This is a genomic window from Streptomyces mutomycini (genome assembly GCF_001700505.1).
Lineage (GTDB): Bacteria > Actinomycetota > Actinomycetes > Streptomycetales > Streptomycetaceae > Streptomyces > Streptomyces mutomycini.
In genome coordinates, this window is sequence record NZ_MAPV01000031.1 from 56785 (window position 1) to 113411 (window position 56627).

At 70.0% G+C, this 56627-nt stretch carries 52 protein-coding genes, 1 tRNA gene and 2 pseudogenes (1 of these 55 running past the window's edge); 37 read left to right on the forward strand and 18 right to left on the reverse strand.

Annotated features, from left to right (window positions below; genetic code table 11):
- The 8 genes from BFF76_RS04685 to BFF76_RS04720 form a co-directional block, all read left to right on the forward strand.
- Window positions 1-132 carry the 3' end of a MauE/DoxX family redox-associated membrane protein gene (locus BFF76_RS04685; RefSeq protein ID WP_065847310.1) on the forward strand. 504 nt of this gene lie to the left of the window's left edge, so 132 of the gene's 636 nt are visible here — the last part of the coding sequence; its start codon lies off the left edge, out of view; it ends in the stop codon at window positions 130-132.
- A complete protein-coding gene (locus BFF76_RS04690) occupies window positions 108-656 on the forward strand; it encodes a hypothetical protein (protein ID WP_065847311.1) in 549 nt (182 codons plus the stop codon). Before BFF76_RS04685 ends, BFF76_RS04690 begins: the two co-directional genes overlap by 25 nt.
- On the forward strand, window positions 653-1573 hold the full coding sequence (locus BFF76_RS04695) for a peptidoglycan-binding domain-containing protein (RefSeq protein ID WP_053931252.1): 921 nt from the start codon (window positions 653-655) through the stop codon (window positions 1571-1573). The genes BFF76_RS04690 and BFF76_RS04695 overlap by 4 nt, the downstream gene beginning before the upstream one ends.
- Window positions 1574-1762 (forward strand): hypothetical protein, encoded by a 189-nt coding sequence (locus tag BFF76_RS04700; protein ID WP_053931253.1) that lies wholly within the window; start codon window positions 1574-1576, stop codon window positions 1760-1762.
- A 72-nt stretch (window positions 1763-1834) separates the two neighbouring features.
- A complete protein-coding gene (locus BFF76_RS04705; protein ID WP_244167220.1) occupies window positions 1835-2338 on the forward strand; it encodes a hypothetical protein in 504 nt (167 codons plus the stop codon).
- A gap of 210 nt (window positions 2339-2548) precedes the next feature.
- A complete protein-coding gene (locus BFF76_RS04710; protein ID WP_031093978.1) occupies window positions 2549-3283 on the forward strand; it encodes a D-Ala-D-Ala carboxypeptidase family metallohydrolase in 735 nt (244 codons plus the stop codon).
- Window positions 3284-3486: 203 nt separating this feature from the next.
- Window positions 3487-5235 (forward strand): glycoside hydrolase domain-containing protein, encoded by a 1749-nt coding sequence (locus BFF76_RS04715; RefSeq protein ID WP_065847312.1) that lies wholly within the window; start codon window positions 3487-3489, stop codon window positions 5233-5235.
- A 34-nt stretch (window positions 5236-5269) separates the two neighbouring features.
- Window positions 5270-6208, forward strand: coding sequence for a penicillin-insensitive murein endopeptidase (locus tag BFF76_RS04720; protein WP_031093973.1), 939 nt, complete (start codon window positions 5270-5272; stop codon window positions 6206-6208).
- A gap of 55 nt (window positions 6209-6263) precedes the next feature.
- Here BFF76_RS04720 and selD read toward each other — a convergent pair whose 3' ends face one another.
- On the reverse strand, window positions 6264-7304 hold the full coding sequence (gene selD / locus BFF76_RS04725) for a selenide, water dikinase SelD (RefSeq protein WP_065847314.1): 1041 nt from the start codon (window positions 7302-7304) through the stop codon (window positions 6264-6266).
- A 56-nt stretch (window positions 7305-7360) separates the two neighbouring features.
- Between selD and BFF76_RS32855 the strand changes: the two genes are divergently transcribed.
- From BFF76_RS32855 to BFF76_RS34380, 4 genes are all read left to right on the forward strand, one after another.
- A tRNA-Sec gene (locus tag BFF76_RS32855) sits at window positions 7361-7454 on the forward strand.
- Between the two features lie 23 nt (window positions 7455-7477).
- Window positions 7478-8797, forward strand: a complete 1320-nt coding sequence (gene selA, locus BFF76_RS04730) for an L-seryl-tRNA(Sec) selenium transferase (protein WP_079122317.1) — start codon at window positions 7478-7480, stop codon at window positions 8795-8797.
- Between the two features lie 2 nt (window positions 8798-8799).
- Entirely contained in the window at window positions 8800-10587 is a 1788-nt protein-coding gene (selB, locus tag BFF76_RS04735) for a selenocysteine-specific translation elongation factor (RefSeq protein ID WP_065847316.1), read from the forward strand.
- A gap of 717 nt (window positions 10588-11304) precedes the next feature.
- The gene (locus BFF76_RS34380) at window positions 11305-11421 is read left to right on the forward strand and encodes a sigma factor-like helix-turn-helix DNA-binding protein (RefSeq protein ID WP_275935654.1); all 117 of its coding nucleotides are present in this window, start codon (window positions 11305-11307) and stop codon (window positions 11419-11421) included.
- A 170-nt stretch (window positions 11422-11591) separates the two neighbouring features.
- On the opposite strand, the gene BFF76_RS04745 is transcribed toward BFF76_RS34380, so the two are convergent.
- The gene (locus BFF76_RS04745) at window positions 11592-11900 is read right to left on the reverse strand and encodes an STAS domain-containing protein (RefSeq protein WP_234316759.1); all 309 of its coding nucleotides are present in this window, start codon (window positions 11898-11900) and stop codon (window positions 11592-11594) included.
- 401 nt (window positions 11901-12301) lie between these two features.
- On the opposite strand from BFF76_RS04745, the gene BFF76_RS04750 reads away from it, so the two are divergent.
- On the forward strand, window positions 12302-12628 hold the full coding sequence (locus BFF76_RS04750) for a GYD domain-containing protein (protein WP_031093958.1): 327 nt from the start codon (window positions 12302-12304) through the stop codon (window positions 12626-12628).
- 49 nt (window positions 12629-12677) lie between these two features.
- On the opposite strand, the gene BFF76_RS30945 is transcribed toward BFF76_RS04750, so the two are convergent.
- Window positions 12678-14132: a serine/threonine-protein kinase gene (locus BFF76_RS30945; RefSeq protein ID WP_079122308.1), complete on the reverse strand. Its 1455-nt coding sequence runs from the start codon at window positions 14130-14132 to the stop codon at window positions 12678-12680.
- A gap of 348 nt (window positions 14133-14480) precedes the next feature.
- On the opposite strand from BFF76_RS30945, the gene BFF76_RS04765 reads away from it, so the two are divergent.
- The 7 genes and pseudogenes from BFF76_RS04765 (at window position 14481) to BFF76_RS04790 (ending at window position 20453) form a co-directional block, all read left to right on the forward strand.
- Entirely contained in the window at window positions 14481-14900 is a 420-nt protein-coding gene (locus BFF76_RS04765) for an FKBP-type peptidyl-prolyl cis-trans isomerase (RefSeq protein WP_053931277.1), read from the forward strand.
- Between the two features lie 296 nt (window positions 14901-15196).
- Window positions 15197-15922 (forward strand): annotated as a pseudogene (locus BFF76_RS04770) (salicylate synthase); the annotation flags it as partial.
- A 175-nt stretch (window positions 15923-16097) separates the two neighbouring features.
- Entirely contained in the window at window positions 16098-17663 is a 1566-nt protein-coding gene (locus tag BFF76_RS04775; RefSeq protein ID WP_065847320.1) for a DHA2 family efflux MFS transporter permease subunit, read from the forward strand.
- An 80-nt stretch (window positions 17664-17743) separates the two neighbouring features.
- Entirely contained in the window at window positions 17744-18373 is a 630-nt protein-coding gene (locus tag BFF76_RS04780) for a TetR/AcrR family transcriptional regulator (protein WP_065847376.1), read from the forward strand.
- 45 nt (window positions 18374-18418) lie between these two features.
- Window positions 18419-18874, forward strand: a complete 456-nt coding sequence (locus tag BFF76_RS30950) for a nuclear transport factor 2 family protein (protein WP_079122311.1) — start codon at window positions 18419-18421, stop codon at window positions 18872-18874.
- 97 nt (window positions 18875-18971) lie between these two features.
- Entirely contained in the window at window positions 18972-19679 is a 708-nt protein-coding gene (locus tag BFF76_RS04785; protein ID WP_065847322.1) for a HEAT repeat domain-containing protein, read from the forward strand.
- Window positions 19680-20039: 360 nt separating this feature from the next.
- The gene (locus BFF76_RS04790; protein ID WP_244167221.1) at window positions 20040-20453 is read left to right on the forward strand and encodes a hypothetical protein; all 414 of its coding nucleotides are present in this window, start codon (window positions 20040-20042) and stop codon (window positions 20451-20453) included.
- Between the two features lie 86 nt (window positions 20454-20539).
- On the opposite strand, the gene BFF76_RS04795 is transcribed toward BFF76_RS04790, so the two are convergent.
- The 8 genes from BFF76_RS04795 to BFF76_RS04830 all read right to left on the reverse strand — a co-directional run bounded on the left by BFF76_RS04795 (window position 20540) and on the right by BFF76_RS04830 (window position 31341).
- On the reverse strand, window positions 20540-21118 hold the full coding sequence (locus BFF76_RS04795) for a DUF3885 domain-containing protein (protein ID WP_244167222.1): 579 nt from the start codon (window positions 21116-21118) through the stop codon (window positions 20540-20542).
- A 259-nt stretch (window positions 21119-21377) separates the two neighbouring features.
- A complete protein-coding gene (locus tag BFF76_RS04800; RefSeq protein WP_065847378.1) occupies window positions 21378-23969 on the reverse strand; it encodes a glycoside hydrolase family 9 protein in 2592 nt (863 codons plus the stop codon).
- Between the two features lie 236 nt (window positions 23970-24205).
- Window positions 24206-26992: a glycosyl hydrolase gene (locus tag BFF76_RS04805; protein WP_065847326.1), complete on the reverse strand. Its 2787-nt coding sequence runs from the start codon at window positions 26990-26992 to the stop codon at window positions 24206-24208.
- 449 nt (window positions 26993-27441) lie between these two features.
- Window positions 27442-27720 (reverse strand): protealysin inhibitor emfourin, encoded by a 279-nt coding sequence (locus BFF76_RS04810; protein WP_065847328.1) that lies wholly within the window; start codon window positions 27718-27720, stop codon window positions 27442-27444.
- A 10-nt stretch (window positions 27721-27730) separates the two neighbouring features.
- Complete coding sequence (locus BFF76_RS04815) at window positions 27731-28762, reverse strand: M4 family metallopeptidase (protein ID WP_065847330.1); 1032 nt, start codon at window positions 28760-28762, stop codon at window positions 27731-27733.
- Window positions 28763-29019: 257 nt separating this feature from the next.
- A complete protein-coding gene (locus BFF76_RS04820) occupies window positions 29020-29454 on the reverse strand; it encodes a hypothetical protein (RefSeq protein WP_065847332.1) in 435 nt (144 codons plus the stop codon).
- A gap of 19 nt (window positions 29455-29473) precedes the next feature.
- Window positions 29474-30916: a tyrosinase family protein gene (locus BFF76_RS04825; RefSeq protein ID WP_167359470.1), complete on the reverse strand. Its 1443-nt coding sequence runs from the start codon at window positions 30914-30916 to the stop codon at window positions 29474-29476.
- Window positions 30917-31143: 227 nt separating this feature from the next.
- Complete coding sequence (locus BFF76_RS04830; RefSeq protein ID WP_065847336.1) at window positions 31144-31341, reverse strand: hypothetical protein; 198 nt, start codon at window positions 31339-31341, stop codon at window positions 31144-31146.
- 120 nt (window positions 31342-31461) lie between these two features.
- Between BFF76_RS04830 and BFF76_RS04835 the strand changes: the two genes are divergently transcribed.
- The 5 genes from BFF76_RS04835 to BFF76_RS04855 all read left to right on the forward strand — a co-directional run bounded on the left by BFF76_RS04835 (window position 31462) and on the right by BFF76_RS04855 (window position 38407).
- A complete protein-coding gene (locus BFF76_RS04835; RefSeq protein ID WP_065847338.1) occupies window positions 31462-32055 on the forward strand; it encodes an SMI1/KNR4 family protein in 594 nt (197 codons plus the stop codon).
- A 389-nt stretch (window positions 32056-32444) separates the two neighbouring features.
- Window positions 32445-35111 carry a helix-turn-helix transcriptional regulator gene (locus BFF76_RS04840; protein ID WP_065847340.1) on the forward strand — a complete coding sequence of 889 codons (2667 nt, stop codon included), beginning with the start codon at window positions 32445-32447 and terminating at the stop codon, window positions 35109-35111.
- A 3-nt stretch (window positions 35112-35114) separates the two neighbouring features.
- Window positions 35115-35993: an alpha/beta fold hydrolase gene (locus BFF76_RS04845; protein ID WP_065847342.1), complete on the forward strand. Its 879-nt coding sequence runs from the start codon at window positions 35115-35117 to the stop codon at window positions 35991-35993.
- Window positions 35994-36002: 9 nt separating this feature from the next.
- A complete protein-coding gene (locus BFF76_RS04850) occupies window positions 36003-36758 on the forward strand; it encodes an ABC transporter ATP-binding protein (RefSeq protein ID WP_079122314.1) in 756 nt (251 codons plus the stop codon).
- Window positions 36755-38407 carry a hypothetical protein gene (locus tag BFF76_RS04855; protein ID WP_065847345.1) on the forward strand — a complete coding sequence of 551 codons (1653 nt, stop codon included), beginning with the start codon at window positions 36755-36757 and terminating at the stop codon, window positions 38405-38407. The genes BFF76_RS04850 and BFF76_RS04855 overlap by 4 nt, the downstream gene beginning before the upstream one ends.
- A 106-nt stretch (window positions 38408-38513) precedes the next feature.
- On the opposite strand, the gene BFF76_RS34385 is transcribed toward BFF76_RS04855, so the two are convergent.
- On the reverse strand, window positions 38514-38639 hold the full coding sequence (locus BFF76_RS34385) for a hypothetical protein (protein ID WP_275935655.1): 126 nt from the start codon (window positions 38637-38639) through the stop codon (window positions 38514-38516).
- A gap of 341 nt (window positions 38640-38980) precedes the next feature.
- Here BFF76_RS34385 and BFF76_RS04860 point away from each other — a divergent pair, with 341 nt between their 5' ends.
- Together BFF76_RS04860 and BFF76_RS04865 are read left to right on the forward strand one after the other, a co-directional pair.
- Window positions 38981-40222 (forward strand): lanthionine synthetase LanC family protein, encoded by a 1242-nt coding sequence (locus tag BFF76_RS04860; RefSeq protein ID WP_275935656.1) that lies wholly within the window; start codon window positions 38981-38983, stop codon window positions 40220-40222.
- 96 nt (window positions 40223-40318) lie between these two features.
- On the forward strand, window positions 40319-40759 hold the full coding sequence (locus BFF76_RS04865) for an ATP-binding protein (RefSeq protein ID WP_031093916.1): 441 nt from the start codon (window positions 40319-40321) through the stop codon (window positions 40757-40759).
- A 192-nt stretch (window positions 40760-40951) separates the two neighbouring features.
- On the opposite strand, the gene BFF76_RS04870 is transcribed toward BFF76_RS04865, so the two are convergent.
- Both BFF76_RS04870 and BFF76_RS04875 read right to left on the reverse strand, forming a co-directional pair.
- Window positions 40952-42205, reverse strand: a complete 1254-nt coding sequence (locus BFF76_RS04870; protein ID WP_065847347.1) for an RNA polymerase sigma factor — start codon at window positions 42203-42205, stop codon at window positions 40952-40954.
- The gene (locus BFF76_RS04875; RefSeq protein WP_031093913.1) at window positions 42202-42561 is read right to left on the reverse strand and encodes a YciI family protein; all 360 of its coding nucleotides are present in this window, start codon (window positions 42559-42561) and stop codon (window positions 42202-42204) included. Before BFF76_RS04875 ends, BFF76_RS04870 begins: the two co-directional genes overlap by 4 nt.
- 439 nt (window positions 42562-43000) lie before the next feature.
- Between BFF76_RS04875 and BFF76_RS04880 the strand changes: the two genes are divergently transcribed.
- Window positions 43001-43405 carry a hypothetical protein gene (locus tag BFF76_RS04880; RefSeq protein ID WP_065847349.1) on the forward strand — a complete coding sequence of 135 codons (405 nt, stop codon included), beginning with the start codon at window positions 43001-43003 and terminating at the stop codon, window positions 43403-43405.
- Window positions 43406-43483: 78 nt separating this feature from the next.
- On the opposite strand, the gene BFF76_RS04885 is transcribed toward BFF76_RS04880, so the two are convergent.
- Complete coding sequence (locus tag BFF76_RS04885) at window positions 43484-44407, reverse strand: oxygenase MpaB family protein (RefSeq protein WP_051834587.1); 924 nt, start codon at window positions 44405-44407, stop codon at window positions 43484-43486.
- Window positions 44408-44796: 389 nt separating this feature from the next.
- Here BFF76_RS04885 and BFF76_RS04890 point away from each other — a divergent pair, with 389 nt between their 5' ends.
- Window positions 44797-47040: a serine/threonine-protein kinase gene (locus tag BFF76_RS04890; RefSeq protein ID WP_065847351.1), complete on the forward strand. Its 2244-nt coding sequence runs from the start codon at window positions 44797-44799 to the stop codon at window positions 47038-47040.
- Window positions 47041-47153: 113 nt separating this feature from the next.
- On the opposite strand, the gene BFF76_RS04895 is transcribed toward BFF76_RS04890, so the two are convergent.
- A complete protein-coding gene (locus BFF76_RS04895) occupies window positions 47154-47420 on the reverse strand; it encodes a hypothetical protein (protein ID WP_065847352.1) in 267 nt (88 codons plus the stop codon).
- Between the two features lie 39 nt (window positions 47421-47459).
- Window positions 47460-47840, reverse strand: a complete 381-nt coding sequence (locus BFF76_RS04900; RefSeq protein WP_031101504.1) for a VOC family protein — start codon at window positions 47838-47840, stop codon at window positions 47460-47462.
- Window positions 47841-48137: 297 nt separating this feature from the next.
- On the opposite strand from BFF76_RS04900, the gene BFF76_RS04905 reads away from it, so the two are divergent.
- Window positions 48138-48980 carry a phosphotransferase gene (locus tag BFF76_RS04905; protein ID WP_065847354.1) on the forward strand — a complete coding sequence of 281 codons (843 nt, stop codon included), beginning with the start codon at window positions 48138-48140 and terminating at the stop codon, window positions 48978-48980.
- Window positions 48981-49080: 100 nt separating this feature from the next.
- Window positions 49081-49225, forward strand: a pseudogene (locus BFF76_RS32105) (IS5 family transposase); the annotation flags it as partial.
- A gap of 74 nt (window positions 49226-49299) precedes the next feature.
- On the opposite strand, the gene BFF76_RS04910 reads toward BFF76_RS32105, so the two are convergent.
- Window positions 49300-49746: an anthrone oxygenase family protein gene (locus BFF76_RS04910; protein ID WP_065847356.1), complete on the reverse strand. Its 447-nt coding sequence runs from the start codon at window positions 49744-49746 to the stop codon at window positions 49300-49302.
- 90 nt (window positions 49747-49836) lie between these two features.
- Between BFF76_RS04910 and BFF76_RS04915 the strand changes: the two genes are divergently transcribed.
- The 6 genes from BFF76_RS04915 to ectB form a co-directional block, all read left to right on the forward strand.
- Window positions 49837-50415, forward strand: a complete 579-nt coding sequence (locus tag BFF76_RS04915) for a TetR/AcrR family transcriptional regulator (RefSeq protein ID WP_065847358.1) — start codon at window positions 49837-49839, stop codon at window positions 50413-50415.
- A gap of 225 nt (window positions 50416-50640) precedes the next feature.
- Entirely contained in the window at window positions 50641-52590 is a 1950-nt protein-coding gene (locus BFF76_RS04920) for an acyl-CoA dehydrogenase family protein (protein ID WP_065847360.1), read from the forward strand.
- 151 nt (window positions 52591-52741) lie between these two features.
- On the forward strand, window positions 52742-53254 hold the full coding sequence (locus BFF76_RS04925; protein WP_141695570.1) for a hypothetical protein: 513 nt from the start codon (window positions 52742-52744) through the stop codon (window positions 53252-53254).
- A 303-nt stretch (window positions 53255-53557) separates the two neighbouring features.
- Window positions 53558-54622: a YihY/virulence factor BrkB family protein gene (locus BFF76_RS04930; RefSeq protein ID WP_079122315.1), complete on the forward strand. Its 1065-nt coding sequence runs from the start codon at window positions 53558-53560 to the stop codon at window positions 54620-54622.
- Window positions 54623-55083: 461 nt separating this feature from the next.
- On the forward strand, window positions 55084-55644 hold the full coding sequence (gene ectA / locus BFF76_RS04935) for a diaminobutyrate acetyltransferase (protein WP_031101491.1): 561 nt from the start codon (window positions 55084-55086) through the stop codon (window positions 55642-55644).
- Window positions 55641-56627, forward strand: a 987-nt coding sequence (gene ectB / locus BFF76_RS04940) for a diaminobutyrate--2-oxoglutarate transaminase (protein ID WP_065847364.1), incomplete at its 3' end; no start/stop codon positions are given. The genes ectA and ectB, both read left to right, overlap by 4 nt.

Sequence of the window (56627 nt, forward strand, 5' to 3'; positions counted from 1 at the left end):
GCCATGCACGAGCCGACCGCAGCCTCCGTTCACCTGTCGACCAGGGCGCCTGCGCACCACCAGGCCGAGCCCACCGTGCACCGGACCGCCGAAGGAGTGCCAACGCGATGGACTTCACCACCAGCGCCCTGATTGCCTCGTGGGCGGCGATCGCGCTGCTCGCGCTGGTCGTCTCGGGACTGATCAGGCAGGTGCACCAGCTGTCACGAACACAGCCGCACCGCCCCGGGCGGGTGGGCATCGCCCCCGGCGCACAGGCGCCCGGGCTCGATGAGGCCCGGACCGATCCGGCGGGGCTCGACGGCCTCCTGACGCCGGGCCGCGCCGCGCTGCTGCTCTTCCTCGACGCGGACTGCCGCACCTGCGGCCAGGTGCTCGCCGAGGCCGGCGCCTGGACGGTCCGCCAGGGCGACGCGGCCGCTCCACAGGTGCTCGGGCTCTACGCGGGCGCCGGACCGCAGGCCGACGAGGGCGCCGTCCCGGTCAGGGACCACCGTCCGGAGCTGTTCACGGCCTACGACATACCCGCCACCCCCTACGCGGTGGCCATCGATCCGGAGCGCCGGATCGTGCGTTCCGAGCCGCTCGGTTCACCCACCGCGCTGCTGCGGCTGCTCGACGACATCGCACCCGCCACGCCGAGGAGCCGGCCATGACTTCACTGGACGACGTGCCTACGCTGCGCCGCTCCGGGAGCGGTGGCCGCCGCCGCTCCCTGACCGGGCGCGGGGCCCTTCCCTCCTTCGCGCCGTCCAGGCGCACCGTGCTGCAGGCCGCGACCGCCGCGGGCTTCGCCGCGCTGGGGGTGTTCTCCGCCGCCCGGGAGGCCTATGCCGACGGATACGACATCTGGACCGGTGCGTGCCCCAGTTACGCCGCGGACCACAACTGCTCCCCGGGCTGCGGGCCCAGCACCATCTATGCCGACGCGTGCGTGACCTCGGGGACGAACACAGGCTTCCACCGGACCGACGGAGTCGCCTGGACCCTGCGGCCCAACCAGTGCTACGCCGGTACCTACGACGGCTGGCTGTGGCGCTACAGCGCGGCGTGCGGCAACTGCGGCTGCGGTATCGAGCGGCGCTGCCACGACGGGTACCGCAACACCGGCTCCGGCTGGGTGAAGTCCATCTGCCGCTGGACCACCGACTGCGACTGCCCCGGTTCCGTCACCTGGCCGACCATCGGCCGTGGCGCCACCGGACCCGACGTCTTCACCATCCAGCATCTGCTCGCCCACCACGGTCATCCCACGGATGTCGACGGCATCTTCGGGGTGGACACCGAGGCGCAGGTCGAGGCGTTCCAGTCGGCGAAGGGACTCAGCCCCACGGGCAGCGTCAGCGCGGCGACCTGGCCGGTCCTGGTCGTCACCGTGCGCCAAGGAGACGTGAATGATGCCGTGCGGGGCGCGCAGCGGCAGCTCAACAAGCACGGTTCCGCACTGACCGTCGACGGCAACTTCGGTTCGCTCACACGGCAGGCCGTCGTCTCGTTCCAGTCCCTGCACGGCCTGACCGCCGACGGCGTGGTCGGCAAGAACACCTGGCTCACACTGACCGGGACGGTCTAGGTGGGCGAGCCCGTCCGTCCCGCGGACCGGCCGAGCGGCGCCCGTGCCGTACGGGTACTGCTCACCGACCCCGTCCTGCCCGTGGCGGCCCTGGGGATCGCGGTGATCGCCGCCGTCCTCCACGCCCCCGTGCTGACCTGGGCGATCACCGGCGGTCTGGCCGGCTACTCGCTCTCCGGCTCCGTTTGAACGCGTAACAGCGCATTCGCGCTGGCCTCGCCAGGTTGGCGGGCAACGTACAGGCAGGCGCTGGTCCTCGGCGTGTTCACCTGCGGTCTGCTGGCCGGCGGGGTGCTGACGGCCGGGGTGCTGTGGCTCCTGTCCGGTCTCTTCGCGCCGCTCCCGGCCGTCGTGCGGCAAGGGCTGATCGTGGCGGTCGTCCTGCTCGCCGCGCTGCGCGACGCGGGCAAGCTGTCGCTACGGCTGCCGCAGAACGCCCGGCAGATCCCGCAGGACGTCCTGCGCCGTCATCTGGCGCGCGGCGCGCTGCAGTTCGGCTTCGAGCTCGGTACGGGTGTGCGCACCTATGTCTCGGCGAGCGCGCCGTACGCGATCGCGGTGGCGGTGCTCCTCTCCGGGGGCTCCTACGCGCCCGCCCTGGCCGTCGGACTCGGCTTCGGAGCGGGCCGGGCGCTCACCCCGGCTCTGCGCAGACTCTCCGGAGACGGGGAGCGCTGGGACGACCTTCTCACGGCGCGGCTGAGCGGCATGACCGTCGTGTGCTCCGTGCTGATCGCCGCTGCCGCCCTCACGGTCCGGCAGTAGCGTCGTCACCTCGCTTCGCCGACCCACCCCGGCCGGGGGCCGTCCGTCGCATTGCATCAGATATCGCAACTCCCTTTGCTCGCAAGTTAGTTGTGCCGGAGGTCTGGTCCTGTGGCAGATGGGGATGGTGTGGACACGCCACTGAGAGGGGCGTCAAACTCGCCTCAGCCCTCTAGCGGGGGATCGGGAAGGACTCGCAACGGAGGCGCCATGTTGAGGCGTACGATCCAGCTCGCCCTATCATTTGTCATGATCATGACGGCCGCGGTCGGAGGGGTGCTGGCCACGGCCGCCCCGGCCCAGGCCGACGAGTGCTACAGCTGGGGCCGCACCCTGTCCGAAGGCATGTCGGGCGCCGACGTGACCCAGCTGCAGATCCGGGTGGCCGGGCACGTCGACTACGGCGAGATCCTCTCCGTCGACGGCAACTTCGGCCCGCGGACCAAGGCCGCGGTCACCAAGTTCCAGCAGGCGTACGGCCTCGGAGCGGACGGCATCGCGGGTTCCCAGACGTTCAGCAAGATCTACGCACTGCAGGACCCGGACTGCACCCCCATCCACTTCACCTACGCCGAACTGAACAACTGCAACTCCGACTGGTCCGGTGGTGCGGTCAGTGCCGCGACGGCCAAGTCCAACGGACTGCGCACGATGTGGAGGCTGGAGGCCATGCGGCACGCGATGGGCGACGTGCCGATCGTCGTGTCCAGCGGATTCCGCTCCACGGCCTGCAACAACGCGGCGGGCGGTGCCTCGAACAGCCGGCACCTCTACGGTGACGCCGCCGACCTGGTAGGCAGCCCGTCGTTCTGCGCGCTCGCCCAGCGGGCTCGCTCGCACGGCTTCGGCGGCATCTACGGCCCCGGCTACCCCGACCACAACGACCACACGCACGTGGACGGACGCACCAGCCGCTCCTGGTCCGCGCCCAACTGCGGCGTCTGACCGCCGAGTCTCCACGCACCCGCACAGCAGCCCGCCTTCCCCGGGCCGGCCTCCGGCCCGGGGAAGGCGGGCCCGCACCGTCCGCAGGGTGCGCGGCCGATCCGCCTCCGGCCACGGGCAGGCGCCGCTCGTGGCCGAACCGGAGCAGACCCGCCGTGCCGCTCTCCCTCACTCTCCCCCCGCATCCGAGTAGGAGTGAACCGATGTCGTCCTGGATCCCCTGGCGCGCCCGCGCCGGAACTGCCCTGCTGGCAGTGCTAGCCGGTATCGGCGCGTTCGCCGCCCCCGTTTCCGCCCAGGCAGATTCTCAACCCGAGGGTCTGCAGAGCGTCACCTACCACGGCTACCGCATCGAGGTGCCTGCCGAATGGCAGGTGGTCGATCTGGCCGAGAACCCGCGTGCCTGTCTCCGGTTCGACAGACCCGCCGTCTACCTGGGCGAGCCCGCCGAGCAGAACGACTGCCCCGCCGGAGTCGTCGGCCGTTCGGCGGGCATCGTCGTGGAGCCCATCACAGCCCGCTCCGCAGGCCAGGCGACGGCGGCGACCGCGCGGACCCAGCGCGGCAAGGCCATCGCCCCGACCGCCGCGTCCAGCAACGGCACCATCCAGATCGCGGTCGAGGACGCCGGCGTCCTCGTGACCGCAGCCCACACACCGGAGACCGAGAACCTCGTACGCGGCGTCCTCGCCTCGGCCGAGCTCACAGGGAGCGCCGAGCGCACCGCGCTGCCCAGCGCGGCCCGGCGCTCCGACGCCACCCCCCTGGCTGCGGCCGGACCGCAACCCGGCAGCTACGTGGGCAAGGGCTTCGACGCCTGTACCGCGCCCTCGCAGGCCGCCATGAACGCCTGGCAGGCGAGCTCGCCCTACAGTGCGGTCGGCGTCTACATCAGCGGCTCCTTCCGCGGCTGCGCCCAGCCGAATCTGACGGCGAGCTGGGTGACGAGCCAGACCAACAACGGATGGCGCCTGTTCCCCATCGATGTCGGCCGCCAGGCACCGTGCACCAGCTACTCGCTGAAGATGTCCACCGATCCGGCCACGGCCAGGTCCCAGGGCGTCACCGCGGCGGCCGGCGCCATCACCGCCGCTTCGGGCCTGGGCATCCCGGCGGGCAGCGCCATCTACAGCGACATCGAGGCGTACACCTCCACGGCCTCCTGCAAGGCGTCCGTGCTGTCGTACCTGTCCGGCTGGACCGAACGGCTGCACAGCAGCGGCTACCTGTCGGGCTTCTACTCCAGCGCCGCCTCAGGCATCAAGGACGCCGCCGCCGAGTACAACAACGCCGCCTACACGCGCGTCGACCACCTCTTCTACGCGTGGTGGAACGGCGCCGCCGACACCAACACCGGTACCTACGTGCCGTCCTCCTACTGGTCCAACCACCAGCGGATCCACCAGTACGCGGGCGAGGTCACCGAGTCCTACGGCGGCTACTCGATCAACATAGACCGCGACTACCTGGACGTCGGCAACGGCTCCACGCCCACACCCAGCTGCAGTGGGGCGAACGTCGACTTCACCGCGTACACCACCGTCCAGAGCGGCTCGAGCGGAGACCGGGTCAAGGCCGCCCAGTGCCTGCTCAAGGCCGCCGGCTTCGACCCGGGCACCCCCGACGGGATCTTCGGGCCCGACACGACCGCCGCCGCCCGGAACTTCCAGTCCAGTAAAGGGCTCACGGCGGACGGTGTGGTCGGCGCGAAGACCTGGACGGCCCTGCTGTCCCGCGGATCCACCCCGACCGTCCAGAGCGGCTCGACGGGAGAGGCCGTCACCCGGCTGCAGCGCGCCCTGACCGCCGCGCTCGCCCGGACGGTGGCCATCGACGGCGTGTTCGGCTCGGGCACCGGTCAGGCCGTACGCGACTACCAGTCCTCGCGCGGGCTGGGTGCCGACGGCATCGTCGGCCCCGCCACCTGGGGCGCCCTCCAGTCCGGAAAGTGAGCAGGCGAATGAACAGGAAAGTGAGGCAGAAACCATGAGACGACTCGCACGCGTCATCACGCTGTTCGCCGCGTTGGCGGGCCTGCTCCTCGGACTGGGCGTCCCCGCGCAGGCCTTCCCGCAGGCGGCGTTCCCGCTGACCAGCAGCGGCAACCGGGGCTCCGACGTCGTCGCGCTGCAGCACCTGCTTGCCGCGCACGGCCGCCCCGTGGCAGTGGACGGTGCCTTCGGCTCGGGCACCCGGAGCGCCGTGGTGGGCTTCCAGCAGTCCAAGGGCCTGACCGCGGACGGCATCGTCGGGCCCGCCACCTGGGGCGCGCTCGCCATCACCGTTCGACAGGGCGACAACGGGCCGGCGGTGACGGCCCTCCAGTCGCTGCTCAACGCCAAGCGGGGCGCCGGCCTCTCGGCGGACGGGGCCTTCGGACCCGCCACCGGCACCGCCGTCCGCACCTTCCAGTCCCATGCGGGAATCGGGGCGGACGGCGTCGTCGGGCCGACCACCTGGCAGAACCTGCTGTGGCACTACGAGAACATCAACTTCGGCGGCAGCACGATGTGCGCGCAGAGCCCCGACGGCAACGCGGGTGCCCACTGGGCGACAGCCGGCGCCGTCGGCCAGCTGGAGGCCGCCGCCGCCACCTTCGCCGCCACCGGGAACGGCAGACTGCCGGTCGGCGACGCGGGCTTCGAGCACGGCGGGGACATCGCCGGCCACGGCAGCCACGAAGTCGGGATGGACATCGACGTGTGGCCCGCCCGCACCGACTCGGCGCAGTGCACCGCGGGGCGTATCACGTGGCAGTCGAGCACGTACGACCGCGCGGCCACCCGCAGGCTCGTGCAGGAGATCCGGGCGAAGGCCCCCGGCCACGTCCAGCTGATCTTCTTCAACGACCCGCAGCTGATCTCGGAAGGGCTGACCACGAGCTACGCGAACCACGACAACCACCTGCACATCCGCTACCGGTAGCGAGCCGGCCGCGGGACCCGGGCCCCGCCCGCGGACCCGCGGCCGTCCACAGCGCTCAGCGGATCACCAGCGTGGTGCCGGCCACGGCGGGAACCAGTTCCCCGATGACCGGATGTCCAGGCACCTCGCCGGCGACCAGCAGCCCGCCGGAGGTCTGTGCGTCGGCGAGCAGGTGCAGTCGGTCCTCGCCCGCCCGTCCCGCGTCGAGGTGCGGGCGCACCCATTCGAGATTGCGCAGGGTGCCGCCGCTGACGTACCCGGCCCGCAGGGACTCCCGGGCGCCGTCGAGCAAGGGGACGGCGGCGGCGTCCACCACGGCCGTGACGCCGCTGGCCCGGGCCAGCTTGTGCAGATGGCCGAGCAGCCCGAATCCGGTCACATCGGTGGCGCACACGGCGCCGGCCTCCAGGGCGGCCGCAGCGGCCTTGTCGTTGAGCGCCGCCATGGAGGCGACGGCGTGCGCGAAGACCTCACCGGTCCGCTTGTGACGGTTGTTGAGTATCCCGACGCCCAGCGGCTTGGTCAGGGTCAGGGGCACACCCGGCCGGCCGGCGTCGTTGCGCAGCAGCCGGTCCGGATCCACCAGGCCGGTCACGGCCATTCCGTAGAGCGGCTCCGGGCTGTCGATGCTGTGGCCGCCGCCGACGAAGCAGCCGGCGCCGCGGGCGACTTCGAGCGCACCCGCCAGGACCTCCCGGGCCAGCTCCGCGGGCAGTACGTCACGGGGCCAGCCCAGCAGGTTGAGCCCGACCACGGGCCGTCCGCCCATCGCGTAGACGTCGGACAGGGCGTTGGCCGCGGCGATCCGGCCCCAGTCGCGGGCGTCGTCGACGACAGGCGTGAAGAAGTCGGCTGTCGAGACCAGGGCGGTGCCGTCACCGGTGAGCACCACCGCGGCGTCGTCACCGTCGTCGAGTCCGACCAGCAGCCGGTCCTCGGCGCCGCCCGGGGCCTGTCCGGAGTTCCGGGGCGGCAGCAGTCCGGCGACCATCGCCTCCAGTTCCCCCGGAGGGATCTTGCAGGCGCAGCCGCCGCCGTGCGCGAACTGGGTCAGCCGGATGGGCGTGGCCGGTCCGGCGGGGCCAACTGACGTCATAGGGCGATCATTTCACCTCTTGCCCCAGCAGTGTGCGGGGACCACAATCTTGCTCCGGAGGCGTTGGGCGGGCTGGTGCCCCTCCCGATCTTCAAAATCGGTGTGGTCCGGAAACCGGGCCAGGCGGGTTCGATTCCCGTCCGCCTCCGCTGACTTCGACAGGGGTGGCGCGGGTGGCGGACGAGACGGACGAGTCGTCTGCGGACATCCGGCGGCAGGTGCCGAGTACCACGGTGCTCCTAGGCGACCCGCGACTGAGCGAGGCGTCCGCACGGCTGGGCAGGCCCATCGTCAAGGCCGCGGTCGGCACCGCCCAACAGCTCGTACGCGAAGGACGGATCGGCCCGGGCGACGCGGTCCACGCCGCACTTGCCGCGCTCCCCGCACACACGGCCGGACTGAGACCCGTGCACAACGCCACCGGCGTCGTACTGCACACCAATCTGGGACGTGCCCCGCTGTCGCCGTCCGCACTGGAGGCGATGGCGGCGGCAGGCGGGTACACGGACGTCGAGCTGGACCTCGGCACCGGCAGACGGGCGCCACGCGGCCGCGGCGCCATGGCCGCCCTGCGGGAAGCGGTGCCGGCCGCGGAAGAGGTGCACGTGGTCAACAACGGAGCCGCCGCCCTGGCCCTGGCGGCGGTGACGCTGGCCCCGGGGCGCGACATCCTGCTCAGCCGGGGCGAGTTCGTGGAGATCGGCGACGGCTTCCGGATACCCGAACTGCTGGCCTCCTGCGGCGCCCGGATACGCGAGGTCGGCACCACCAACCGGACCCGTCTCGGCGACTACGCGGACGCCGCCGGCCCGGACACCGGCTTCATCCTCAAGGTCCACCCGTCGAACTTCACGGTGAGCGGCTTCACCGGGGGAGTGGGCCCCGGGGAACTGGCCTCGCTGGGCCTGCCCGTCGTCGTCGACATCGGCTCCGGCCTCCTCGCCCCCGACCCGGTACTGCCGGACGAGCCCGACGCGGCCACGGCCCTGCGCGCCGGGGCCACCCTGGTCACCGCCAGCGGGGACAAGCTGCTCGGCGGGCCGCAGGCCGGGCTGGTCCTCGGCGTGGCCGCCGTCGTGGAACGGATGCGCCGCCATCCGCTGGCCCGAGCCCTGCGCGTGGACAAGTTCACCCTGGCCGCGCTGGAAGCGACACTGCGCGGTCCCGAGCCTCCCGTGCACGCAGCCGTGCACATGCCGCTGCCGCAACTGCGCATCCGCACGCTGCGCCTGGCCGAGGATGCTGCCCGCCGAGGTCTGGACGCGCGCGTCGTACCCCACGAGGCGGTGGTCGGAGGAGGCGGCGCGCCCGGGACCGTTCTGCCGTCCTGCGCGCTCAGCATCCCCGACGACCTGGCAGAACCGCTGCGCACCGGTGAACCGGCCGTGCTCGGGCGGGTGGTGCGCGGCCGGTTGCTGCTGGACCTCCGGTGCGTACCGCAGGAGTGCGACAGCGACATCCTCGCGGCGGTGCTGCGTGCGGCGGGGCGGTGATCATGCGGGTCATCGCGACGGCCGGGCATGTCGACCACGGCAAGAGCACACTGATCCACGCACTGACCGGCACCCACCCCGACCGGCTGGCGGAGGAGCGGCGCCGTGGCCTGACCATCGACCTGGGCTTCGCGTGGACGGATCTGCCATCGGGCGCACGGCTGGCATTCGTCGACGTACCGGGACACGAGAGGTTCGTGCCCACCATGCTGGCCGGCGTGGGGCCCGTGCCCGCAGTGCTGTTCGTCGTCGCCGCCGACGGGGGCTGGATGCCCCAGTCGGCCGAACACCTCGCCGCCGTGGACGCCCTCGGCGTACGGCACGGACTGCTCGTCGTCACCCGATGCGACGTGGCCGACCCCGGTCCGGCCACGGCGCAGGCACGGGACCGGATCCGGGCCAGCACCCTCGGCGACGTCGAGGCCGTGGCCGTCAGCGCCCGCACCGGCGCGGGACTCGGCGAACTGCGCGCCGCCCTCGACCGGTTGGTCGCGCGGCTGACGGACGGGGACGCCGAATCCCCGGTGCGGCTGTGGATCGACCGGTCGTTCACCGTGCGCGGCAGCGGGCTGGTGGTCACCGGCACCCTCGGGGCTGGGCGGATCCGCAGGGGCGACGTCCTGGTGACCGCCCGCTCCAGCCGTCCCGTACGCGTCAGGGGGCTGCAGGCCCTCGGCGAGGAGACCGGCCTGGTGCGGGCCACCGCCCGCGTCGCAGTCAACCTCCGAGGCCTCGACAAGGAGTCGACAGGCCGTGGTGACGCCCTGCTCACACGCGACAGCTTCCTCCCCTGCCTGCACTGCGACGTGCGCGTACACGGCGGAACGCCTGCCTCGGAACTGCCCCGCACCGCTGTCGCCCACATCGGCTCGGCGGCTGTGCCCGTACGCGTACGGCCGCTCGGTGCGGATACCGTCCGGCTGACCCTGTCGGAACCTCTGCCGCTGCGCATCGGTGACCGCGCGGTGCTGCGGGATCCCGGCCTGCGGCGGGTGCTCGCCGGTCTGACGGTGCTCGACCCCCAGCCACCGGAACTGCGGCGCCGTGGCTCCGCAGCACGGCGGGCGGCCGACCTGGGCGAAGCCCACGGCACCCCGGGCGAGGCGGACGAACTGCGGCGCCGACTGCTGGTCAGACGCGAGGAGTTGACCGCGATGGGGGTGGCCGTCCACACTGCCCCGGTCGCGGGCGACTGGCTTGCCGACCCCGCCCACTGGACCACCCTGCGCGCCCGGCTTGCCGAACTGGTGGCGGCGTACCTCTCCGAGCGGCCCACCGAGGACGGCATACCGGTGGAGGCCGCCCGGCATCGTCTGGGACTGCCGGCCGTCTCCCTCGTGGAGGCGCTGGTCACGCCGCCCCTGCGGATGAGTCGCGGGCGTGTGACCGCCGGGCCCGCGGACCAGCCCGCCCCTGTGGCGGACGCGGTGCGCCGGCTCACCGCTGAACTCGACGGTCGGCCCTTCGCCGCTCCCCACGCCCAGCGGCTCGCGGAACTCGGCTTCGGCCGCCGAGAGCTCGCCGCGGCGGTCCGCCACGGAGCGATACTGCGGCTCGCGGAGCACGTGGTGCTGCTGCCGGACGCCCCCCGGCTGGCAGCCGACCGGCTGAGGGAACTCGACCAACCGTTCACCGTGGGAACGGCGAGCCGCGCCCTGGACACCACCCGACGCGTCACCGTTCCCCTGCTGGAGCACTGCGACGTTCAGGGCATCACCGAGGTGCTTCCTGACAAGCGCCGCCGGTGCGCGCACCGGCGGCGGCAGGCGTCGGTCACCGCATCACGCTGATCGCATGTACGCCGGCCCCACGGAGGAGGCGTATTTCCGTGGCGGACGCTCGAGGGGCCGGCTCTCGGTTACGGGAGAGGGGTGCCTCCCGTGGCGTGCCACAGGGGCCGCCGCAGACCCAACCGGGTTCAACCATGGCTGCGCCGTGACCGTGCTGCGACGACGCCGAGTACCGCGCCGACAGCCAGTACGCGGCTGCTCCGACCAAGGCGTACACAGCGCCCGCCCTGACCAGTGCGCCGGACAGCGGAGTGCACGGCGCCCCTGGCGCCGACGCCGCGCGGGCCACGTGGCGCGGAAGGAGCGTGCACTTGCTGCACGCACCGTCAATGCCGTGGTCCGTCCGCGCAGGGCGGAACAACGGGTACACAATGCGGCCGAGCGCGCATCGTCGGTGGGGGGTACAGGGGGTGACTGTGGATCACGGGTGCCGTCTGGAGTGGTCGGGACCTTCCACTTCGTGCCCGGAAGGAAGAGCACACCTTGACCCGTTCTGGCAGGTGCGATCAGTTGCCACCGAGTGGGATTGCTTCTCGTGGGCGAACCCGTAGTGGCGCTCACGCATCGCAGGAGACTCGGTATGCTCCTCGCCCTCGTGCGCATGTCGTTCATGGGATGGCGGCCGTCAAGCTCGCGAGGGATCGCTCGCCTCCGCCGCGCGTCCGCCGGCCCCAGGGCGCGGACGGTGCGTCAGGCCGCCGGGTCCGGCGCGCGGACGTGCGCACAACGGAGTCGGCCGAAGCGGCGGGGATACGCATGCGGCGCGTCCTGGCCACGCTGGAGGACCGCGAGCGAGACATCATCGAACTGCGCTTCGGCCAAGAGATGACCTGAACGGCGACTGCCGTGGGCTCTCCCAGATGAACGTCTCACGCCTGCTCACCCGCATACTCGCCAAGCTCCGCGAAGGCATGTTCACCCAGAACTGACAGCCACCCCCGGCCCAGCGGCCACAGCTGAGACTGCGCTGCACCTGGGCCACCCGGTCCCAGCCGGGCCGCGGGCTACTCGTCACGGCTCAGAGCTTCCCGGGCGGCATCGACACTCGGGTGCACCCGCAGTATCTGGCCCGCCCCTGTGACTTCCAGCAATCGGCGTACAGGGGCGGAGGCTGCGGCGATGCGCAGGGGAGCGGCCTGGTTGATGCGCAGAAGCAGGTTCAAAAAGGAGGAGTCGGCGAACGTCACCCCGCTCGCCTCCAGCACAATGGCGTCGTGGTCGGTCGCAGCCCGTTCGAGACCTTCCTGCAACGGGCGGGCGGACTCGCTGTCCAATTCGCCCTCGGCAACAACAAGGGCAATAGCGAGCGGCAAGTCTTCTCCAGAGGTCGGCGGATGTTGCAGCCCCCCGGTTGAGGCACACACAACCCTGAACAGTTACCGAACGCAAGTGCGACACGCGGCTTCCGGTCGCCACCCGGGACAGGGAACATCGCCGGGCTTTGCGCCAGGGCTGATGCGTTCTCAGGTTGTGAGATGAAGTAGCTCGCACGCGTGGGCAGGGTGTGACCGGTAGTGGTCACGCGGACCGGACCGTACGCGGACGTCTCAGCCACCTTGTACGAAGCAGGGCCAGAGCGCCCGGGTAGGTCGCTCACCCGTTGGCTGTGGCCGTGCCGATCATCGTCCCCAGCCGTTCGGGGGACACGCGGGCCACATCCGGCGCGATTCCCGCCCCGCCGGGGCATCCCTTGGTGCAACGAAAGGGAGACATGATGCCGCTCTATCTATCGAGGTTCAGCTACACACCGGAGACTTGGGCGAGGCTGATCGTCCACCCCGAGGACCGCGCAAAGGCCGCTCAGGCGTACATCGAGTCCGTCGGCGGGAAGCTCCACGGCTTCTGGTACGCCTTCGGCACGCACGACGGCTACAACCTGTGGGAGGCCCCCGACAACGTGTCCATGGCCGCGGTTGCGCTGGCGATTAGTGGAGGCGGCGCGCTTGGCTCGTTCGAGACGACAGTTCTCCTGACCGTCGATGAAACCATGGATGCCCTGCGCGAAGCCGAACGAGTCCAGTACCGGGCGCCGGGCGCGTAGCGGCCCTGGCTCGAGGTCGACGACGTCAGGCGGCGTTCTCTTCGCACTTTCAGTGTTGTGGCGCCCTCCTGTTGGCCTTCTCCTCCTGGGCTTCGTCCGTGACCTCTCCTGCTTTCCTTGCTTGGCCAGGCGGCCTGCGTGGCTTGGCGGTCGGCGTGCCCCCCTGCGTTGTCGTTGCGGATGTGGTTGGTGTGGCTTGCGCAGCCTTGCCTGATGAGCTGTGTGCGCCTCCGTCGACAGCGGATCCTTTTCTCGGGCCTGGAGAATCGGGGCGGACGGTTTGCCCGTCAGTGTGCCGAGAGAGCATGCCGACCGAGGTCGTGGGTTCAGAGGGTGGCGCCGCCGTGGGTGTGGTGCCTGAATTCTTCCGCCCTGCGCTGCCAGAGCGACCCGCCTCTCCCGCGGGGGCGGCGCCGGTAGCCCTGGTCGCGCCTCGGTCACTGTCTTGTGGCGCGGAGCTGCCGGTGACGGAGAGGGTGGTTGCCGTAACGGCGGCGAGTGCGATGGTCGCACCCGCTATGAGGGTGCGACCCCGTGCAGGCGAGGATCGGGGGGCGGCCCGTTTTCCACGGGGCATTGGATTCGTGTGGGTGACCTCGGCCGTCTGCGATGACCCTTCGCTGCCGATGAGGCTGGTGGTGGACGCCGACGGTCCAGGTGCGATGTGCGCCTCGTCGACCAGCGACATCAGAGTATGCGCGCAGTGACGAGCTGTTGGACGGTTCTGTTCGTCCAGGCCTGTCATGTCTCGCAGCAGATTGCTCAGTTGTTCCGGCAGCCAGTGAGGCAGAACGGGGCTCCGGTGCAGTCGTGCGATCGCCGCTTCAAGGGGGCCACCGTCGTACTCGAGCCTCCCTGTGAGGCATTCGAGGAGCACCAGACCAAGGGCGTATATATCGGCGGGCCGGCCAACAGGCTCGCCGAGGACCTGCTCGGGAGCGAGGTAGGCCGCGGTGCCGATGAGCGTGCCAGTCGCGGTGTGGGAGGTGGTGTCCAGCAGCCGGGAGATGCCGAAGTCCGCGAGATGGGGCCGGTTCCTGGCATCCAGGAGAATGTTGGACGGCTTGACGTCTCGATGGACGATTCCTGTTTCGTGTGCGTGAGCCAACGCATGAGCGAGGTCCGCGCCGATTGCAGCAGTCGCTTCGGGTGGTAGCGGTCCCTCAGCGATGCGGGTCTTCAGTGTGTCACCTTGGATCAGTTGCATGACCAGGAAGGCACGTCCATCGTGTTGCCCGGCGTCGTAGGCGGTGACAAGCCCAGGATGGTGCAGCCGGGCCAGGATCACCGCTTCGCTGTGCCAGGTCTCCTCCCTGCCGATACCGATGCCGGCGTCGGGACGGAAGATCTTGACCGCTACCGGTCGTCGCAACCGCAGATCGAAACCTCGGTGGACGTCCGCAGCACCGCCTGAGCCGAGAAGCTTGTCCAGGCGGTACCGGCCGCCCAGCACCTCGGCGGAGCACCGGGAAGCTGTGGCCTGAGCAAAGTCACGAAGCCTCATTCCCTCTCCCCTGCATCGAAGGGCCGATGCCCTCGGCGAGCCGCGACCGACGCGCCTGGGAACGCGGGTACCCGCTAAGAGCTGGAATACCCACCTTCTCGCCGGCAGAGGGGCTCAAGGCTGACGCACGTACGCGAGGAGGCACGGTTGACTGACGGGATGGAGAGGAAATCGTGCATGACCTGGACGAGGGGCCATCGACACGCACCCGAGACTCGGCCCCGTGCCCGCGGCGCCCGGAATCCTTGGAGCACGGGTATTGCCGTAGCGTGATCGCCTGCCGCATGGAATGTCCATGTGACCGGTCTGCCCGTGCGAGGGATTCCGGTGGCGAGCGATGGGACCGTGATGACCGAACTGACGAAGCCCAGAATCGAGGTTCCGGAGGGTGTCGCGACCACCGAGTTGACGATCCGGGACCTCGTGATTGGGGACGGGCCCGAAGCACAGCCGGGCAGGGTCGTCCAGGTTCACTACGTTGGGGTCACGTTCTCGTCCGGAAGGGAGTTCGACTCCTCCTGGGAGCGGGACCGGCCGTTCAAGTTCGCCGTGGGCGGCGGCAAGGTCATCAAGGGCTGGGACCGGGGGGTGAGGGGAATGAAAGCCGGCGGCCGGCGCGAGATCATCGTTCCCCCGCGTCTCGGTTACGGCAGCCAGTCACCCTCTCCGTTGATCCCGGCGGGCTCGACGCTGATCTTCGTCGTGGACCTGCTCACGGTGGTGGGCGGGCCCGCCGGAGCGAGGCCCGGCTTGACCGGCTCGGCCTGAACCTGGAGCTCCTGAGGGGCTGGGGGTCCTGTCGCTCCCACGTAAGGACAGAGGCACTCATCGACAGACACCTACTCAACCCATGGCGCGTGAGGTGACGGCCTGCCCAAGGTGTGCCCGGTCCCGGATTCCGCCACAGGGAGACCAGCGGGCCAGCGGATGTGTCGGCTCCCGGCGACCCTGGTTGTCTCAACGGAGGCGGGTGGATACCAATACGGTCGTCCAGATCCGGGTCACCGGCACACACAGGGGCGGGCAGGTGATGAGCAACCTGTGCGCTGGGGCAACTACGACGACCAGTTCCTGAACAGCTACGGCGACCGAAGACCTACCTGGCCGGGCGCTCGGTCTACTCGCCCGCCAGGTCTTTCCTGTTCGACCTCGGCGGCATGGAGGCCGCGGGCTTCAGCCCCGAAACCGTCGTGGAGGTGTCGGCGGACGGCCATGTGTCCACCCAGCCGCTGGCGGGCACCCGGGCGCTCAGCGGGGACGCCGTCGAGGACGCGGCTCGGCGCGCGGAACTCCTCACTGACGCCAAGGAGATCTACGAGCACGCGATATCCGTCCAGGTCGCATGGGGCGAGATGGTGCAGGTGTGCCGCGAGGGCTCGGTGCGGGCCGAGGAGTTCATGACCGTCAAGGAGCGCGGCAGCGTCCAGCACATCGCTTCCCGGGTGAGCGGTGAGCTGTCGTCCCTGGACCGCGGTCCGTGGCCGGCGCTTGCCGCCGTCTTCCCCGCGGTCACCGCGTCGGGCGTACCCAAGCAGGCCGCGTACCGGGCCATCCGCAGCCTGGAGCAGGGGGTGCGCGGGCTCTACAGCGGGGCGGTGCTCACGGTCGGCAGTGACGGGTCGCTGGACGCTGCGCTCGTGCTGCGCACGGTCTTCCGGCAGCACGGGCGGACCTGGCTGCGGGCGGGCGCCGGCATCGTCGACCAGTCGCTGCCCGAGCGGGAGTTCGAGGAGACCTGCGAGAAGCTGCGGAGCGTCTCGCGCACGCTGGTGCGGGCGCAGGGGCGGTAGCGGCCGGACGGAGGCCCCGGCGGCAGCCACTCAACCTTTACGGGACTGTTCGACTTGTGTCGCGCTCCGCGTTACGCTCAACCCGAACAGTGGTGTTCAAGTTAAGGAGCATGTCGTGACTGCAGCGTCGCCCCCGCCCCCCACAGGCACCCCGCCGGGAGCGGCAGGTCACCCTTTGCGCTGGCCGATTCTGGTGGTGCTGTGCCTGAGTCTGCTGATCGTGGGGCTCGACGTCACCGTACTGAACGTCGCCCTGCCCACGCTCATCAACGAACTCGGGGCCTCCACCGGTGAGTTGCAGTGGCTGGTCGACATCTACAGCCTCATGGCGGCCGGCCTGATGCTCTTCGCCGGCAGCCTCGCCGACCGCTACGGCCGCAAGCCGGTCTTCCTCTCGGGCCTGGTCCTCTTCTCCGGCGCCTCCGCCGTCGCCGCGTTCTCCGGCAGCACTGCCCAGCTCATGATCGCCCGCGGGGTCATGGGCGTCGGCGAAGCCCTGATCATGCCCGCTACGCTCTCCATCATCGGCGTCGTCTTCACCGACCCCAAGGAACGGATGAAGGCGATCGGCCTCTGGTCCGCAATGATCGGAGTCGGCCTGGCCATGGGCCCGCTGGTCGGTGGCTGGTTGCTCGGCCAGTTCTGGTGGGGTTCCGTCTTCCTGATCAACGTGCCCATCGGCATCCTCGCTCTGGCCGCCGCGATCAAGATGGTTCCGAACTCCAAGGCGGCCGTCGCCCGACGACTGGACCTGCCGGGCGCCCTGCTCTCCGTGCTCGGCATCGGCACACTCCTCTGGGCGATCATCGAAGGCCCGTCCAAGGGCTGGTCCAGTGCGCCGGTGCTGATCGCCTTCGCCGGCGCGGCGCTGCTGCTGACCGCCTTCCTCGGACGCGAGCACACCGCCGAGGAGCCGATGCTGCCGCTGGGGATCTTCGCCCACCGGCGCCTTGCTGTGGGGAACATCCTGGTCTTCCTCGGGCTGCTCTCCCTGCTCGGGGCGCTGTTCGTGATCGTCCAGTACCTGCAGTTCGTACTCGGCTACGACGCGGGGGAGACCGGGCTGCGCATCGCACCCACCGCCCTGATCATCCTGCTCGCCGCCCCACTCGCGTCCTTGCTGGGCCAGAAGGCAGGAACCCGCTGGCTGGCGGCCACCGGACTCGCGTTCGCCGTGGTCTCCCTGCTGATCCTCGCGACCACCGGAGACGGCGACGGCTACGGTCGGGCGCTGGCCGCGATGCTGTTCCTCGGCTTCGGGGCGGGGTTCATCATCGGTCCGACAAGCGACGCCATCGTCGGGTCCCTCTCCGAGGACGACCTCGGCGTCGGCTCCGCCACCAACAGTGCGGCCGTGCAACTGGGGTCGGCCCTCGGAGTGGCTGTGCTCGGCAGCCTGCTGGCCGGCACCTACCGCAGCGAAGTGACGGACAGCAAGCCCGCGGCCGGTCTTCCGGACGCGGCCCTGGATGTCGCAGGAGACTCCCTCGGAGGTGCCCTCGCTGTCGCCGGCGAGTTGCCTGGCGGGGCGGGGGAGTCGTTCGCCGATCTGGCGCGGTCCGCCTTCGTCTCCGGGATGGCGCCCTCGATGTTCACCGGTGCCGCCGTCGCCGCCGTCGGTATCGTCGTCTCGGTGCTGCTGTTCCCCAAAGGCAGAGTCGGTGACGCGGGCCTCGCGAAGCTGCCGGAGCAGTCCGACGCCGCGTCCGCCAGCAAGCCCGATCCGCAAGTCCATGCCTGACGGGGCGCGGAAGGGGCCCGCCTCAGAGCTACGGCTCGACACGTGGTCCCTCCCCGGAGGGGGTGGCCTACGCTCACATCATGTCCACGCCGTATGAGAAGGTACGCCGGCCCGGCGGCCGTACCCCAGGAGGAGAGCCGCGCCGACGCGCGGACGCGGAGCGCAGCATCGCGTCCATCGTCGCCGCCGCGCTCGATTGCTTCCGCAAGGACCCCAACGTCAGCCTGTCCGCGGTCGCCGGGGCGGCCGGGGTGAGCCGGGTCACGCTGTATGCGCACTTCCCGTCCCGCGAGGACCTGCTCGACGCGGTGCTCGAACACTCCGTCGAGCAGGCGGACGCGGCGCTGCAGAGCCAGATGCTCGATGAAGGGCCGGCCGACGAGGCCTTCTCCCTGCTCGTCCGGTCCGGCTGGCGGGTCCTTGAGCGCCATGCGTTCCTGCTCGCCGCGTCCGAGGGTGTCATCGCCCCGGCCCGGCGCCGCAGGCACCACGAGAAGGTCCTCGCACGGGTGGAGCGGGTCATGCTCCGTGGGCAGGAGGAGGGCGTGTTCCGCACGGACCTCCCGCTGTCCTGGCTCGTGACCACCTTCTACAGCTTGTTGCACGCCGCGGCGGCCGAGGCCGACGCACGACACCTCAAGGTCAAGGACATTCCTGACATCCTCGACAGCACGCTGTCGTCGATGTTGCGGACGCCTGTTTCGTCCTGACGCTCCGTATGAACGGGGCGTCCCGTCCCGACATCGGAGTAGCCCATGCACGCCGACGAACAGCTCGTCCGTGCCTGCCTTGCCGCGATCAGCAAGGCGGACGCGGACGGCTGGCTCGCTTCTTATGCCGACGATGCCGTCTCACGGGACGTGCCCCTCGACTCCGTCTGGAACGGGCGGGCCGAACTGGAGGCCGGGGTGCGCTCCTGGCTGGCCGCGATTCCCGAGACCCGGATGGAGGTGCGGACCGTCTTCGTGGACGACCGGTCCGGGGCCTGCGAGTGGACCATGTCGGGCACGCTGGAGGGCGTGCTCGACGGGCTGCCCGAGCAGCTCGCCGCGTTGGCCAAGGGCAAGCCCTTTCACGATGCAAGGAGTAACCGTGTACCAGTTCTCAAAGGGCGGCCGCATTCAGGAGGAGACCCTCTACTGGGGCTTGGCCGGCGTGCTCGGCCAGTTCGGGCTGCTGCCTCCCCTCTGACGGGGGCCGGGGCACCGTAGGAGGCATGGGCCGAGCCCTGGACCGGACGGTCTTCTGATCCGCCGGTCACGGGCTCGGCCCCGCCACATCGACAAGGTTTCTCACTAGACGCAGGAGGTGGTCCCGATCAACACGAACGGAACCCCGCACGCCCGCCTGATCAACGCTCTGAGCGCCGACGACCCGTCGGTCCGGCTTCGGGCTGCCATGGCGGTCGGCTCGACCCCCGACCCCGGACTCCTGGAGACGCTCGTCGAGCGGTGTGGGGTCGAGCCGGACCTCTTCGTGCGAGACACGCTGTCCTGGGCGCTGATGCGCTACTCGCCGGAGATCACCCTGCCCCGGATTCGTCAGGAACTCGATTCCGATTGCGCCCAGGCCCGCAGCCAGGCGTTGCATACGCTGTCCAAGATCGGCGACAAGGCCGCGTGGGACTGGATCACGCGCGACATGCTGCACGACGCCGACGACGAGACCGCCCGGACCGCGTGGCGCGTCGCGGTCTACCTCGTGCCCGAAAGCGAGGAGAAGGACCTGACAGACGAACTGGTCACGCAGCTCGGCCGTGGCAACCGCAGTCTGCAGCTGAGTCTGAGCCGGGCACTGGCCGACCTCGGCGACGTGGTCGAGCCCGCCCTGGAGAAGGCTGCGGCCGACCCCGACCCGGCAGTGGCTGAGCACGCCGGTGCCACCAGACTGCTCCTGAAGAGCAGGCAGGCCGATCGCGACGCGGCCACCGAGAAGGCGAAGCGAGCCGTCACACCCGCCCCGGAACGAGCGAATGCCGTTACTGCCGCCGAGGCTGAGGGAGCCACGGAGCGCTGACCGGCGATGTGGCCCGCCGTCTTGGGCGCCTTCTGCGGCGCCACTGTGTCAACACTCCATAGAGGATGCCTCCGTCCCCAGGGTCGCGCCCAGTGTCCGAAGGCCGCTGGCCGGCTCCGCGACGAACACCACGTCGCGGACATCCGCCGCGTCCACACCGACTCCGGCTGGATGTGCGGAACCCGTCCAACGCCAGCTGAGGCGGGAAGACGTCGCAGCCGCCCGCTCCACCGTCGAGCGGCTGACGCTCAGGGCCATGACCGGACTCACTGAAGCTTGACGGCTGCCCTGCTCGCCCCGTCCAAGTGTGATCACCGGTAGAGCATCGTCGCGTGTGGCGGTCCACGTACCCTCGGTTCCGTGCCCCGCAATGCGAAGAAGTCCCGTCGGCTGGTCGCCGACGGGCGCGTGTACATGTGGACCATGCGGCACAGCCATCGTGAGGACGGCGGCGGCCGGTCCGAGGGCTGCCGGCAGACCCTCACCCTGTCCCCGCAGCCGGCCGGCACCGGCGGCCCGCTGCGCATCGTGTTCGCCGACGGCCCCGGCCGGTTCGTCCCGGGCGGAGCTCCCCTGGGCTCCGGCGACGTGGGCCTCACTCGGGGTCAGTCCCTGAACCTGCACCAGCCGGGCGCCGTACGGGCCCTGCTCGAGGTGGCGTTGGCCCGCAGGTGGCGGCCGGGGGAGCCGCGGGCGGTCGAAGTCGATGGCTGGACCCTGCTGCAGGAGGCAGGCGCGCGAGCTGGGGACGACGCCCGCGTCGTCGGCCATTGAGGGGGTGACTCCGGTCTCCCCTCGTTGTGCTTCCGTCGGCTGACTTTCCGAGCCTGGAAATTGGGCAGGGTGGTTGTCTTGATCCGTCATAGACCCGACGGGCTGCCGGAAAGCCAGTGGGAATGCCGGTCGCGGGTCCGGTCCCGTTCCTCAGGTGTGGGGAGGAAGACGTCGGCGCCCCCGTCATAGGGATAGTGAATGCGCCGCATCCGAGTGTCGGTGACGAAGACTCCCGCCGCCTTGTCGTCAGCGATGTCACGGAGCAGCTCGTCGAGGCAGCCATGTCGCCAGGGCCGGCGGGCGGCGAAGAGATGGCAGTAGGTTCGGAACTCCGGATCAGGATCGTCCTCCACAACCAGGCTCTGCCAGTAGCCGGCGTCAGGCTGGAACGGTGGAACCTCGGCTTCGGTCGTCCAGACCGATGTGATCACGTACACGTCCCCACCGGCGAACAACTCATCGAGGACCGTGTTGTACCGCCCCAGGAGGACGGCGTACTCGCTCTCGTCCTCTGCGTACCGCTTCGACTCCGGCAGGCTGTGGAAGCGCACCCAGACATCCCGGTACGGATCGCGGAGCTTGTACCCAATGGGCGGGCAGTCGGGCCAACGCCGCTGCCACATTTCCGTCAAGGTCGTCCGCACGCCTCCAAACACCCTCCTCACACGTCCTCTTGGGCATGGATTTCTGTCCACGACCATGATGCCCGGTACCCACCCACCAAGAGAAAGGACTTTCAGGTGGCGGGGGCCGGGCGAGCGAACGGCGCGAGCTCCGTCTGCGGGTAGAGGGGGTGACCGTCGGGCCCGAGGCGTCGTGGACCCGGCGCCGAGGTGTACCGCACAACCGCGCCCGTTACCGGCCCGGGAGCGGCATCCCGCGAAGGATGGCCGCCCCCAGGCTCGTAGCGCACCTGCGTAGCAATCAGCCCGACTTGCAGGCCCGGCCGTTCAGCTTGAACGATCCCGGATCCGGCGCCGGACCCGCGGCGGACGTGTTGAAGCCGAAGTCGACCGCCGACCCCGGGGTCAGGGTTCGGTTCCACGACAGCGGCCCGGCGCTGACCGTGCGGCCGGACTGGTCGAACTCTGCGCTCCAGGTGTGGCTCAGTCGCTGCTCGCCGGACAGCAGCCAGGTCAGCGACCATGGCGAGACCGGCTCCGAGCCCGTGTTCTCGACGCGGACCGTCACCGTCGAGCCGCTGTTCCACGGGTGCGAGGAGTACGTGACCTTGCACGTACGGGCCGGGGCCGCCTGTCCACCCTCGCCCGCGTCGTCCAGGTAGGAGGCGATGAAGGCGAGTGGCGCGTTCCAGTTGATGGTGATCTCGTTCGTCGCCCAGGAGCCGATGTCGTCGATGTAGCACATGGCCGGGGCGCAGCCGCTCAGCTTTTCCACCGCGACCGGATCTCCGGAGGCGGCCGCCGTGAGGTTGGGCCCTCCCGCCACCGAACCGGGGGCCGGGTTCGGCAGAGCGGCATCGTTCTGATGTGCCCAGAAGCGATGGTGCTGGTTGTGGGAGTCCCGCTCGCCGTAGCCGGTGACGTACGACTGGTTGAGGGGGTTGCGGCCGAGCAGGTAGTCGGCGCCCCGCAGTACGGCGTCCTGGTAGGCGGCTTCGCCGGTCAGGTCGTGCGCCGTGGCCAGCACGATCATGTTGTTCAGGACCTGGCTGTTGGACCCCCAGACGTAGTCCTCGTCCTTGGGGGCGTACGGGAGCCCGTACGCCTGCGCGCGGGACTGCGTGGCGTAGCGGTCGGCGGCCGTGGTCACGACGGAGCGGACCTCACCGAGCTGCGCCGATGTCAGACCGTTCGGCACGGTCGCCAGAGTGAGCACGCCGAGTCCGCCGGTGGAGCCCCATGAGATGCCACCGCCCGCCGGGAAGACCGCATCCGTGTCACCGTGCAGGCCGGAGGAGAGCACCGCCTGGCGGTAGGTGTCCTTGCCCGTCGTGGTGAACAGCTCGGCCGCCGCCCAGTAGAACTCGTCCGAGACGTCGTTGTCGCTGTACGCGCCGCCGCCGGTGCCGTCGTTCGGATCGGCGATCACGTCCGGGTGCTGCTTCGCCGCGGCCCACGCGGTCTCCGCGGCCCGCAGGCAGCGCTCCGCGAAGTCCTCGTCGAAGGGGGCGTAGAGCCGGGCGCACTGGGCGGCCGAGGCGGCGAGGTTCAGCGTGGCTGCCGTCGAAGGAGGGTGCAACTCGCGCTGCTGGGGATCGAGATGCGGTTTCAACGGCAGCCCGGTCCACTCGGCGTCATGCATCTTGTGGTGCGCCATCCCTGCCAGCGGCCGGCCGGCCGGGACCTGCATCTTGATCAGGAAGTCCATCTCCCAGCGCGCCTCGTCCAGGATGTCCGGCACCCCGTTGTCGCGCTCGGGTACCCGCAGCTCACCATCGCCGAGCTCCGCCGACTCGGCGTCCGGGGCGGTCAGTGTGCGCTCGTACGTGGACATCAGCTGGGCCACCGAGATACCGCCGTTGACCACGTACTTGCCGTGGTCGCCCGCGTCGTACCAGCCGCCCGACACGTCCAGCCGGTAGTCACAGACCCCTGGCTGGCAGGGGACGTCCGTGTCGCCCTTGTTGGGCGCGACACCGATGTGGCCGGCCGGGCGCGCGTACTCCTCGCCGACGAGGTCCGCCTCGATGGGGGTGCCGCTGCGGTTGTGGTAGAAGTACGCCAGCGCGTCGGAGCGCAGCCCGTCGTACAGGTCGCCGCGGACCGAGAACGGCTCGCTGACCTCGCCGTCGACCTCCACGGTGTAGCCGTCGCCCGCCGTGGTGAGGCCGCTGAAGTCGAAGGTGTGGACCCGCTGGAGCGAGCTGGGGTCCTCGCCCCGCGGAACGGTCTTACCGGTTGCGGCGGTCGAGCCGCCGGAGGCCTTCACCGTCCAGGTCAGCGGCGCGTCGGCATCGGTGACCACGGTGCCGTTCTTGGGGCCGTGAGGCAGGTACCCGACCTGGTTGACGCGGACGGGCGAGCCGGTGTCCGGTACGTAGACGGGCGGTTCGGCCCCGCCCCGCAGCGACACGTCGTCCAGACAGAAGGTCGTCGCCCGCTCACCGCCGCCGATCTGCAGTTGCACCGACGCGGCCGGGAGGTCCACGGAGGCCGTGAATGTACGTGTGACCTGTGTGGCCTCCGTACCGACCGGATCAGCGGTGGCGAGCACCGCCGTGTACGGGTCGACCGCCTCCTGAACCCTGGTCTGGACGGTCAGGGGCACGGCCGAACGGGCCGTGTAGGACAACTCGTAGCTCTCGCCCGCGACGATCGGGACGTCGTTCTGGCCGACGATGACGTCCCAGGCGTTGGATGTGCCGGCGGGGACCTCGGCGCACAGTCGGCCGTCCGACACGGCTGACGGCGCGTTCGCCGTCCACCACCAGGGGGCGGTGCCGGCGGCGAAGTCGCCGTTGGAGATCTGCTCGGGGCCGGGTTCGGCTTCCAGGGCACCGGCTGTGCCGGGCACCGCCAGCGCCGCGGCGAACAGCAAGGCTGCGGCTGACATCCCGAACACGCGTCTCCCGTGCCGGGGGCGGACGCGCATGGGCCGTGCGGGGAGTGGTGAGGCATTCACCGGGAAGGCCTTTCGTCGACAGATGCGGGGCATGGAGGCGGGGGCGCCTCGGACATGGGAGCGCTCCCATTTGCATTGTGGAGGTGGATCGGGCATTCCGCCAGGGTCATGACAGATGCGGCGGGCCCCGGCCTGAGAGGCCCGGGACCCGCCGCACACGGAGACGTCTAGACGTACGGGATCTTCACGACCGCCGCGTCCGTGCCGGTCTGCACCTGGGAGGTGCCGTTGCCCAGCGCGTTCCAGATCTCCAGACGGACGGTGCCGCCCTTGAGGTCGCCCAGGCTTCCGGTCACCGCTGCGGTGCCCGCGGCCTGGGTGTATTCCTCCCACCCCGTGACCGGGTCGGTCGCGAAGTAGCGGAAGGTCTCGGTGCGGTCGAAGGTACCGTCGCCGGTGAGGTCGTAGCTGACCCTGACCTGCGGGGCGAGGCCCACCTTCGTGCCCGCGTCGACCCGTAGACGGAAGGCGGTGGACGTGCCCGCCGCGAGCGTTCCGTCGACCTTCTTGATCTCGTAGACCGTCGGTCTGTACGGCGTGCCGTCCCGGTTGACGCCGTCGGCCGAGGCCAGCGTGTCGGCTCCGGCCGCGCCGTCCGTGGCGGTGGTGAGGGTGCCGCCGGACTTCAGCCGGAAGGTGTTGCCCGTGGACGGACCCGGCTCCTCGGGGTCCGGATCCGGGTCGCCGCCGCCGGTACCCGTGCCGGTGGCCGTCGAGCGGGCGGGTACGGAGAGCGTCGCGCCGTCGGAGAAGGTGACGGTGCGTGCGGTGGATCCGTGATTGTGGGCGCTGTACGTCCGGACGCCGTTCTTGGTGAAGACCGCGGAGGTCGGGATGTTCCCGCTGACCGTCATGTCCGGGGCGCCCAGGCTGTCCAGCGTGGTGATCCAGTGATACGTGTGTGCCTTGGACTCACCCTGCTCAGGGGTGTAACCCGCGTTGCCCGCGTCCCACTTGGCCTTCGCCGCCGCAGGGTCGGCCAGCGACTCGAACTGCCACAGGAGGTCGCGCCATTCGACGGCCGGCCCGCCGTTCTCCCGCTCCATCTCGGCGATGTTCCGCTTGACGGCCGCCTTCTCACGGGCCAGGTGGAGCGAACCACCGGTCACGGGGAGGACGTTGATGCCGTGGATCTCCTCCGGGTTCGCGGTCCACCAGGTGGAGTACGCGCCGCCGCTGCCCCACACCATGCCGACCGTGTCGTGCCCGAACGAGCCCGGGAAGACCTGCTGGTCGGCGTCGAACCAGTACTGCGTGATCGCTTCCGACTCGGTGGTCAGCAGGTAGCTGCCGAGGTCGCGCAGCCCGGTGTCACCCGTCGCCGCGCCCCACAGGACGAGGCCCGCGCTGAGGTTGATGGACTCCGAGGAGGACTCCTGGTTGTTGCCCGCCGCGAAACCCTGGTGGCCGGAGGCCCAACTGTGTCCCGCGTACACGTCGAAGCCGCGCAGGAACGGGTACGCGGTGTCCGTGCGGCTCGGGTTGGCCGCGTCCCGCACCAGGGTCTTGACCATGGCACCCCAGGCGGAGTCCGCGGCCCACGCCTGGTCGTACTGGGCGACGATCGCCGCCGCGTACACGTAGTAGCTGTAGTGGAAGTGGTGGTCGTTGAGCTCGGTGTCGCTGCCGTACGAGGCCGGGTAGCCGGTGAGCGTCTTCCAGTCCTTGTCGTAGCTGAACTCGGCCGCACCGCCCGCCGTGAACCACTCCTGGAGGCGGCCCTTCATCAGGCCGAGCAGCTTGTCCCGGATTCCCGGCTGGCCGATCTGGTCGGCGACGGGCACCAGTTGTGCGAGGCGGCCGAGCGCCTTGCCTGTCCAGTACGTGTCAGTGGCGCCCGAGAACGGGTCGGAGGCGTTCGCCACCTCGTTCAGGTAGCCCGTCAGCCGCGCCTTGTCGACCCCGCCGGCCGCGGGCAGCGCGGGCAGCACGCCCTGGTTCTTCTGGCTGGTGGTGAAGGACGCGGACTCCCGCACCTTCATGGTGCCGCGCGGAGAGACGTACGTGTACGGCGTGAGCGCGTCGGAGGTGTGGAGCCACTGGTGGCGGTACAGCGCCTGGAGCGTGCCGCGTTCGGTGCCCTCCTTGGCCTCCGTGGTCAGGCTGTACGTGGCCTTGACCGTGCCGCCGGTGGACTCCCAGGCCACCTTGGATCCGGTGACGAAACTGAAGGCGTACTTCCGGTAGGTCGCCAGCGCGTCCGTGGACGGCAGCACGGCGAGTGAGAAGTAGTCCTTGCCCCCGAGGCCCGCGGTGATCGTGGAGCCGGAGACGGCCCAGTCGCTGCCGGTCGGGGCGAAGAGGGCGTAGTGGTGGCCGGCGACCGTGACGCCGAGGACGTTGCCGTTGTCCGCGAAGACGGTGGGGGTGCCGGCCGTGGTGATCCGGGCGTCACCGCCGGAGCCCTTGGCGTACACGAAGGGCATGCCGTGCCCGATGGTCGTGCGCAGGGTGCGGGTGCCGTCCGACCAGTAGGGGGTGACCGTCCAGTCGGACCAGTCGTCGGCCTTCGTGTCCGGCGAGTTCAGCCCGCTGAGGCCGACGGTGAGGTCGGCCTTGTGGGCGTACTCGTACTGGCGCCCCTCCCCGACGACCGCGGGCGTGGTCGGGTAGCCGACCTCCAGTCCGCCGGAGGTCGCCTGGTAGGTCAGCGGGTGTCCGTACATCGGGGTGGAGTACGGGTTGTCGCCGTACCGCTGGTAGGCGAGAGAGGACCACCAGTCGTTGGTGGGGACAGGCTTGCCCTTCGCCGACGCCGTGACCTTGGGCGTGACGGGGGCGCCGGTGTTGGTGGTGGGGCCGGAGGTGCCGGCGGGCCGACTGTCGGTGTAACTGCCGGAACCTGCGGGGACGGTGGCGGCTGCCGCCGGGGACGCGGCAGGTCCCAGACCCACGGCGGCCAGGGCGATGGCCAGGATCGTCGCCGCTGCGGGTCTGGAGAGGGAGGCTTGCATGGGCTGCACCTCGTCACGTGGGGGACAGAGAGCAATCTGAGAGCGCTCTCACGTGTCACGGAACGTAAAACCTTTGAAACGTCAGTGTCAATAGAGTTGACACACTAGGGAGTTGAGCGTCACGCAAAGTCGCCATGCATTCGAGACTTGACCGGGGGAGGGGTCCCGGGAGGCGCTCCGGCCATATGTGTGAGGGCCAAGGAGCCGGCGCCGACCGGGCGGACCGCCCGCCACACTTGCGAGTTGTCAGCCACCCGCTACGGCAGACCCGGCTGACGAGAACGGGGTCCGCGCCGTCGACGGTGGGTGCGTGGCCGGCCACGGGCCGGTGGTCGGGTGTACTGGCCGGCCGGTCGCCGAACGAATCGCCCTCGGCCTGTGGTGCGACGCACGCGACGCGAGCCGGTCGCTCGGCGTCCCTGGACTCCCCATGAAAGGGGCTGCCTGACTCAGTAGCCCTCCCCGAGAAGCCGCTCGACCAACTGGAGTTCCATCTCCGTCAGTCCGGGGTCGGTGAACTCATGCGGGGGACGGCCGTCCACGGTCAGCGTGTAGTGGTATGCGTCGGGCGGGCCCGGACCGGCCGCCGGGGGCCGGTTGTCCGGCTCGGCGAGGAGCTGGTGGGCGAGTCGTTCCAGCTCCGCACCGTCGGACCGGCTGGACGTGTCCACCTCGGCCCGGTGGGGCACGCCGAGCATGCCTCCGCTTCTGATCAGCCGGATGCGCATGGCGTGGGGCTCACAGGACGCCGACGGTCCGCCACGCGTCTTCCACCGCGGTCAGCTCACTCCCCGAGTTGTAGAGCTGCTTCGCTGTGTTCGCCGTGGCATCCGCAAATTCGCGGAAGGTGCAGTTCTCGGAGAGCTGCCCGGAGATCATCGTCTCGTACCAGATGCGTCCCGCCTTCTCCCAGGCGAAGCCGCCGATGGCGGTCGCGGTCAGGTGGAAGGCGCGGTTGGGGATGCCGGAGTTGTCGTGAACGCCACCGTTGTCGAGCGCGGTGCGGATATAGCCGCTCATATGGTTCGGCTGGGAGTCCTTGCCGCCCAGCATCGGGTCGTCGAACGCCGAGCCGGGGTCCTTCATGGAACGCAGGGCCTGGCCATGCACCGCCGGGGTGAACAGGCCCGCCCCGATCAGCCAGTCGGCCTGGCCGGCCGTCTGCTGCCGCGCGTACTGCTTCACGAGCGCGCCGAAGACATCCGAGACCGACTCGTTGAGTGCGCCCGACTCGTCCTGGTAGACGAAGCCGGCGGTGTACTGCGTGACCCCGTGAAAGAGTTCGTGGCTGACGATGTCGTGGGTGAGGGTGAAGTCGTTGAAAATGCGACCGTCACCGTCCCCGAAGATCATCTGACTGCCGTCCCAGAGGGCGTTGTTGAACCGGCGACGATAGTGGACCGTCGCATCCAGCGGCAGGTTGGCGTCGTCGATGGAGTGGCGCCCGTAGACGTGTCGGAAGAACGTGAAGGTGAGACCAAGGCTTTCGTAGGCACGGTTGACAGTGCCGTCCAGCGTGGGGGCATCGCCTTCGCCCCTGACCTCGTTGCCGGGCAAGGCCATGCTGTTGTCGGTGTCGTAGACCGTCCGCGTCAGAACGAACTGTGTGGGCCGGGCTGGTGTCGTCAGGCTCGGCGTGTCGATCCGGTTCTGCCGGAAGTCGGCAGCGACGGCGAGCGTTTCCCGGGCGGCCTCGCGGACGTCGGGTTGGTCCGCCTCGGCCAGCTTTTCGAGGATTTTCGGCGGGAGGATGTCACAGACGGGGCGCATGGGGATCCCTCCTTCTCAGAGGGCTGTTCGAGGAAAGCCACCGAGTCCCCTGCGCCGGGGGCTCGGTGCGGGAGCCGTGTGTTCAGGCGGGCAGGAGAAGTTCCATGCTTCTTATTCTGCGCCGGTGGGCGGAGTTGCGCATGTGAAGCGAGGCTTCGCGGGGTCGGCCCCGCCTTCCGCCCCGACCAACTCCCCCTGTCACGGCGGGGTGCCGACGACGCATCCTTTCGTCCGCCGGCGGGACCATGCGCGCGGGATCAGCCGCCCCGCTTGACCGCGAGAAAGCTGGCTGTCTGGCCGGCGGCTGCCAGGTCGGGACCGCTGCCGTGATCCGCCGCGCGCAACACGGTCCCGGCAAGGGTCTGCTGCTGGTTCACCCCCGTCTGCCAGTGCGGGAGGATGATGCCGTCGTACTCGTAGTGGAAGTCCGAGATGGGCGTGTCCGGCTGTCCTTTGCCGGTCAGCGTGAAGTGCACGAGTGATGCGTTCGCGGCCTTCCCGGTGATGTCCATCGCGAGGAAGTCGTCGGGTGCGTCGGAGAAGACCAACGCTCCGCTGATCGCCCCGTCGGGCTCCACCGACAGCCTCAGCTCCAGCTGGGCGAACCGCAGCCGGTTGAAGTCGTCCACCGGTTCCGGCCGGTTGAGGAAGCTCCGGTAGGTGTAGGTTCCGGCCAGGTGTGCAGCGTCCATTCCGGCCTCCGTGTCTCGGTCAGGTGGTGCTCAGGGCGATGCTGCCGATGCGGGGACGCGAGCCGGGCGGCGGCGTCGGCACGGCCGCGAGAGCGAGTGTCTCCTCCCCGGCGCCGGGCGGCGGCGGGCCGAGCGGAGCCGGTGTCACCATGACTGGCGGAACGCCTTCGCCGTCCCACACGCCCAGCTGGCGCAGCTCGGTGAGGTGCTCGGTGATGTCGAACCTGAAGGTGAGCCCTCCACCACCGTGATGGTGGGTGCTGGCGCCGACCGCGCCGAAGAAGTGAACGTGGCCGATGAAGTACGGGCCCTCCGGGTCGAGGTCCTCCTCGTGGTCGGGGCGGGCGCCGACGAAGACCCGGTAGTTCGTCTGGGGTGGTGCGTCGGCGCGTACGTCGTCCATCGTGAGGATGGCGCGGTTCGGCGTCTGCGGTGAGGCGGCCTCCGGCAGGGCCCCGGCGCGGGCACCGGGCTCGGGGGTCAGTGGGACAGTGAGCGCGTCCGGGCCCAGGTCGGTCGGGCCCGAGGTGGCCGCCACCTGCTGCGGCGGGGGCTCGACGCCGGCCGCCAGTATGGCGACCAACCGCTCGGGCGGCTTCAGCCCGACTCCGTCCGTCAGCGACTCGTAGACGTACCCGAGCACATTCTCGGACTGAAGGTCTTCGGACTTGAGCCCGACCTTGTCGCCCTGCGGGTTGCGGAAGGTGTGGGTGAAGCCGAGCCAGTCCGCGTCCGTCGGGTTCGTGTGCTCGGAGTTGCTCGCGATCCAAGCGGCCCAGAGACGGTCGATGTTGGCGTGGTGCAGCCAGAAGATGGGGTCACGGGGTGAGAAGAACTGCGACATCACTCCTCCCACGTAACCGTGGATGAGGTTGTGCGGCTGCCCTTCCAGCAGTCCGGACTGCCCGTTGCCGTGCAGGAGCTCGCTGTCGGTGTACTCGCTGCCGAACTGCGTCACGCCCGTGAAGCGCGGGGCCTGCATGGCCCTGTACGGGTTGGTCTCGGTCCACCCGATGGGTGCTCCCAGGGCGGCACCCGGGCTGCGATCGGGTTCCGCGAGGAACAGCGGGTTGTCGCCGTCGTCGTCGGGCCAGCCCGGGCTGCGGAAGGCGCTCGGCAGGCGACGGCATTCCAGGGATTCCGGGCTGTCCGGGTCGCCGTTCGTCACCCGAGTGTAGTTCCAGTACGGCAGTGCCCAGTCGTCGGGTCCGTCCAGCTCGTTCTGGATGACATCGCGCACGATCTCCTCGAAGCAGAGGATGTAGGCGCGGTGCCAGGGCAGGAAGAACCAGCCACCGTGCGGACAGTTGTTCCATTCCGGGTTGGGGCCGGGGTTTTCCGCTTTCTCGCCGTGGATGTTGGCCTGCCAGAGCCAGCTGTTCGGCTCCGGTTCCGGCCTGTCCCGCATCCGCCGTACCGCTCGCGCGTACCAGAGAAGCTGGGGGTCCCAGGAATCTGTCATCCTCGTCGTATCGCGACGCACTCGAGCAGCTTGGGCCATGGTTCTGCCCTTCCGGTGAAGAGAGTGGCTGCGGCCGCGCCACTCGGCTTCGGCCGAGGCGCGGGCGCAAGGGCGCGGCAGCGGCTGAGGGGCGTGCCGCGCAGCCCCCGAGTGGGGTGACCATTCCAGCATCGCATCGGGTCACGGACCCGCAAGTCAACGGCGCGCGGCCGGAACGGCAGGCGGGGTTAGCGCAGGACCAACAAGCCGCAACGGTGACGGCAGCCGAGCGAGTCGGCCGCGAGGAGCACGGGCGCTGTCGGCAGCGCCCCGGCCAGGTGCCGACGCCGGGCCGGGGTCGGGGCGGTGCCCGCGTTCCGCAACAGCCCGCCCGCGACGACGGCGAGCAGCAGCCGGTGCGTCCACTCCGGCACGAGTGCCCCCAAAGCGACCCAGCCCCTGGGAGTGCACGGTCACGCCGTCACCACGGGAACCGGGGCGGGCAGAGCCACCGTCATGCCCTCGACCAGCCGGTGCGGCACTGGGCCGTCTTTTTCGGATCTTGCATGATGACCGGCATGAACACGGAATTCTGTGACCCAGCCGAGTTGGCCGCCCTCCGCGAGATCTTCGCGTCCCGTCCCGATGCGGTGCCGCCGGCCGGTTGGGAGGCGGTGCGGTCCTTCGAAGCCGAGCACGGCGTCGTGCTCCCGGAGCCGTACCGCACGTTCGTGGCGGAGATCTGCGACGGGCTGCGCGCCGGACCGCCCTACTACGGTCTGCTGCCCCTCGCGATAACGCCCTCGGACTGGGGCTCGGACCGCCCCGAGCGCCTGCTTGCCGAGCCTTTTCCGCTCACAGCGGCATGGCTGTGGGAGGAAGAAGAGGAGGCCGAAGAGGCACTGCCGGGGCAAGAGTTCGAGACCCGGATGGACTCTGTGTTCGGCCACGGCTCACTGTTGCTGGGCACCGACGGCTGCGGCATGTACTGGCACCTGATCGTCACCGGCCCGCAGCGCGGTCACATCTGGCTGATCGACGAGAACGGTGCGATTCCCTTCGGCACCCGACCGGGCACCTCCCTGATGCCGGGCTCGCCCGGTTTCGCGGGGTGGGTGACCCATTGGGCCCAGGGCCGCTCCTGGTTCGCGGATGTGTAGCGAGACGATCAGAAGAAGCGGCCTTGGCGTTTCTTCCAATCATCTGATCGTTGGTCTGGGTGCGTCGTTGGCTGATGCCCAGTGGGCGAGGATCGAGCTGTTGCTGCCTGATCGGACGCCGATGCGGGGTGGTCGCCGGCGCGATCACCGCCTTGTGACTGATGCGATCGCGTTCACGGCTGTTCCAGCGGCAAGCCCGTCTGGTGAGCCGGACCGCGATCATTCTCGGCGACGCTTTCCGAACCGCCAGTGCTCACACCCGCATCAGACGCTCGGCCAGGGCCCTCCGCCCCGCTGGAAGGCGGTCTGTCCGAGCAGAGTGCGGTTCTCCTGGCAGCCCTGTCCCGGTGAGTGCCGTACTCCGGCCGCCTCCCTTACAGTGGGCTCCTGTGCTTTACGGAAGATCTGCGGAAATCAGCGCGCTCGACGAGGTGATCGCACAGGCCCACCATGGCTGCGGCGGGGCGGTGGTGCTCCGGGGTGAGGCCGGTGCGGGCAAGACCGCCCTGCTCGACGCAGTAGCCGCGCGGGGCGAGGCGATGAAGGTGCTGCGGACCGGCGGCTTCGAGTCCGAGTCCGACCTGGCGTTCGCGGCGCTGCACCAACTGCTGTGGCCGGTGGCCGGGTCGCTCGTCGCGCTGCCCGGGCCGCAGCGCGATGCCGTGCGAGCGGCCCTGGGGCAGGCCGTCGGCGGCGCAGGCGACCGCTTCCTACTGGGCGCCGGCGTGCTGTCGTTGCTGGTCGAGGCCGCCGGCCCGGAGGGCCTGATCTGCGTGGTCGACGATTTCCAATGGGTCGACCGGGCTTCGGCCGATGCGCTGCTGTTCGCCGCCAGGCGTCTGGGTACCGAACGGATCGCGATGTTGTTCGCCGTCCGCGGCGACGCTCCTGTCAAGGGCGTGTCGTCGACGGTGGGCGTGCGCGGCCTGCCCGAGGATGCCGCGGCCGCGTTGTTGGAGTCCCGGCACGGGCTGCTGGCCGCCCCGGTGAGACGGGAACTCATCACGCTGACCGGGGCGAACCCCCTGGCCCTGAATGAGATTGCCGCCCGGCTGACGCCCGCGCAACTATCCGGCTGCGAACCGCTGCCCGACCCGCTGCCCGGTGGTGCCCGGCTTTTCGGCGACCGGGTGACCGGGTTGTCGGCCCACGCCCGGCTGGTCGCCCTGCTCGCCGCTGTCGAGACCGATGTCGAGGTGGTCCTGCTTGCCGCCGAGCGGCTGGCGGTGGGGGCGGGGGCAGCGGCCTTCGCCGAGCTGGAGGAGAGCGGGCTGGCCGAGGTGTCGGGTACTGGCATGCGTTTCCGTCACCCGCTCATGCGATCCGCGATCCACGAGGCGGCCGCTGCCGCCGAGGTCCGCCGCGTGCACGCCGTCCTGGCGGAGCTGACCGCCGGCGATCGTAGGGCCTGGCACCTGGCCAAAGCCGCCCTGGGCCAGGCCGAGCCGGTCGCCGTCGCGCTGGTGGAGGTCGCCGAGCGGGCTCGCGACCGCGGCGGGTACGGCGCTGCCGCTACCGCCCTGGCCAGGGCAGCCGAGCTGACTCCCGAGCCGCGCGCCCGCGCGGTCCGGCTGAAGGACGCCGCCGTGGCGGCCTGGCTCGCCGGCCGGCCGGGACAGGCCGAATCGCTGTTGGCCGAGGCACGCGAAGGGGTCGGCAGGGACAGCTCGCTCGCGATGGAGATCGCCCAGCTCCGGGGCCGGTTCGAGTTGAACTCGGGCAATGCCGCCGAGGCCGTGCGGATCCTGGTGGCGGGAGACAGCCTGGACATGCTGGCCGACGCTGTGGAGGCGGCCTCGTTCGTCGGTGACACGGAGGCCGTCGTCGAGCTCGGCCGACGGGCGGCGGCGCACCCCGAGGGATTCCTGAGGGACACGGTGGCCGGAATCGGGCTGACTCTGAACGGTGACGCTGCCGGGCCGGGCCTGCTGCGACGGGCACTGGCGAGGGCCGCCGAGCTGGAAGATGCGGCGGGCTACCTGTGGGCGGCGGCCGCGGCCAGCGCTCTGGGCGAGGCGGATGTGGCGACTGAGATGGCCGAGCGGGCCGGACGAGTGGCCAGGGTGTCGGGGATGACCGGGCAGTTGCCCGTCGTGCTGGAGTTCGTAGCGACCGCCGATCGCCTCGCCGGGCGGCTCGCGCGCAGCCAGGCCGTCTCCGAGGAGGGCCTGGCGCTCGCACGGGAGGCCGGGTACGGGAACACGGTTGCCGCGCACCTGGCCAATCTGGCGGTGCTGGCGGCTCTGCGGGGCGAGGAGGAGCCCTGCGAACAGCAGGCCCGCGAGGCGCTGGCCATCGCGCTGCCGCACCGCGTGGGACTGCATGCGGGGGTGGCCGCGTACGCGTTGGCGATGCTTGACCTGTGCCTGGGCCGCTACGCCACGGCGCACGACCGCTTCAGGGCGATCGAGGCGGCCGGGCCGGGCGCGGGGCATCCGACCGTGGTCTGGCGGACCATGCCGGACCGGGTGGAGGCCGCTGTAGGTGCGGGCGATGAGGCCGGTGCCCGAGTGGCGCTTTCGGCCTACGAGCGATCGACCGAGCACGCCGCGACGTCCGAGTCGCGCGCGCTGCTGGCACGCTGCCGAGGCCTGGCCGAATCGGCTGAGGAGGCTTTCGGTGAGGCGCTGCGGCTGCACACCAACCCGTTCGAGGCGGCCAGGACGGCCCTGTTGCTGGGTGAGCGTCTGCGCCGCGCACAGCGGCCAGGTCAGGCGCGAGCGCATCTGCGGATGGCGTGGGAGATTTTCGAGCAGGCCGGTGCCAGGCCGTGGGCGCGGCGCGCGCAGGAGGAGTTGCGGGCGGCGGGCGAGAACGCCGGCGCCCCGCCCCCCAGTGTGCTCGACGCGCTGACCCCGCAGGAACTGCGCATCGCCGGCTTGGTCGCCGATGGGTTGTCGAGCAAGGAGATCGCCGCCCAGCTCTTCCTGAGCCCGCGTACGGTCGAGTACCACCTGTACAAGATCTATCCGAAGCTGGGCATCGGCTCCCGTACGGGTCTGGCGCGGCTGGTAGTTCTACGGAAGGCGCCCGTAGTCGCGGACGACATGCTTTGAGGCATGCAAAAAGTCACCCTCTGGAGTGAGGAATTCGGTGCCGAGACGGACGCGCCGATCCTGTTGATCATGGGTTCGATGTCGCAGGGCATCCTGTGGCCGGACGAGTTCGTCGGCCGCCTGACCGCCGGAGGCCGCCGGGTGATCCGGTACGACCACCGTGACACCGGCATGTCGGGCACCGTCGACTTCGCGACCGATCCGTACACCTGGGACGACATCAAGAACGACGTCTACCGCGTGCTTGCGGCCCACGGCCTGGACAGCGCCCACCTGATTGGTCACTCGGCGGGTGGGCTGCTCGGCCAGCTCATCGCCGTGGAGGTGCCGGAGCGGGTACGGTCGCTGACCGTCATCGCCTCCTCGCCGCTCGGTGGCGGCGAGGGCCAGGTGCTCCTGCGGGCCCTGATGGGCCAGTCCCAGCCCGAGGGCAGCCTGCCGGAGCCGAAGCCGGAGTTCGTGGAATTCTTCCGCGCGCTGATGGCCGCCCCGCCCGCCCAGGACCGCCGCGCGCTGATCGACAGCATGATCGCCGAGCAGCGCGTGCTGCACGGCACCGGGCTGCCTTTCGACGAGGACGCGGCGCGCCGACTGCAGGAACGCGTCTACGGCCGGGCTCGCGACCTGTCCGCGACGGCCAACCACCGGCTGGCCGCAGGGGCCGGCCCCGACTTTGAGCCGGTGGACGCGCTGCACCGGGTGCAGGCGCCCACGCTGGTCATCGAAGGCAGCCACGAGCCGGTCAAACCGGGGCACGGCGCGATCATCGCCGAGCAGATCCCGGGGGCGCGGCTGATGACCGTGGCGGGCATGGGGCACACGCTGCCGCTGGAGACCCACCAGGAGCTGGCCGACGCGATCCTCACACACACGGCCGAGTGAGGAAGTCTGTTGCAGAATCCCTGTGTTCCCGCCATCGAGGTGGCGGACCTGACTCAGCGCTTCGGCGCCGTGCTCGCCGTCGACCGGCTCAGCCTGAGCATTCCGCCGGGAATGTTCTACGGCGTCGTGGGCCCCAACGGCGCTGGCAAGACCACCGTCCTGACGGCCATGTGCGGGCTGCGCCGTCCGACTGCGGGCACGGTCAGGGTCGCCGGTCATGATCTGCGCACCGCGCGGGAGGCCGCGCTCGCGCAGCTCGGCGTCATGATGGACGGGCTGTCCTTGCCCGAACGGCTGACCGCCGGCGAGGTCCTGCGCTACAGCGCGGGGCTACGCGGTCTGGAAGGCGGCTGGCGGGCGCGGGCGGGCGACCTGCTGGAGATCCTCGGACTCGACGCGGTTCCCCACACGCTGATCGTGGAGTACTCCACAGGCATGCGCAAGAAGATCAATCTTGCGCTGGCGCTGCTGCACCGGCCCCGGGTCCTCGTACTGGACGAGCCGTTCGAGGCGATCGACCCGGTCTCGGCCCACTCCATCGAGCAGGTGCTCAGACAGTACGTCGACGCCGGCGGCACGGTGGTCCTGTCGAGCCACATGATGGACTTCGTCGAGCGCAATTGCCGCCGGGTGGCAGTGGTGGTCGATGGCCGGGTGCTGGTCGAGGGGCCGGTGGAGCAGGTGGCCGCGGGCTCGACGCTGAACGAGCGGTTCGTCGAGCTGGTGGGCGCCGAACCCGTGCGGCCGCTGGAGTGGCTGGCGTGACCCGCGCCTTGTTCGCGCTCAAGCTGGGTCTGTTCCGCAACGGCCCGCACAACGAGCGCGTCTTCTGCCTGGTCACCGGACTGATCCTGGCCGCCCTGGTGATCTCGGGCGCGTCCCTGACGGCCCATGGCGTGATCCACGAGGACTGGATCGCCGTGGCGCTCACGGTGTGGGGTGGCATGTGGCTGTTCGGGCCGCTGGCCCAGCCTCGCCATGATCCGTCAGTCATTTCCCGCGAGTGGTTGCGCGGTTGTCCGCTGCGGTCGTGGCGGCTGGCGCGGGCGCTGTCGTGGACCGAACTGCTGGCCATCGGCCCGCTGATCACGCTGGCGTGCCTGTCGTCGCTGGTGGTGCTCGCCGCGCCGGGTGGCACGACGGCGGTGGCGGCCGCCATGGCCGCGGTGGCGGCCCAGCTGTATCTGCTCGTCTGGGCGGGCAAGACGGTGGCGGCACTGGTGGCCTGGCTGCTGCAGACCCGGGCCGGGATGACGCTGGCCGCCGTACAGACCGCGATCATGCTCGCGCTGTCCTTCGCCGGATGGGTACCAGTCGCGGCCTGGTTGCTGCCTCGTCCCGGCGAGGGGGACATAGCCCTGGTCACCCCCACGGCCGGGCGACTGCCCGAGCCGATGACCGACGTGCTCGCCGCATCGCCCACCGGTTGGGGGTACGGCGCGGCACTCGCCGCCCGCGACGGCGCCGGGGCGGGACCGGTCCTGCTGCCACTGGCGGCACTGCTGACCTTGGGCGCCCTGTTGCAGCTGTGCTGGATCGCGCTGACGGTTCGCGCCCTGCGCCGGCCGCCTCGCCGGGCGAGTTCGCGGCGGCCCGCCGTACCGGGACGTGGGTTGTCCTTGCCGTTCACGACGCCGCAGGTGGCCGCGGTCGTCTCGCGAGAGCTGGTCACCTGGCTGCGTGACCCGGCCCGCGGCGTTGAGCTGCGCAGCGCCTGGCTGACACCGCTCCTGATGGCGCTCATCATCGCCTCCACCGACTGGAGCTGGGCGCTGCCCCTGGCGGGCCCCGCAGCAGCCGTGTTCGGCGCGATGATCGCGATCAACACCTACGCCTTGGACGGCACGGCCCTGTGGCAGCTCCTCACCACACCGGGCGCAATCAAGGCCGACGTGCGCGGGCGGATGGTGGCGTGGGCGCTGATGTTCGGCCTGCCGTCCATCGCGCTTGCGGCCGTGCTGTGGGCCGCGACCGGTTCCCCCTTGGGAGGTGCCGCCGTCGGCGGTGCCATCACCGCGGCTGCGGCGGGCTGCGCCGGGGCACCGCTGCTCGCGCTCGTGATGCCGGCCGTCGGCACCGACGCCCGCGATCGCATCCACCCGGGGCAGCAGGCGGGCGATCCAACGGGCGGACAGATGACGATCTTCCCAGTGGCCCTGCTGGCCGCGATCCTGCCCGGCGTCATCGGCGGTCCGTGGTGGGGGAGCGTCCTCTTCGCCGTCCTCCTGGCGGCTGTCGTCCTGGGCGTGATACCCGCGCTCACCGTGCGCCTGCTCCAGCAGCGCGGCACTGGCCTGCTGGAGGCGATGGCCACCCGCGACACCGCGTTCCTGCACGCATCCGCCCGGACGAAGAGCTCACTCAACCGGCCATCGGACACTCTCTGTCACAGTCGGTCCGGAGCGACTCCATGAGTTGCACCGGCGCGCGTAGGAGTCGCTCTCCAGGTACGCGGTGCGGGCGGTGCCGGTCTTCGCGGCCGGGACGGCGGGGCGCCGTCCGCCCTTGCTGCCCTTGGCCTCACGGCGCGTAGCCGTCGTAGGTCAGCTCGCGCAGGGTCTGCCGGCGCCGGCCACCGCCGGCAGCACCCCGGACGCGGCGCCGAGCAGCATCGTCGAACGGTGCGATCTCCGGCGCCCCAGCCATGTGCCGACCAGCGTCCCCACTGCGACAAGAATCAGCCCCTGGTATTGGCCGGGGCTGTTTCCCTCCGGACAGGGCGAGTCGGTCGCTTTCGCAGCTCCGGCCCAGCTGCATGTGTCCGGCCCGGTCCCCGGGCCGGTGGTGTGAAGGGGCCAACGGGCATCGCCCGACGAGGCTGTCGTGAGTAGGACGGTGATGGCGGGGGCATGCCAGGATGATCGGGTCCTGATCACGAGCAGCTCGTGATCAGCACACCATGGGGAGGACCGCAGTGCTTGTTTCTGAACCGGAAAATCGCTCGATCCGGGTCTCGGGCGGCCAGACGATGGTGGAACGCCAGGACGATGATCAGTAGTGCGCCGCATGACGCGGAGTCGCTTGCCGTCGGAGCTCTTCAGTGGCTGCTGAAGGCTGCCCGAGGCACCGACAACGGTTTGGCCTGGTCAGAAACCCCCGCCGTCGAGCACACCACACCAGATGTGTACAGGGGGACTTCGGGAGTGCTGCCGGCCCTCCTCGACGCATGGCGGTACTTCGGCGATGACCGCTACGCGGACGCGGCCTTGCGTGGTGCACGCAGCGTCGCTGAAGCGGTCGACAACTGGGAGGACAGCGGTCTGTACACGGGGGTGGCCGGGATGGCCGTCGCGCTGCGGGGGGTGCACCGCGTGCTTGGCGACACCGCGGCGGGGGCGTCGGCAGACCATGCTCTGGACGTCCTGCGGTCCCGTTTCGACGGCGCAGGGTGGAACGACTACTACGAACTCCTCGCCGGCAACGCCGGCATCGCTCTCGCCGCGTTGGAGTGCGGCGATCTCGATCTGGCCCAACGGGCCGTCGACCGCTACGCGCGCACTGCCGAACCCACCGCCGCCGGCGTTCACTGGGAGATCCGGGCCGGTGCCGTCCCGCGCTTGCACCACATGGCGCACGGCACCCTCGGCATCGTCCACGCGCTCGCCGCAGTGGGCCGGGCCGCCGACCGTCCCGACCTCGTGGACCTAGCCTCGGCAGGAGCCGCCGATGTCGTCTCCCGCAACGAGGCACGCCCGGACGGCTTCCTCGTACCGCACTCCGACCCGCAGCAGCAACACGAGAAGATCGAACGCCACAACTACGGCTGGTGCCACGGCACCGCCGGCGACGCCCAGGTGTTCCGCCTGCTGAGCCACGTCCTGGCCGACGACCCGGCCTGGCCCGCCCTCGTCGAACGCTGTTGGCGCACTGTCGTCAATTCCGGCGTCCCACGACGGATCCGCCCCGGCTTCTGGGACAACAACGGCCGCTGCTGCGGCACCGCCGGCGTCCTCGCCCTCGCCTGCGACCGCCAAGTTGAACACGGCGACGGGAGAGACTTCGCCGACGTCCTCGTCGCCGACCTCGCGGCCCGCGCGACGACCGACGGCGACGGCGTCCGTTGGTCGAACTTCGAACACCGCGAGACGCCCAGTGATCTTGCCCCCGCAACCGGCTGGGCCATGGGAAACGCGGGCATCATCCGGGAGCTCCTTCGCCACGCCCGCATCACCGCGAACCGCGACCCGGGGTATGCCGTCCCCTTCCCGGACCACCCGCCCACTGGCTGAGTGCTGATTGCTGCGGGACACCGGCCGACGTGGGTGCCGGGGGTGTGCCTCGAAGCCGGGGGTAGGAGGTGAGTACAGCGGAGTGAGGGAGGGCCGATGGCGAAGGACACGTCGCTGCGTGCGATGGGATGGGCGCAATCGTTTCCGGTGGCACAAGGGGTGCGGGCGGGCCGTCGGTGGACGCGGGAGCACCTGGCGTCCCTGGAGTGGACCGAGGACGCCCCCGAAATGGTTGACGCGATACTGCTCAGTGTCTCCGAGCTGATCACCAACGCGCACGTGCACGCGCACAGCGACGCCCAACTGGTTCTCACCTGGGACAGCCACTGCCTGCACGTGAGTGTCCACGACTCCGACCCCGTGCCCCCGGCCAAGCGGCCCGAAGACCTCACGACGACCGGGGGGCGCGGCCTGGCCATCGTCGACGCGCTCGCCGACGGCTGGGCCACACATCCGCAGGCGTCGGGCAAGACCGTCACCGCGTGCTTCGTACCACCCGGCGCTCCGAAGCCTCGGCACGGTGGGGACATCAGCTGACTTCCGGACGGACGTTGCCCGCCAGGCACTCCGTGAGTACGCAGCCTCACCCGGGCCGCGGTAGCGGCGTCCGATGGGCAGGCCGGACGCCGCTGCCGCTCAACTCAGGCCGGTGGCGCTCGCAGGCCGTCAGGGCGACAGGCACGGCGCGGGTCACGAGCACGGGAAGGGTCGGCCGATACACGGGCGTGATCAGTTCTGCACTGAGGTGAGGCGCATGGCGCGGGCGGTGAGGTGGCGTCGCTCCGTTGCTCCGACGGCGCGTCGGGCGGCGTCGCGGTAGCCCTCCGCGGCCGCGGTGTGGTCGCCGAGCAACTCCAGGAGATGAGCGCGGGTGGCAAGCAGACGGTGGTGGCCTGCCATCTTCTTGTCACGTTCCAGGGCGGCGAGCAGTTCCAGTCCGGCGGCCGCCCCGTGCACCATGGCGACGGCTACCGCGCGGTTGAGGGTGACGATCGGATTCGGCGCGGCCTGCTCCAGGAGTCCGTACAGCGCGAGGATCTGCGGCCAGTCCGTGGCCTCCACGTGCTCGGCCTCGTCATGGACGGCGGCGATAGCCGCCTGCAGCTGGTATGGGCCGACCTGTCCTTGGGGCAGGGTCTCGGTGAGCAGGGCGATACCCTCGGCGATGAGCTGTCGGTCCCACCGGCCGCGATCCTGCTCGGCCAGCGGCACCAGGTCTCCGCCGGGCCCGGTGCGGGCCGGCCGACGCGCGTCGGTGAGCAGCATCAGCGCGAGCAGCCCGGCCGTTTCGCGGTCGTCGGGCAGCAGACGATGCAGCCAGCGGGTGAGACGGATCGACTCGGTGGACAGTGCCGGCGCGGTCAGGTCGCTGCGGTCCGTCGTGGCGTAGCCCTCGTTGAAGATCAGATACAGCACGTGCAGCACTGCCTGCAGGCGTTCGGCGCGGTCCGCCGCGTCCGGCATGCTCAGTGGCGCTGCGGAGGATTTGATGGTCTGTTTGGCCCGGCTGATGCGCTGGGCCATGGTCGGCTCGGGAACCAGGAACGCCGCAGCGATCTGAGTGGTGGTCAGGCCGCCGACCGCGCGCAGGGTCAGCGCGATGCGGCTCGACGGGGACAGCGCCGGGTGGCAGCACAGGAAGAGCAGCGCGAGGGAGTCATCCCGGTCTGCGGCCGGTTCGGCGTCGGCGGCGTGGCTCAGCAGCTCTGCCTGCGGGGTCGCCAGGGCGATCCGGTCCTCACGGCGCCGGCGGGCCTGCTCACTGCGCACGTGGTCCACCAGCTTGCGGGAGGCGACGGTGACCAGCCATCCCCGGGGATTGTCCGGCGTTCCCTCTGCGGGCCACTGGAGGGCGGCCGCGAGCAGTGCCTCCTGCACGGCGTCCTCGCACGCGTCGAAGGCGCCGTGGCGGCGGACCAGCGCGCCGAGGACCTGCGGCGCCAGCTCGCGCAGCAGGTCCTCGACGCAACGTTGCACGCTCACACGTCCGCAGACTCGTGCAGGACCGGCCACAGCTCGACCGGGCTCTCGGAGGCGAACGGCATGTCCGCCGCGATCTGCTGTGCACGCTCCTGGCTTTCGCAGTCGAACAGGTAGAAGCTGGCGATGTACTCCTTGGTCTCCAGATACGGCCCGTCTGTGACCGCCGGAGCCCCGTCCTCGCGGCGCACCAGCTTGGCGTTGACCGCGTCCGCCAGGCCGTAGGCCCCCAGGAGCTCCCCACTCTCGCGGTACTTCTTGTTGAACGCCTCCTGCTTGGCGATGGCCTCGGGCCACGCCTCGGCCGGGAATGAGTCCCACTTCTCCTGGTTGCCGTAGATCATCGCGATGTACTTCATCTCCGGTGTCCTCCCGGTTCTGCGTGCCCCGTCGGCGCGCTGTCACCCCTCAGTCGGAGCGGGCACCGGGCCCTCGACATCCGGCGACAAACTTTCTTCGACTTTTCTTCCGCGTCACCGGAGGCAGGTCTGAGCGCCCCCGAGCAGCTACGGATATCAACCTACGGTCTCACCCTCCACGGGACGCATCGGCCCGGGGCTGCCCCCCACCCACCGAGTGGAGCCGCGGCTCGGACGGCCGACAGGGCGACAACGTCGCCGACCGCTGACGTTCCCAGGGCGCCAGCACCGCCGACCGCATGCGGCCCGTCTGCGGACACGGTGCCGTGGACCACGTCCAACTGCGCATCGGCAAACGGCACTTCGCGCAAGCCTGTCCCTACGCCAACCCCCGAAGAACATCAGGAGCCGACCACTAAGCTTGCCGAGGAGGTGTTGCGTGTCCTGGCCATCTGTGATCATTCTCGTCGCCGCGGACCGGCGCCCGTGTCTTGAGAGGCAGATCCGTTCCTTCGGGCTCACTCCGGACCTCTTCACGGGCGACGAAAGGCTGCACCGGCACGGGTACTCGTACTGCATCGACCTCTCGGGTGGAATCCTGGCGGACTACGAACCCGAAGAGCTCGAGCAGGTGACGAGCCGGATCGGTGAACCGTACGCGGTCTACGTGTCGTGCCAGTCCATGGACGCGGCGCGGGCCCTTCTCCGCGACGTCCTGCCCGGTGTCGACGGACTGCTCGACACCAACCACTACGAGATCCTCCGGGCCGGCGAGTTCCTCACGCTGATAAACCGTCACCCCGAATGGGACTGGCGTCGCCGACCCAGCACAGACCTCAGCTGAACCGGCTGACCCGGCGACAGGGGTGGTTCTGCAGCAGTTGCACGAGCACCACTCACGGGTCCGCAGGCTTGGAGGGCGTCAGCCGTCCTCGACACCGAAGGTGCCCGAGTCGCGCGGGACTTGGGCGTTCACCACGGTGGGCGGTGGTGGAGTCATGGCCCAGCGGATCGCGGCGGTGAGTGCCCGTCCTGTCGGGGCCATGCAGGCTTCCGCGATGCCGGACAGCTGAGGGAGCTCCAGTGACGTACGGGCCCACCGGGGGAGAGAGGCTACGCAGTTCGCGGCGAGCAACGCGTAAGGGGCACGGGCAGCCCAGGGCAGGGGCGGGTGGAGCAGAATGAAGCGTGCGGCCTCGCGTGCCTCCTCCGTGGGGCGCAGCTCACCCCGGTAGGTCCCGAGGCTGGCGGCCAGTTGTTTCCGATTGCGTGGAGGATCGGTGACGCCCAGCGCTTCCGCCACTCGTGCCGTGTCGGCGATGTAGCCGTCGTATCCGGCCGGGTCGAGCGGTGCCTCTCCGTATCGCTGGTGGGCGAGCAGGAAACTCTCGACCTCAGCCACGTGCACCCAGCCGAGGAGGTGCGGATCAGCGGCGTCGTAGGACTCTCCGGACGAAGTCGTTCCGCGCACCCGGCCATGTACGGCACGCACTTGGTCGACCGCCTGCTGTGCGTCGTCCGCTGCTCCGTAGGTGGTTACGGCGAGGAACGTACTGGTGCGTTGGAGGCGTCCCCAGGGATCACCGCGGTAACCGGAATGAGCCGCCACGGCAGCCATTGCCAACGGGTGCAAGGACTGGAGGAGGAGCGCCCGAAGTCCACCGATGAACATGGACGCATCGCCGTGGACAGTCCGAATCGGCCGGTCGGGACCGAACCACCGTGGGCCAGGTCTTCCGTGGATACGGGCGCGGTTCTCCAACCCTGCGGGACCGGCGACCCGGGTGAAGATCGCACTGCCCAGCCGCTCCCGCAGGCCGGATGCGGCACGCGTGGACGAGTCCATAAGGCCAGTATGCGCTCACGGCCGCCCCGTGGCCCTACCCCTCCGGGCGGCGGCGGGAGCATTCGGCACCCGGTGTCAAGGACGAGTGCGCCTCAACACCATCAGTCAGCTGTGGCTACGCTACGTAACGCCCGCTGCGCGGGGCTGTAGAGGGTCGGTCCGACGAGATTCCGCGCGTGGCGACGGGCCGCACCTGCGGTGGTCCACGACACGACGAGGCCCTGCCGCGCTCTCGGCGCGGCCTCGTCACACCGTGCACAGCAGTAGCCCCGGGCCCGTGTTCGTCACCCGCTTTACTCTGCCGTACCGCCCTGCGGCTAGTTTGTGTGCAGGACAGGTACGCGGGCCCGTGGCGGCAGAGGTGCACGGGGAACGGGAGGTCGGGAAGAGTGTCGCTGCGCGAGGGCGATCCAGCCGAGATCGGCGGCTATCCGCTTGAGGCGCGGATCGGTTCGGGTGGCATGGGTACGGTCTTCCTGGCCCGCACGAGCTCGGGGCGACCCGTCGCGATCAAGTTGATCCACCAGCACTTCGCGGGGGACGACGAGTTCCGCATCCGTTTCCGGCAGGAGGTGGCGGCCGCGAGGCGGGTGAGCGGCGCATTCACCGCCGCCGTTGTCGACGCCGCGCCCGAGGCCGAGCAGCCGTGGATGGCGACGGCCTACATCGAGGGGCACACGCTCACCCAGCACATCGCCACGAAGGGCCCGCTGAGCGGTGTGGAGCTGCGAAGGCTCGCCATCGGGCTGGCGGAGGCGCTGCGTGACATCCACCGGGTGGGGGTCGTCCACCGTGACCTGAAGCCCTCGAACGTAGTGCTCTCGCCCGAGGGCCCCCGCGTCATCGACTTCGGTATTTCACGCGCCGTGGACCAGCAGACGCTGACGATGACAGGGCGGGTCATCGGTACGCCGCCCTTCATGTCGCCGGAGCAGTTGCAGGCACCGCGTGGTGTGGGACCGCGGTCCGATGTCTTCTCGCTGGGGACGCTGCTGGTGTACTCGGCGACCGGCCACGGACCCTTCGACGCGGACAGCCCCTATATGACGGCGTATCAGGTGGTCCACGAGGAGCCGTCGCTGGGTGCCGTACCGGCGGCTCTGCGCGCTGTCGTCGAGTCGTGCCTGGACAAGGAGCCCGAGGGGCGGCCGTCGGCGGACGAACTCCTCGTGCTGCTGCGGGACCTGCCGGCCGACCTCGGTGGTACCGACGCGAACGAGGTCGGGGCGGGCCGCACCCGCGACATGATCACCCAGCATCACTTTGCGGCGCGGGCCACCCCGGCGCCGACCGCCCCTGCCACCGCCCCGGCCGGTCCCGATACAGGGAGCACCGGCACTTCCGCCGGCCGTCGTCTGCGCAGCCGGTGGCGGCCGGTGCTCGCGGCCGCGGTAGCGGTGGCAGCGATCGGTGGGGGAGCCGCCGTGCTGCAGGCGGGCGGCATCGGGGGGAACAGTAGCAGCGGCAAGGGCGACAGCGTGGCGGCGCCGGGTGCCGCGCTTCCGGACGGCTTCGAGCCGTGGCGCAGGACCGTGCAGGGGGGCCGTGAGGACATCCCCGACGAACTGCGCTGCGTCGCGCGCGGCGACGCGCTGTTCTGCGGTGGCGGCGGTGTTGTCGCGACCCGCATCAGGGTCCAGGACGGCTCGCGGGTGTGGACGGCGAAGAGCCCGGGCGTCCCCGTCCAGGGCATGCACCTCGTGGGCGCTACCGACGACACCGTGCTCGGTTACCGCTTCGCCGCCCAGGACGCCCCGCAGGACCCTCCGAGCGAGGTGGTGGCCATGGACGCGGACAACGGCCGGGAGCTGTGGTCCGTGCCGTCCGGCGCCCAGTCGACGGCCGTCACGGGGCGGACCCGGGACGCGCTTGTGATCGGCTCCGCCGTCGTGACGGTCGACGCTTCCAACTCCCGCTTCGAGGCCCGGGACGCGCACAGCGGTGAGGTCAGGTGGACGACGTCGTTCCCCGCGGGTACGCAGTGTGCTCCCGTCGCGGTGGGCCCACAGGTCCTGGCGATGTGCGCGACGGATGCGGCGGTGGACGGCTCGGAGGTGCGCAACTCCACCCTGTACACGGTCGACCGTGCCTCGGGGGCACTGGGCAGGCCCATCGCGGTCAACGGCCCCGCCGTGCCGGTGGGCGTCGCCAACGGCCGGCTCGTACTCCTTCAGGAGCACATGGAGGGAACCGCGTCGGTCGGCTACGACGGGGTGGCGCGGGTCGACCCGGTCTCGGGGAAGGTCACGTACTCCCGACTGGCCAGGACGTACGAGGGGACGCCCGGCATGGCGGACGGCACCGTCTACGTGAGCGGGCAGACCGGCCTCGTCACGGCGCTCGACGCCACGACGGGCCGGAAGAAGTGGTCGCGGCAAACGGCCGTGGAGGGCGCTTCGGGTCCCGAGGCGGGAGCCGGCGCAGTGTATTTCAGCTCGGCCACCGGCCGGGTGGTCGCGCTGTCGCCGCACGACGGCAAACCCCTGTGGACGACGAACCCGCAGGCCGATGGTTCGACGGGTGAGCAGGGCGCAAGTCCGCGCGTGACCGTTGCGGGGCGGGTGGTGATCGTGGCCGCGGCCAAAAACACTCTTTGCGCCTTCGATGCGCAGAAGCCGCCGAAGGCGGGCTGACTCCGGCGGGTACCGGACGCCTGCACCTTTCTTGCCGTGCCGGCACCGCAGAGACTCACGGGCTCGGCGTGGCGGACCTCGACGGGCTCGGCCGGCCGGCTGTTGCGGTCAGGTCAAAAGAAGTCGAGCCCGGCAGACTCGACTGCACCCAGCTGGCGGCACTCGCCGGTGTCCCCGTCCACGCACACGTAGCCCGTGCCCACCGCCATGTCACGGAGGTCACCGCTGCTGAGAAAGGCAGTTGACTGACAGTCGAAATAGAAGGCGGCGCCCACCCGGACGCTTTCCCCTTCGGCCAACGCGAACGTCATGCCTTCATGGCTGACTTGTCGGTCCAGGAAGTCCTGGGCCAGCACGGTCGCCGCTGCGATGTCCAGCATTCAGTCCGTCCTGAGGGGAGAGCAGCTCCGGGAAGAACGTCAGAGCGGGTTGAGGCGGGCCTTGAGCAGGCAGAACTCATTGCCTTCGGGGTCGGTCAGGACATGCCACTGCTCGTGTCCTGTCTGGCCGATGTCGGCCGGGCGCGCACCGAGCTTCAACAGGCGTTCGAGCTCGGCGTCCTGATCGCGGTCGGTGGCGTTGACATCGATGTGCAGCCGGGACTTCCCCTGTTCCGGTTCGTCCCTGCGGCTGAGGATGATCGTCGGCTGCGGGCCACCGAAGCCTTCGCGAGGCCCGATCTCCAGCGTGCCGTCGTCCTCGCGATCGAGCACGACGAAGTCCAGGACCTCGCACCAGAAGCGCGCCAGCACCTCGGGGTCGCGGCAACCGAGCACGAGCTCACTGATACGACACGCCATGACCAAACCCGCTCTCAGTCTGGGAACTGCCCGGGAAGCCACACGTGAACCTGATGGGCTCCCAGCAGTAAGGACAATTCCGCGACCGTACCGGACGAGGCGAGCACGGGCGAGATCTTTTCGGGGTCATCCCTGTTCGGGCAGCCAGGCCGGGTCGTTGGCCGTGAAGCAGGGAAGCTGAGTGATGCCGGTGCCGGACCGAGTCCGGGTTCGGACGCCATGATGTGCGAAAGGACTTCGGGGGCGTTGTCGCTGTCGCCGGACGTGTATGTGTACTCACCGACCAAGGAGAACGGTATGGAGCAATCAGAACTCCGCCGCGCAGTCGAGGCAGGACGGACGACCGCTTCGGGGCTGGGCCTTCAGGTCGACGACGTGATCGTCATCCACAACTCGGACCGCGTAGCACTGCGCCTGGTGCCTTGCGAGGTTCTGGCCCGGGTCGCGCCTTCGGGGCAGTTGGCTGAGTCCGAGTTCGAAGTAGACGTTGCTCGCCGTCTGGCCGGCGTCGACGCTCCCGTGGCTGAGCTCGACCCTCGGGTCGAGCCCCGGACCTACTTGCGTGACGCCTTCGTCATCTCACTCTGGACCTACTACGAACCGGTGGGACCGGAGATCACGTCGGCCGTCTACGCAGACGTGCTCCTGCGGCACCATGCCTCCCTGCGCCAGATCGCTCTGGACGCACCGCATTTCACCGCTCGAGTCGCTGCCGCACTGGGAAAGGTGAACGACCGCGAGCAGTCCCCCGAGCTGCCCGATCCTGACCGGGAACTCCTCAGCAACACACTCGGTGGACTGTGCGCCGCGATCGGAACCGACAAGACGCGCGACCAGCTGCTGCACGGCGAGCCTCATCCGGGCAACCTCCTGAACACTAGGAGAGGGCCGCTTTTCGTAGACCTGGCCACGGCCTGTCGTGGGCCGGCCGAGTTCGACCTCGCCCATGCGCCAGAAGAAGTGGGAAAGCACTATGCGGGGGCTGACCAGGGTCTGATTCACCGGTGCCGCGCCCTGAACTGGGCGATGTTCTCGGCCTGGCGCTGGCGCCGGGACGACCAGATGCCCGACCGGGACCACTGGAGATCGGAGGGGCTCAGCCGGGTTCGTGCCGCACTCGATCGCTGCGGCGCGTGCTGAACCCGAGGACATCTCATCCCCTCGCCTCGTGCCCGCGGCAACCCGCGGTTCGAGGGCGTGGTCCGGCGGTTCAGGACCGGCGGGCAGTGGCGGGAGCGCAAGGCCGGACGCGGGGGCCGGGGACAAGACGTACCCGTCCCGGGGCAACCGCGCCCGCCTGCACAGGCGCGGCATCGGGGCCGTCATCCCGGAGAAACGGGGACCAGGCCGCCGACCGGAAGACGAAGGGCGGCATAGGGGTCAGGTTCGGGTGAGATCTTTGGCCCGCTGCCGCGCGGGGGAGTGGGATTGTGCGCTGCGTACGGTGTCGCCCCGCGGGTCAGACGAGGGCGGCGACCAGCAGGGCGAAGGCGGCGATGATGACGGCGACGCGGACGTAGTGGAGGCGGTCCCAGCGGTTCATCTGCTGCTTCCAGTCGGCGGGGCGGTTGTCAGGGGTCCACGTCTTGCCCCGGTTGTTGATCGGGACGAGCAGCAGGATCGACATGACCACGCTGAGGACCAGCAGTGCGCCGGCGGTGACGACGAGCCCGGCGCCGTGGTCGTGCCATCCGGCGATGGCCCAGACGGCCACAAGTATGAGCGAGGTGATGTACCAGACCGGCATCACGCTGCCGAGCATCCGGCCCCCGTGGGCGCGGCCGAGTTGACCACTGTCGCCGGGGAGTGCGTTGAGGATCGGGTTGATGACGAAGGAGACGGAGAACTCGACCCCCACCATCACACCGACGCTCACTGTGGTGAACACCTCGAGTGCGTTGAGCATGATGACCCCTCAGATATCTAGCGTTGCTAGCTGACGAGGCAACGCTAGTCCTGCTGCCGCTCGCTTGTCTAGCGGTGCTAGGGTCGAGCCATGTCGGTACAGGAACGCAAGCAGCGCGAACGGGTGGAGCGCGAGCGCCTCATCGTGGCTACAGCCCGCGAACTCGCCGAGCAGCAGGGTTGGGACGCGGTCACCACCCGCCGGCTCGCCGAGCGCATCGAATACAGCCAGCCCGTTCTCTACAGTCACTTCCGCGGCAAGCGCGAGATCATCGGCGCCGTCGCCCTCGAAGGCGCTGCCGAGATGGCCGCTGCGCTGCGGGCCGCGGCCTCTGCCGCCGACGGGCCTCGCACCCGGGTCGCCGCGCTCGCCCGCACCTACCTCGAATTCGCCGCACGCAACCCGGCGGTCTACGACGCCATGTTCGAGCTCGACGGCGGTCTGGCCTTCGCGAACGACGACACCCCACAGCCTTTGAAGGACGCCTTCGCCGCCCTGCTGGAAAGCCTCGGGGAGGTCGCCGGGGACGGCGTCCACCCGGGACTGTTCACCGAGGTGTTCTGGGCGGCCCTGCATGGGCTGGCCACCCTGACCCGAGCGGGACGGCTGCCGCCGGAGGACACCGAGCCGAGGGTGGAGCTGCTGGTGGACCGGCTCGCCGTGGTCTGACACACCATCCAGGCCGGGCGCGCAGCCGGGGCCCTCGAGACCCCCGGCTGCCTGTCTGTGGCACATCGCTTCGCGTAGCGCTGTCTCGCGCAGCGTGGTGGAAGCGGTTGCCGACGGGGGTCCGCGAGGTCCAGGAGACGACCGATGTCGATCAAATGGCCTCAAAGCATCCTCTGGGAGCCTGTTCGGCTGCTTGATCGTTCCCGGGCGGGGTAGCGAACTGGCATGGCCACTGAGAACACATCCACCTACGCGAGCGGATACGTGCAGCCCGAGGTCGACGTCCGGGCGCTGACCAAGGTGCTCGACGGCGAGTATGCGGAGATCCGCGACCTCGTCCGGACCAACCTGGTGACGTATGCATCCGTCCTCGAGGAGGCCGAGGAACTCGGTGTCGACGCGTTTCGCGAGCGGGTGCGTGAGCTCGTGGTCGACATGGCTGCGACAGGCCAGACCGGTATGGGTTTCCCGAGCGAGTACGGCGGAGGCGGCGACATCGGGGCCTCCATCGCCGCTTTCGAGACGCTGGCCTTCGGCGACCTGTCGGTCCTGGTGAAGGTCGGCGTGCAGTTCGGGCTCTTCGGTGGCGCGATCCTGCATCTGGGCACCGAACGCCACCACGAGGCCTATCTGCCGGACCTGATCACCGGGCAGCTGATGGGGTGCTTCGCGATGACCGAGACCGGGCACGGCTCCAATGTGCAGGCACTCGGCACCCTCGCGAGGTACGACGCCGCCCGCCAGGAGTTCGTCATCACCACGGACGGCGACGGGGCGCGCAAGGACTACATCGGCAACGCGGCCCGGCACGCCGAGCTGGCGGTGGTCTTCGCGCAGCTGGAGGTGGGCGGAAAGTCCGAGGGCGTCCACGCGTTCGTCGTGCCCGTCCGGATGGGCGGCGAGGTGGCGCCAGGTGTCCGGATCGAGGACGACGGCCGCAAGATGGGCCTCAACGGCGTGGACAACGGCCGCATCTGGTTCGACGGCGTGCGGGTGCCGCGCGAGGCGCTGCTCAACCGGTTCGCCGACGTCACCACCGAGGGCGTCTACGAGAGCTCGATCGAGAACCCCGACCGACGCTTCTTCACCATGCTCGGCACGCTGGTGCAGGGCCGGGTCAGCGTCGGCGGTGCCGGGGTCAACGCCGCCAAGGTCGCCCTCGTGATCGCCACGAAGTACGCCGCGCGGCGCCGCCAGTTCGAAGCAGCCTCGGACGCGGAGGAGCAGCTGCTCCTCGACTACGGTCTGCATCAGCGTCGGCTGCTGCCGCTCATCGCCCGTACGTACGCGTTGCACTTCGCGCAGGACGTCGTGCGCACGCAACTGCACGAAGTCTTCTCCGGCATCAAGGACGACGCGCCCGCCCGCCGCCGGCTGGAGTCACGGGCCGCCGGCACCAAGGCGCTCGGCACCTGGCACGCCACCCGGGTCGTCCAGGAGTGCGGCGGCGCCGGCTATCTCAGCGTCAACCGGTTCGCCGCCCTCAAGGCCGACAGCGACATCTTCACCACCTTCGAGGGCGACAACCACGTCCTGCTGCAGCTCGTGGCCAAGGGGCTGCTCACCCATTACGCGAGCGAGTTCGAGGACCTGGACCAGCTCGGCATGGTCCGTTACGTCACCAACCTCGCGGTGGAGACGGTCATAGAGAAGACTTCCGCCCACAAGCTGCTCGAGCGGGTACGAGACCTGCTGCCCGGAGGCGACGAGTGGGACCAGGAAGCCGGCCTGCTCGACTCGGAGTACCAGCTCGCCATGCTCCGTTACCGCGAGGAGCACATGCTCGCCGGTGTAGCCCGCAGACTCAAGCGCGGCGTCGACCAGAAGCGCAATCCCGGCGTCGTCTTCTCGCAGGTGCAGGACCACGTCATCGCGGTCGCCCACGCACACGTTGAGCGGCTGGTGCTGGAGGCGTTCGTCGACAAGGTGCGCGCGCTGCCCGACGGCGGCAACAGGGTCGCGCTCGGCTTGCTGTGCGACCTGTTCGCCCTGTCGACGATCGAGGCCGACCGGGCCTGGTTCATGGAGCACGGCCGGCTGACCGTCCAGCGTTCCAAGGCGATCAGCCGTGAGGTGAACGACCTCTGCCGCAAGGTCCGGCCCCTCGCGGTCGGCCTCGTCGACGCCTGGGGCGTCCCGCCCGAGATGCTGCGCGCGCCGGATCTGGTGGGCTGAGCCGGGGGACAGAACCCCGGTCGGTCACGACGTGGGGCGCCGCCGGGCTGCCCTTCCCAGGGACTGTGCCGGGGCCGACTCCCGGCGCACCCCCGCGTACGATCAGGGCGGGCGTGGCCAACTGATGCGCCAGAACAGGGCAGGTGTCCGGGTGGGCAGACAATTGGCCGAGGTCGAGATCGCCCGCATACGGTGGGAGGAATTCCGCACCCTCGGCAACCGGTCCGGCGCGGTGCCCGGGGCGCTGCGCCGTCTGCTCGCGGCGGCCGACGAGGACGATGCCCTGGCGGCCTACTGGGACCTGGAAAACGTCGTGGTCGTGCAGGGGCAGTTGCACAGCGCCGCGCTGCCGACGGTCTCCGTCCTCCTGGCGGGCCTGCTCGGCGAGCTGTCCGCGGATGCCCGGGACTTGGTTCTGGAACTGCTCCAGCAGATCGTCATGGGCGAGTCCGACGAGGACGAGGCCGTCCTTGGCAGCACAGATCTGGGGGACCGCTGCCGCGAAGCGGCCCGCACCGGTCTGTGGGTCGTCTACCGCGAACTCGGTACCCGGCGCGGGGAGACGGCGCAGGCCATTCTGGAAAGGATCGAGAGCGAGAAGCCGAGGCTCGCCGCCCATCTGGCCGGTGTCCGGGGCAAGTGGCGGGGCACCCCCCGTCAGTAGCGCCGCCGCGCGCCTTGTGTGCACCTGCCGCCAGGTCGGTGCCGGTCCTGGTGGTCGGTGAGCAGCCACGCCTCGATGTCGCCATCGGTGTGCACCTCATCGCAGGCCCTCCGTACTCGCAGGGGGCCATCCTGGCCGGATGGGTGCGGTCCGGTGGCCGACAGCTGGCACTGCGGGTGTGATGTCCGTGTGACCTCCGGTCGGAGGTCGTACTGCAAGGCAGCGGGTGCCTGCATCCCGAGCACAGTCCGGCGGATCGCACCGGCTGTCGCCGGTGCACGGCGTGAAATCCAAGGAGTTTTCATGACGACGCCACCCTTTGACGGGCCGGATGACCGCGAACACCACGATGCTGACCGGAGCCGCGGAGATGGCAGCCATCTCAACGACGGCAGTGGTGGCACGTATCGTCCGCTCCACCGGAGCGGGAGCGAACGCAGCAAGGACGACTCGGGCCCATCCGGGCAAAGAAGCGCCGACGGCGGTTCCCCCGGCGGCGCCGTCAAGCGCACCCTGCGGGAGTTCAAGGAGGACAACCTTGCGGACTGGGCGGCCGCCCTGACCTATTACGGGGTCTTGGCGGTTTTCCCGGCGCTGCTGGCCCTGGTATCGATTCTGGGCCTGCTGGGACCTTCAGCCATCGATTCGCTGATCAAGAATCTGTCCAGCATCGCGCCCGGGTCCGTGCGCGACATTCTCACCACTGCGCTGGAGCAGTTGAAAGGCAGCCAGGGCAAGGCCGTACTCGCACTCATTGTGGGTGTCATCTTGGCGCTGTGGTCCGCCTCCGGCTATGTGGCCGCGTTCATGCGGGCCTCCAACATCGTCTATGACATCGGTGAGGGCCGGCCGGTCTGGAAGACGCTCCCGGTCCGCCTCGGCATCACCACGGCCGTGGTGATCCTACTGGCGCTGACCGCGGTCGGCGTTGTCTTCACGGGAACGCTGGCCAAGAAAATGGGGTCGATCCTGGGCCTGGGCGACACGGCGGTGACGGTGTGGAACATCGCCAAATGGCCCGTCATGCTGATCCTGGTCGTCGTGATGATCATGCTGCTCTACTGGGCCGCCCCCAACGTCAGGCGTCCGATCCGGCGCGTGATCCCGGGTGGTGTCGTGGCCGTTGTCATCTGGCTCATCGTCTCCGCACTCTTCGCTCTCTACGTCGCCAACTTCAGCAGCTACAACAAGACCTACGGGACTTTCGCGACTCCGATCATCGCGCTCATCTGGCTGTGGCTCACCAATATCGCGATCCTGCTCGGGCTTGAGTTCAACGCCGAACTGGAACGTGGCCGCTCGATCGACAAAGGCCGTTCCGCGGATGACGAGCCCTACGCCGAACCCCGGGACACGCGCAAACTGTGACGACAGCGGACTCCTCGGGACAACCACTTGCCGTATCGGATGGACCCACGGATTCGAGTCGTTGAACCGCGGAATGCCTGTGTGGAGTGAGTGTCCCGGATCAGTCTGATTCCGGCTGCACGCACCGATAAAGAACCCGATTGGCGGCCTCCCGGTGAAGAAGAATGCCGCAACCCTCCGTAGGGGAGAGTGGCCGTGCTTGCGTTCCGGCCTGCCTCATGCGGAAGGTTCCTGTGGTCCGGGACGGGCCATCGGCTTAGCATGACTCCGGGTAGTGCTCGCCGAGCAGAACACGATTCCGACGTGCGAGTTGTCGTGATGAGTGTGAAATCGAAAGAGAAGATTTTCGGCACCAACTTGATTTCGCGATGATCCTGTTCGTGCTCGACCGGAAGAGCTTCATACGCTTCGTGCGGGAATTCCCCGCCCTGTGCACTGCGGTGAGACGGAGGTGTGGACCCATGGCGACGCCGGAAGGGCACATAGGAGAGCCCACTGTGGAGGACGGTGCCTCGGTGTGGCGAATCGCGCGCGATTCCCACGTGCTCGATGTGAATTCTTCCTACAGCTACCTGCTGTGGTGCCGTGACTTCGCGGCGACTTCCGCTGTCACCCGCGACGAAAGCGGCATGGCCGTCGCGTTCGTGACGGGGTACATCCGCCCCGAGCAGCCCGGCACGCTCGTGATCTGGCAGATCGCAGTGGATGGGGACCGGCGAGGTCGTGGCCTGGCAGGGGCCATGCTGGATCACCTGACCGCCCGCCTGAGGTCCCGGAGCGTCCTGCAGTGCATGGAGACGACGATCAGTGCCGAGAACGAGGCGTCTCAGCGGTTGTTCCTCTCGTTCGCCGCGCGACACGGGGCGTCGGTGGAACGGGAGCCGCTGTTTCCCGCACGGCTCTTCCCTGACGCGCACGACTCCGAACACCTCTACCGCATCGGCCCACTTGCTCAGCCGCCGCCGTCGGCGCCCGGAACCCAGTACTCGGAAACCCGCCGCACCAGGAGCGTTCCATCATGACGAACACCCCGTCCGACCTGAGTGTCTTCGAGAGCCTCGAGTCCGAGGTACGCAGCTACTGCCGCGGCTGGCCCGCGGTGTTCGACCGCGCGCAGGGCGCCCGGCTCACGGACGAGGACGGCCACTCGTACCTGGACTTCTTCGCCGGTGCCGGATCGCTCAACTACGGCCACAACAACCCGGTGCTGAAACGCGCGCTGATCGACTACATCGAGCGCGACGGCATCACCCATGGCCTGGACATGGCCACGACGGCCAAGCGGGCCTTCCTGGAGACGTTCGAGAACGTCATCCTGCGTCCCCGTGACCTGCCCTACAAGGTGATGTTCCCCGGCCCGACCGGCACGAACGCCGTCGAGTCCGCGCTGAAGCTCGCCCGCAAGGTCAAGGGCCGCGAGTCCGTCGTCTCGTTCACCAACGCCTTCCACGGCATGTCGCTCGGCTCGCTCGCCGTGACCGGCAACGCGTTCAAGCGGGCCGGTGCCGGCATCCCGCTGGTGCACGGCACCCCGATGCCGTTCGACAACTACTTCGACGGCCAGGTCCCCGACTTCCTGTGGTTCGAGCGGCTCCTGGAGGACCAGGGTTCCGGGCTGAACAAGCCGGCCGCCGTGATCGTGGAGACCGTGCAGGGTGAGGGCGGCATCAACGTCGCCCGCGCCGAGTGGCTCCGTGCCCTCCAGGAGCTGTGCCACCGCCAGGACATGCTCCTGATCGTCGACGACATCCAGATGGGCTGCGGCCGGACCGGCGGGTTCTTCTCCTTCGAGGAGGCCGGCATCGTCCCGGACATCGTCACGCTGTCGAAGTCGATCAGCGGCTACGGCCTGCCGATGTCGCTCTGCCTCTTCAAGGGCGAGCTGGACGTCTGGGAGCCGGGCGAGCACAACGGCACCTTCCGCGGCAACAACCCGGCCTTCGTCACGGCCGCCGCCACGCTCGACGCGTACTGGGCCGACGGCCAGATGGAGAAGCAGACCCTG

What these genes read in the sequence shown, in the direction of transcription:
- BFF76_RS04860 (WP_275935656.1), top strand. Translation starts at nt 38,981, where the DNA reads ATGATCAGTAGTGCGCCGCATGACGCGGAGTCGCTTGCCGTCGGAGCT.
- BFF76_RS34385 (WP_275935655.1), bottom strand. Translation starts at nt 38,639, where the DNA reads ATGGCTGGGGCGCCGGAGATCGCACCGTTCGACGATGCTGCTCGGCGC.
- BFF76_RS04900 (WP_031101504.1), bottom strand. Translation starts at nt 47,840, where the DNA reads ATGGCGTGTCGTATCAGTGAGCTCGTGCTCGGTTGCCGCGACCCCGAG.
- BFF76_RS04780 (WP_065847376.1), top strand. Translation starts at nt 17,744, where the DNA reads ATGTCCACGCCGTATGAGAAGGTACGCCGGCCCGGCGGCCGTACCCCA.
- BFF76_RS04885 (WP_051834587.1), bottom strand. Translation starts at nt 44,407, where the DNA reads ATGGACTCGTCCACGCGTGCCGCATCCGGCCTGCGGGAGCGGCTGGGC.
- BFF76_RS04915 (WP_065847358.1), top strand. Translation starts at nt 49,837, where the DNA reads ATGTCGGTACAGGAACGCAAGCAGCGCGAACGGGTGGAGCGCGAGCGC.
- BFF76_RS04800 (WP_065847378.1), bottom strand. Translation starts at nt 23,969, where the DNA reads ATGTCAGCCGCAGCCTTGCTGTTCGCCGCGGCGCTGGCGGTGCCCGGC.
- BFF76_RS04930 (WP_079122315.1), top strand. Translation starts at nt 53,558, where the DNA reads ATGACGACGCCACCCTTTGACGGGCCGGATGACCGCGAACACCACGAT.
- BFF76_RS04720 (WP_031093973.1), top strand. Translation starts at nt 5,270, where the DNA reads ATGAGACGACTCGCACGCGTCATCACGCTGTTCGCCGCGTTGGCGGGC.
- BFF76_RS04845 (WP_065847342.1), top strand. Translation starts at nt 35,115, where the DNA reads ATGCAAAAAGTCACCCTCTGGAGTGAGGAATTCGGTGCCGAGACGGAC.
- BFF76_RS04715 (WP_065847312.1), top strand. Translation starts at nt 3,487, where the DNA reads ATGTCGTCCTGGATCCCCTGGCGCGCCCGCGCCGGAACTGCCCTGCTG.
- BFF76_RS04765 (WP_053931277.1), top strand. Translation starts at nt 14,481, where the DNA reads ATGACCGAACTGACGAAGCCCAGAATCGAGGTTCCGGAGGGTGTCGCG.
- selB (WP_065847316.1), top strand. Translation starts at nt 8,800, where the DNA reads ATGCGGGTCATCGCGACGGCCGGGCATGTCGACCACGGCAAGAGCACA.
- BFF76_RS30950 (WP_079122311.1), top strand. Translation starts at nt 18,419, where the DNA reads ATGCACGCCGACGAACAGCTCGTCCGTGCCTGCCTTGCCGCGATCAGC.
- ectA (WP_031101491.1), top strand. Translation starts at nt 55,084, where the DNA reads ATGGCGACGCCGGAAGGGCACATAGGAGAGCCCACTGTGGAGGACGGT.
- BFF76_RS30945 (WP_079122308.1), bottom strand. Translation starts at nt 14,132, where the DNA reads ATGAGGCTTCGTGACTTTGCTCAGGCCACAGCTTCCCGGTGCTCCGCC.
- BFF76_RS04835 (WP_065847338.1), top strand. Translation starts at nt 31,462, where the DNA reads ATGATGACCGGCATGAACACGGAATTCTGTGACCCAGCCGAGTTGGCC.
- BFF76_RS04865 (WP_031093916.1), top strand. Translation starts at nt 40,319, where the DNA reads ATGGCGAAGGACACGTCGCTGCGTGCGATGGGATGGGCGCAATCGTTT.
- BFF76_RS04815 (WP_065847330.1), bottom strand. Translation starts at nt 28,762, where the DNA reads ATGCGCCCCGTCTGTGACATCCTCCCGCCGAAAATCCTCGAAAAGCTG.
- selD (WP_065847314.1), bottom strand. Translation starts at nt 7,304, where the DNA reads ATGACGTCAGTTGGCCCCGCCGGACCGGCCACGCCCATCCGGCTGACC.
- BFF76_RS04690 (WP_065847311.1), top strand. Translation starts at nt 108, where the DNA reads ATGGACTTCACCACCAGCGCCCTGATTGCCTCGTGGGCGGCGATCGCG.
- BFF76_RS04810 (WP_065847328.1), bottom strand. Translation starts at nt 27,720, where the DNA reads ATGCGCATCCGGCTGATCAGAAGCGGAGGCATGCTCGGCGTGCCCCAC.
- BFF76_RS04920 (WP_065847360.1), top strand. Translation starts at nt 50,641, where the DNA reads ATGGCCACTGAGAACACATCCACCTACGCGAGCGGATACGTGCAGCCC.
- BFF76_RS04905 (WP_065847354.1), top strand. Translation starts at nt 48,138, where the DNA reads ATGGAGCAATCAGAACTCCGCCGCGCAGTCGAGGCAGGACGGACGACC.
- BFF76_RS04710 (WP_031093978.1), top strand. Translation starts at nt 2,549, where the DNA reads ATGTTGAGGCGTACGATCCAGCTCGCCCTATCATTTGTCATGATCATG.
- BFF76_RS04895 (WP_065847352.1), bottom strand. Translation starts at nt 47,420, where the DNA reads ATGCTGGACATCGCAGCGGCGACCGTGCTGGCCCAGGACTTCCTGGAC.
- BFF76_RS04910 (WP_065847356.1), bottom strand. Translation starts at nt 49,746, where the DNA reads ATGCTCAACGCACTCGAGGTGTTCACCACAGTGAGCGTCGGTGTGATG.
- BFF76_RS04875 (WP_031093913.1), bottom strand. Translation starts at nt 42,561, where the DNA reads ATGAAGTACATCGCGATGATCTACGGCAACCAGGAGAAGTGGGACTCA.
- BFF76_RS04825 (WP_167359470.1), bottom strand. Translation starts at nt 30,916, where the DNA reads ATGACAGATTCCTGGGACCCCCAGCTTCTCTGGTACGCGCGAGCGGTA.
- BFF76_RS04820 (WP_065847332.1), bottom strand. Translation starts at nt 29,454, where the DNA reads ATGGACGCTGCACACCTGGCCGGAACCTACACCTACCGGAGCTTCCTC.
- BFF76_RS04805 (WP_065847326.1), bottom strand. Translation starts at nt 26,992, where the DNA reads ATGCAAGCCTCCCTCTCCAGACCCGCAGCGGCGACGATCCTGGCCATC.
- BFF76_RS04750 (WP_031093958.1), top strand. Translation starts at nt 12,302, where the DNA reads ATGCCGCTCTATCTATCGAGGTTCAGCTACACACCGGAGACTTGGGCG.
- BFF76_RS04695 (WP_053931252.1), top strand. Translation starts at nt 653, where the DNA reads ATGACTTCACTGGACGACGTGCCTACGCTGCGCCGCTCCGGGAGCGGT.